Origin of the sequence: Veillonella parvula (assembly GCF_018366295.1) — a bacterium.
GTDB lineage: Bacteria > Bacillota > Negativicutes > Veillonellales > Veillonellaceae > Veillonella > Veillonella parvula_P.
Genome location: NZ_JAGZIJ010000005.1, coordinates 1 through 57,671 on the forward strand (window position 1 = coordinate 1; position 57,671 = coordinate 57,671).

The following is a 57,671-nucleotide window of genomic DNA, read 5'->3' on the forward strand; positions in this document are numbered from 1 at the left end:
CCAGGATCAAACTCTCCAAGATATCTTGAAGCTATTTGAATAGCTCATTATTTGTTGTCGTTACATTGAAGTAACTTTGAATTATGGTTGGTTTTGACTATGTCAAAACCCGCACTCTGGCATATGTTCAATCGTTATGATTGATTACCTATCATTGTTCAGTTTTCAAAGATCTGTACCAGTCTACACACTCTTTCTTCAAAGTGTTTCATCAACTGGCGACTTGATTATTGTATCAAGTCCAGCTCATTCCGTCAAGTGCTTTTTTTAACTTCTAAGAAGTTTTTCATACTTATCATTTGAGCTGTGTCCTAATGACTTGTATAAGTATAGCATAAATATAATAAACGTCAATATATAAAATTGTTATCCTAAAAAATTCATCTTTCTTTCATTATTTTTATTGCATCCTATACATAATATCTCATTAGAAGCCATTTTAACTTGTTTAATATTTATTTACCCAATTTTTACCTTAAACAACTATAGTTCTAAAGGAGTATATCTTTTTACCCATATATGATACAAAGCAAGCGCTATCACCATAACCAATGCAGTGAACATATATAAATATTGATAGCCCCACGCACTAGCTAATACTGCAAGTATAACCGATCCAGTACCGACACTTATATCTAAGGCTAGAAAATAAGTTGCTGTTGATACACCCGCACGCTCAATAGGAGCTGATTGTATAGCCAGCGCTTGGAATGCAGGTTGTGCTGCACCATAACCTAACCCCAACAATGGAGCGGTGAATAGAATAGCTAATGGTGTTATAGCTAATCCCAATCCAAATAAGCCTAATATAAATAATCCTAATCCTGTATAGATAATAATTTTTGAACCATATCGAGCATATATTTTTCCTACTATAGGCCGACTAATAATAATCATCAACGCAAAAATAGCAAAGAAAGCACTTCCCCATATTCCTGCCCCCATGCTATTAAGTTCTATAGGTATAAAAACTAAAACACCAGAGTAAGTAAAACCAATAAATAAGCCCATTAAAGCCCAAGGTAAACTTTTATTTTCTATAAACTGGGAAATATGCCAACCTTTATATTTTGATTGTTTAGGTAATGTTAACTCCTTTGATAGGGGAATAATATTACTTAAGACCATGGCCAATCCAGTCATAACCGTTAAAAATATATACAATGCCATACTACCGTATGACGATAAAGCATATAGACCGATAGCAGGTCCTAAAACCATTGCTATATTTGAAAAGATAGCAAACATATTAACCCCCTCACCTTTTCGATTAGGAGGTAATACTAATACTGCTAAAGTAGCCATCACAGTTGTTCCAAGGGCAAACACAACACCATGCAACCCACGTAGTACAAAAACAGCCTCTAAGGAGGTAGCAAAATTAAATAATCCCATAATAATGAAAAACAAGGCTGTTGATATTGATAGAACAATACGCTTATTAAAACCATCTATTAATCGTCCTGCAAAAATCCTACATAAAATTGTGCCAATTTGAAAATATGTCATCGCTAAGCCCGCATCAAGATCGCTGCCACTCAGTTCAGACGTGATTACAATTGGCAATGCCGCTACGAGAACATATTGAGTCATATATAAAATACCACTACTAATACCATAATTAGTAAAAGCAGGGCTCCATAATCTATTTGAATCCATATTTGTATCTCCCTTTTGTATCGTGTCACCTAGCCATTTTACGCCTCTATCTTATAGAATTCAAGAACAAGCCTTTTTAAATTTTATATAGTTAAAAATGACTATTATCTGTAAAATACCTATACCGTTTTACATAATAAAAGATGGCAAAATAAAAGAACCTCTCTAAAAATAAATCAAGAGAGGTTCTTGTACTTTAATCATTAACACAATAATAATAATTTATAACTTATTATTGATTACGTACGTCATTTTTATTGCGACTCTTCCACATAACCCACAAGGATGTAGCTACACAGATAGAGGAGTACGCACCGCTAGCAAAGCCGATAATCATGCAAAGAGCAAAGTTCTTTGTAGTATCTCCACCAAATAAATAAAGGGATACACAAGCAAACATAACTGTTGCCAATGTATAGAAACTACGATGAATACTTTGTGTAATAGATGCATTCGCAAGATCTGCAAATGTATCAGAACGTTTATGTGTATGCGTATTTTCACGAACACGGTCAAAGATTACTACGGATTCATTCATAGAATAACCTACAACCGTAAGAATGGCAGCTAAGAAGGATGCATCAATCTCTAATTGGAAATAAGAGAAAACACCAAGAACCATAATCAAGTCATGAAAAATGGCAACTAAAGCAGAAATGGCAACCTTATATTCAAAACGATAAGAAATATATAAAGCTAATGCTGCGAATGCTATAACAAGATTTAATAACGCATGTTCCGTAACTTCAGAGCCAATTACAGCACCTACAGTTTCAATACGTTTAACTGTATTGTTACCAATAGATTTAGTCAAAGAATCAACAACAGCTGCACTTTCACTAGACTCAAGATTACGTGTACGAATCATTACGTCTTCGCCAGCTGTATCACCAGTAGTATCACCGGAAAGCTGAATTTGTGCATTTTCAAGATTATATTCTTTTAGAACGTCACGAACTTGACTAACCTCTACAGGTTGATCAAATACAACTTCAACAATAGTACCACCAGTATAATCAATACCAAAGTTAAACCCTTTAGTAAATATGGAAATTAAGCTGATAATAACGAGTGTGGAGGAAATAGCAAACCACCAACGATGATGTTTAATTACGTCTAATGTCATTTGCGTTTACCTCCTTTCAAAGATTTAGGTGCAAATGCGTCAGCACTTGTGCTTGGAGAAATATTCGCACCAAACCAGAATGGATGGTTTGTAAAGTTACAATCAATTAATAAGCGCAATAAGAAATGACTCACAGTAATCGCTGTGAACATACTTACCACAACACCTACACCTAAGCTGATAGCAAAGCCTTTTACAGGACCAGATCCTAAAATAGTTAAGATACCAGCTGTAATGATAACGGATACGTTTGCATCAGTAATTGTGGCTAACGCACGGCTAAAACCTGCTTCCATAGCAACCCGCATAGATTTACCGGAAAATACCTCTTCCTTGAAACGTTCAAAGATTAGAATATTCGCATCTACCGCAACACCCATGGATAAGATAATACCAGCAATACCTGGCAATGTCATAGTCGCATTAAAGCCTTTGCCTAATACGAGCAATAAGAGCATAACATATACAAGTAATGCAATATTAGCTACGATACCAGAAAAACGATATAAAATAACCAAGAAAATCATGATCATTGCAATACCGGCACTGAAGGCTACAACAGATTTATCCTTGGAGTCTTGCCCCAAAGAAGGACCTACTGTACGCACTTCCAATACATTAATTTTAACAGGCAATGCACCGGAACGTAATAAAATAGCTAAGTCTTTAGCTTCTTCTAAACTTTGACTACCAGAAATAGTGGCTTTACCACCTGTAATTGCTTGTTGTACTACAGGATTAGTCAATTCTTTACCATCCAATGTAATGGCAATACGACGACCAATATTTTTAGATGTTAAATCAGCAAACTTCTTAGCCCCTTCATCACTTAATTCAATAGCAACGAGTGGTTGTTTATTTTGACCTAACTCTTCTTTAGCATCTTTTAAGTCATCACCAGTCATAACGGTTTGACCTTGGTCGTTTTTAAATTCCAAGACCGCTGTTTTACCGATACGTTTAATCGCTTCGTCAGGATCTTTTACACCTGGCAATTCAATGATAATACGACGAGCCCCTTCACGTTGTACCAATGGTTCAGACAAACCCATTTCATTAATACGACGCTCTAAGATTTGCTTCGCCCGTTCTACTGCATCATTGTCAGCTGTACCAGTCGCAGAATCTTCTGCTTCCAATACAATATGCGTACCACCTTGCAAGTCTAGGCCTTGTTTCAAAGAACCTGCTAAAGGTTGAATACAATACGCAAAGGTACCAATGATGACAGCAATGACTACTAAAAACTTGATAATAGCTTTACCGTTCAAAATAGTTGCTCCCTTCTGCTATACACAATGTATAATGCCTTGCTCTGTCACAATTTTACTCATTCGTTGGTCTAGCTCATCCATCGGGATTGGTGTTTCCCATAATTGTACAGTCCAACATACGCCCATAAATGTACTTGGTGAAAGTTCCTTGAGAAATCGATCATAATACCCATTCCCCATTCCCATGCGACCACCTTGACGGTCAAAGCCAGCACCAGGCACTAAAATCAAATCCAAGTCACACGGATCAATAATATCGTATGGCTCAGAGGGAATGCGTATATTTAACACACCCCGAGTGATAGATTCTAGAGACTTAAGACGAACTGCAATCATAGTCGTCTTATCAGTACATACTGGAACGTATACAGATTTATCATGTTCTAAAGCATGACGAATCACATCGTCTAAATTGGCCTCTTTAGGCATCGCCAAATAGGCCATAATGTTTTTTGCCGATATATACTCAGGACTATTAACGATTTGATTCGTCAACATCGGCGTCCACGACCTACAATCAGCAACGGATAAAGCAGCGCGCTGAGACTTACACGCCTGGCGCACTGCTTCCTTTGTATTCATTATTTTTCTTCCTTGTTTTTCTTAGACAGTACGTTAGCAACTGCTGTACGAGCAAATGTTAATTCAACTTTTTCAGATACCTGTACCTTGACTTTTTCATCATCAAGTTCAACAATTTCGCCATAAATACCACCAATAGTAACGATTTTTTGGCCTTTTTTTAAGCTACCTAACAAGCTAGCACGCTCTTTTTGTTGTTTCTTTTGTGGACGCCACAGTAAAAAGTAAAAAATTACTACCATTAACAAAATAGGCCAGCTAGTTTGCAAGATTTGTTGAATATCTCCCATGTTATCCTCCTAGGTTAATAAATATGTATTTCTTTTCTAGTATAGCCACCTAATATAAATTTGACTAGACTTAATTACTATTTTTTAAAGCTATCCCAAAATTGCATTCTAAATTGCGGGAACCGATCTTCTAAGATAGCTTGTCTCATTTGACGCATAAACTCTAATAAGAAATAGAGATTATGATACGTTACAAGGCGTAATGCCAAAATCTCTTCTGCCTTATATAAGTGACGAATATATGCACGGGAATAATTTTTACATGTATAACATTGGCAACCTTCTTCTAAAGGGCCCCAATCATGAGCAAATTGAGCATTTCGAATATTAAGGCGACCATTCCAGGTCATGGCCATCCCATTTCGAGCAACACGAGTTGGATATACACAATCAAACATATCAACTCCACGTGCTACACCTTCTACCAGACAATCTGCGGTGCCAACACCCATCAAATAACGAGCCTTGTTAGTTGGCAATAATGGCGTAGTATATTCTAAGATTTCATTCATTAAATCATGAGGTTCCCCAACGGATAAACCCCCGATGCTATAACCTTCAAAATCCATAGCTACAAGTTCTTCCGCACTTTGTTTGCGCAAGTCTTTGTACATGCCACCTTGAACGATACCAAACATGCCTTGGCGGTCATGAGCTTTACGAGCCTCTTGGCAACGATGCGCCCAACGCGTGGTACGCGCCGTAGAGCATTTCGCATAATCATGATCCACGGGATACGGAATACATTCGTCAAAAGCCATCGCAATATCAGAACCTAATTGTTCTTGTACCTTTGTAGCCACTTCAGGAGATAGAAACTGTTTTGATCCATCAATGTGGGATCTAAATGTAACACCATCCTCAGTAATTTTGCGCATATCGCCTAAACTAAATACTTGGAATCCACCACTATCAGTAAGAATCGCTTGATCCCAATTCATAAATTTATGTAGGCCCCCAGCCTCTTCTATAAGCTCCGGCCCTGGGCGAAGAAATAAATGGTACGTATTACTCAAAATAACTTGAGAACCCATAGCCTTTAGTTCTTCTGGTGTCATAGTTTTAACTGTCGCTTGCGTGCCTACAGGCATAAACATCGGTGTTTGAAAGGTACCATGTGGCGTATGCAATAAACCTGCCCGTGCCCCCGTATGAGGACATGTCTTTTGTAATTCATAAGTAATACTCGGCATAGTCCCTCCTAACGTATAAACATAGCATCGCCGAAGCTAAAGAAACGATAACGTTCTTTAACAGCTTCTTCGTAGGCCGCCAAACAGTGTTCACGACCAGCTAGTGCACTAATCAACATTAACAATGTAGATTGAGGCAAGTGAAAATTCGTTACCAACGCATCAATCATCTTAAATTTATAGCCAGGATAGATAAAAATTTGAGTCCAACCACTCATACCTTGTAATACACCATCATCATTCGTAGCAGACTCAAGAGTACGCACCGATGTAGTACCTACGGCAATGATACGAGACCCTTTTTGTTTGGCTGCATTGATTCGATCCGCCGTATCTTGAGGTACAACAAAGAACTCACTATGCATTTCGTGGTCTTCAATAGTCTCTGCCGATACAGGTCTAAAGGTGCCAAGTCCAACATGTAAGGTTACAAACTCAAGCTCTACACCTTTAGCTTTAATCTTTTCTAAGAGGTCAGGTGTAAAGTGAAGTCCTGCAGTTGGTGCCGCAGCAGAGCCTTTTTCCTTAGCATATACCGTTTGATAACGGTCTTTATCTTCTAACTTTTCATGAATGTATGGAGGTAATGGCATTTCACCAATTTCTTGAATCACATCATCAAACACACCATTGCAAGTGAACTCAATGATACGACCTCCAAATTCAGTCTTATCAATCACAATCCCTCTCAGGCGGTCATCAAACTCAATAACTTGACCAACAGGACACTTTTTACCAGGTTTAACAAGGCATTCCCATCGATTTTCACCACATGGTGTGAGTAGAAGTACCTCTACTTTACCACCAGAGCCTTGTCGATGACCATATAATCTCGCAGGGATAACCTTCGTATTATTAAATACGAGTACATCACCTTCGTGAAGTTCTTCAAGCAAATCGTAAAAATGCTCTTTATGACTAACTTTACCACTTACCTTATCCAAGGTTAAAAGCCGTGCTGTATCACGAGGCTCTATGGGATGTTGAGCAATCAGTTCCTCTGGCAATTCATAATCAAAATCTGTAACTTTCATCGTTATCCTTATTAATACATTTTCTTCAATGTAATGCCACTATAGTAGTGACGCAAAATAGTTTGGTAATAATTTGTATCTCCAGGATTAGCACGCTTTGCCATTTCCGCAGCGCCCCATTGAGACATACCAAGGCCATGACCCCAACCGTGGCCTTTAATATAAACAGTATCATTCTTGCCAGTAAAGCTATGATATGCCTTTCCCGTGCCTTTAGCAGGATTGTGATTTACATAGAAATCAAATAGTGTAGATTTTAAACCTAAAATACTACGCAATGCATCGCCATCTACAGTAGTTTTTCCAGAGGTACCTATGAAAGTAGCACTCTTTATACGACCTGATACACCGCGGTCCGATGTTTGTTGCCCAGGCTTACCAAGAGGAGTCAACTGAATGCTCTTCAATTTACCTACCCCTTTACTTGCCGCATTAAGTTTACTTTCAAGAGCTTGACGAGAGGTAGTAACAGTCCAATTCGATGTAGATGTACCAGTACTAAAGTCTTTTACCCCTTTCAAGTATGGCACATCACTTCCCCAAACATTTACACTATCCTCTGTATAGCCACCGCCATCAGAATGGAATAAGGCATTAATAGGACGTTGATCATAAAGCATAACTACGCCTTTAGTTTTATTTACTGCATTTGTGGTAGCTTGAGATTCACCACTCACACCACTGTATACTTGATGATCCGTGGAATTACTCACATCGTAGAATTTACCTTTATTTTGTTCCATCGTATGAAGAGCATAAGTACGAGCTGCTACGGCTTGTGCCTCTAATGCAGCAGCCGGCCAAGACGGTACTACCTCTTGTGGGACAACACCATACAGGTAATCCTCAAGGGGCACAGAATTAATGACCATCATGGTTCCATTATTGGCACGTAATGTTAAACCGCCACGATAACCTTTACCTTCGAACAAGAATGGTGCATCACCATTCGCAGGCTTCAATGTAACCACACTATCAATAGCCTTTCCATTTACAGCAATCTTGCCGCCGCGAACGCCAATAGATGTACCACGATTAGCACTGATTGTGCTAACTTGACCATTACCGCTGTTCAATACAACCATATTAGCTGTAGATGTAACAGTAGCATCGGAGCTACGACTACCTAGTAGAACACGTACATTTGGCATGTTTTCTTTACGTTCTGTAGCAGGCGTCACTACGGAGCCCACTTTGTTGCGAGTAATAACTGCTGTATTGGCTTGAATGCTATTCACATCCGTTGTTTTTACTACCTTTTTAGTAGCTGTTTTTTCAGTAGCTCTTTTTTGTGCTACAGGTTTATCACCAGTAACTGCAGGTTTAGTAGCTGGCTTTGCAGTAGCAGAAGCCGCAGGTTTTGTAGCCGTTGTAGCTTTACCTGTAGCAGCTGATTTCGTAGCTGTTGCATTAGTACTAGATTTCGCAGTACTAGTTGATTTTGTTGCACTAACTGGTTTAGCCATCGTTACCGGCTTTGTAGCTGTAGCAGGCTTTGCTACATTAACCGGTTTTGCACTAGGTTTAACCACCGTAGATGTAGCAGTTGACTTAGAAACCGTTTTAGTTGTTGCGACCGGCTTTGCAACTGGTTTAGTAGCAAGTGGACGAAAACTAGATTTCTTCGTCGTATTTACTTTCGATACAGTTGTATTAGATACTGTTGATTTTGGCGTTGGCTTTTTCGTTACCACTGCACTTTTATTTTGCAGCGTCGCTCCATGTGCTACAGAAGCACCGCCAATGTTTACACCTAAAAATAAAGTGGCCATTATCATCAATTGTAATCGTTTCGTTTTCATTGTTATTTCCCTGTCTGTGAAATACCTAAATGCTCATAGGCCAATTTAGTAGCCACCCTCCCACGCGGTGTACGTCCTAAAAATCCTAATTGCATCAAATATGGTTCATACACATCTTCGATGGTATCTCTCTCTTCGCTGATAGCCGCCGCAATGGTATCAATCCCTACAGGGCCGCCATCATATTTTTCAATAATACATTCCAACACACGTCGATCAATTCGATCAAGTCCCATTTTGTCTACATATAAACGTTGTAATGCTTCATCTGCAATTTCTTGAGTGATAACCCCATCACCAATGACTTGTGCAAAATCGCGTACCCGTTTAAGCAGACGGTTTGCGATACGCGGTGTTCCTCGTGAACGACGTGCAATTTCGCTTGCCCCAGTCGACACAATACCAATATTAAGTATTTCTGCGGCTCGAGTCACAATAAATTCTAACTCTGGTTGTTTATAATATTCCAACCGATTAATAATACCAAATCGGTCCCGTAACGGTGCCGCCAAAGCACCCGCTCGAGTCGTGGCACCTACCAATGTAAATTTTGGCAAGTCAATGCGCACAGTTCGAGCACTTGGACCCTTACCGATGATAATATCAATAGCATAATCTTCCATAGCAGAGTACAACACTTCCTCTACACTACGAGACAAGCGATGAATTTCATCAATAAATAATACATCATGGTCGTCCAAATTTGTTAATATTGCAGCTAAGTCACCAGACTTTTCAATAGCAGGACCAGAAGTTATACGAAAATTAACACCCAATTCATTTGCAATTATCCCTGCTAATGTTGTCTTGCCAAGACCTGGAGGCCCATAAAGTAGCACGTGATCCAATGCTTCCCCACGCTGTTTTGCAGCTTGAATATACACATTTAGATTGCCTTTAGCCTCTTCTTGACCTACATACTCATTAAAAAGCTTAGGCCGAAGGCTATATTGCCATATATCCTCTTCGTGCTCGCCATTGCCGACAAGGCGTACTTCTTCATTCATCCTTATCGTCCTTTCCCAAGCTCAATTAAGCTGACTTTTATCAACTCAGATACATCACGCTTACCATCATCTAAAGACTCTACAATATCTGCTACATCCCGTTCCAAGTATCCTAAGGATACGAGGGCTTCAATGGCTTCTCCTGCAGCACCGTTTGCAGCAACACCAACAGGCTGAATAGTCGCAGGTGATTCCGCAGAAATATGTGTCATCTTAGCGATTTTATCCTTTAACTCTAAAACAAGTCGCTCCGCAGACTTCTTACCAATACCAGGTAACTTTGTTAATTGCTGTACCTGTCCATTGATAATCGCTAATTTGAAAGCCTCAGGTGTCATGCCTGACAAGATGCCAAGCCCCACCTTGGGCCCGATACCAGAAACAGAAATGAGGAGTATAAACAACTCATATTCTTCTTCCGTCCAAAAGCCATAAAGTTGCATTGCATCTTCTCGTACATTAAGATACGTGAATAGCGTCGCCTCATGGCCCTCTGTCAGCTGTTGACGCGTAGTGGTCGGCACATATACGCGATACCCTACGCCATGTACATCAACATAGCACGATTCTTTAAAAAGATGTGTTACGATACCTCGCACATACCCTATCATTATACCAACCTCTTTAATCGATCATTGTGAGAACTATGAGCCGTACAGATAGCAACAGCTAATGCATCTGCCGTATCATCAGGCTTAATTTTCTCACGAATCCCCAAAATATTCATCGTCATATAAATGACCTGATTCTTATCAGCTTTACCATAACCTGTGACAGCTTGTTTAATTTGTAATGGTGTATATTCATAAATAGGAATCCGTTGTTGTTCAGCAGCCAATAAAATAACACCACGTGCTTGCCCTACCTTAATGGCTGTTGTTACATTACGGTTAAAAAATAATTCCTCCACACCGAACTTATCAGGCCTATATTCCTCCAATAAATCACTAAGATCATTAAATAGAATTTCCAGTCGCTGTGAATCAGTTAATTCCTTAGGAGTTGTAATAGCCCCATAGGCTACTGGTGTTAGTTTGCTACCCTTCACGTCAATAATGCCGTATCCGCATATAGCCGTGCCTGGGTCAATTCCTATAATTCGCACCCCAACCCCCTTAGTTTAAAAATGAGATAAGCTACCGCCTACCTCCATTACATAATCTATTTTATTATAGCATAATTTCACATCGAAGTTCATGAATTCCCCTATGAATTATATATGAGACATATTAATTTTCTTAACTTTAATAAATATCCGAGTTTAATTTCAATAGAAAAGGAGCACCCCATAGAGTGCCCCGTTTATTATTATTCTTCTTCATCGTCCGGCAAAATACCATTATGATATACGTTTTGTACATCATCAAGATCATCCAATACGTCAAGCATTTTCTGCATTTTCACAGCATCATCACCAGTCAACTCAATCGTTGTATCTGGAATCATCGTGATTTTAGCTACTACAGTTTCGATACCCGCATCAGCAAGCGCTGCTTCTACCGCATCAAAATCCTCTGGTGTTGTATAAATTTCAAATACATCATCTTCAGACTTAAGGTCTTCTGCTCCAGCTTCAAGAGCTAGCATAGTTACCTCATCTTCATCATGACCTTCTTTATCGATAACAAATACGCCTTTAGATTTGAACATCCAGCCTACACAGCCACTTTCACCAAGGTTACCACCTTGTTTAGAGAATGCATGGCGCACGTCTGCAGCAGCACGATTACGATTATCAGTCATCACCTCAACAGTAACGGCAACACCGGCAGGACCATAACCTTCGTATACGATTTCTTCATATGCATTCATGTCCGTAGCACCGATACCTTTGTCGATAGCACGTTGAATGTTATCCTTAGGGATATTATTTTCACGAGCTTTTTGCAAAGCCAATTTCAAACGCATATTACCAGTTGGATCTGCACCACCCATGCGTGCTGCAACGGTAATTTCACGACCGATTTTTGTAGCCAATTTAGCTTTTAATGCATCGGTTTTACCTTTTTTATGTTTAATATTTGCCCATTTAGAATGTCCTGACATAGACGCCTCCTATTTATTCCACCATGCTTCGCCCCGCAGCCGATCTAAGATGATTGATACGGCACTACGCACGGATAAATGATTGTATTCACCATGGCCATATATAGGTTCTAAAATATAGTCAAAGCTTTCCATCGTTTCTTTTGTCATACCATAACCGGTACCAAATAATACTAACACAGGGCGCCCCTCATTTTCAAGATGTTCACGCATCCGTGCATAGGAAATCGTATTATCATAGGTGCGAGCATCTGTTGTAGCTACAATCGGTCTCGTTCCTTCTATATCTTCAATTGTTCGCACCGCTACCGCAATTGAATTTACCAATTCCACACCTGTGAAAGCATCCTTGCGATCAGGATTATAAGTAGAGCCAAATCCAGATTTCCAATGTTCCATAATCGTACTTACCAACTCACGTTGAGCTGGAATATTATGAATGACAAAATATTTAGACACATCATAGGTAATAGATGCTCGTGCAATATCATGTATATCATAATTTGTAATAGCCGTCGTAATGACCTCTTTATGTTTATTCATAATAGGATAATGAACAAGTCCGATATATAAATTAGCCAATACTATATCTCCTAAATTCTAAACTAATCTTCATTAACATACATTGCCATCATATCCATTACGAAGCACTAGACCGTGCACCAGCACTACCAAATCCAGATTTCTGTCCTATGGAAGACGCCTTTTTGCTTCTATTGCGTTCATAACTTCTATAAAGGCTCCGCCCCATAGCGCTATGTACATTCGACCCTGATGCGGTATATACATAGGGCTCCTCATACGTTTGTAATGGTGCTGCTATGCGATATGTCATGGTTCGTCCATCCATGCGCGCAGTAGGTGGATTAAAACCGTGAAATATATAATATCCTGCAGCAATACTTGGTAAGAGCCCTGCTAGCCCCGCATCCCACACCAAATTGCCACTATTATCTCGGTGAAAGGTAACGGATCGATTATCGTCGTATAAGGCTGTTTCTTTACCATCACCATGATTTAATAAAGAATATCGGTTTCCTTGATTATCCTTTAATCGAACCTCTCCTTCATTGGCTTCTGGGTAAACCTTGTCGCACACAGCATAGGAGATATCATTCCAGTAGGAATATACACCTACAAGACCAGCAACGGCAGCGAAAGCACCTGTAAGGTATATGGTTTTCTTACTTGGCTTATACATAGAACACTCCCTTAGTGCACAGCACCGCTAATAACAAGGGCAAGACCTACGAAGATGCCAAACACAAGAATGCCTGCCGCTGTATTACCTCTCATGATTTCTTCGGATAATTTATATTTACGATGCCAAATATTTATAAACATATAGCCAGTAACAAATAATACAATACCAAGCACAGCATATACAACACTGGCTACGATACCATGTAACAAGGAAGTATCAGCTGTAGTCACGGCTGGTGACATAATAACAGCGCGCAAAATTTCACCGATACCGATAAATGATCCCGCTGAAAGCCACGCCACAGCACAGTTACCACGCTTAATTTCTTCACTAAATTTTCCAGGCACGAAGAAATCGATAACCGTATTCGCAGTTAACATCAATATAATGCCAAAGCAAGCATAAAAAATTGTCAATAATACATCTGGTATATAAATCATAATGAGCCTCCTAATATTATAACTTTGTATTGGATGTATTGCCAGAATTGGTAGTAGGATACAATCGTTCACGTCCCGCATTATCCCGTAGGCGAACCATGGTCGCATAGTTATCGAGTATATGAGAGCTGATTAATGTATGATCAATAATTTTCCAATCCTCTTGTGTCAATTTTGATTGTTCACATACCTTAACCTTAGTTTGTCCATCCGTATTGGTAATAATATACACTAAGTCCCCAGAATAAAATACAATAACTTCATGTCCCTCTTCTAAGTTATCCCGCTCATTCTTAATATCACCATTCACAGAATCAATCAAGTCTAATGCGGTGCTAACGGGATCCAACGAAGACGTGTATACATAGTCGCTATCCGAGTCTGCTTTTGTATAATACACAGAGGTATCTTGCATATGTTCTTTTATGGTATAAGGGAACCCAACCATATCCCGTATACTATGCCAAGACAGGTCATCCTCTAACCCAAGCAGAAATAGCATAAATAGTACAGCGTATCCTAAGCCAAAAGCGATAGATTTAAATCTCTTTCTCATAGATTTGTTACGCATCTTTTGCTTAATAGCTTGAGCGGCTGCATCATTACAAAGGCGAATATTCACTAAAGGCACTCTTGACCCTTCGGCAAACATTTTTTCACCTTCAAACCACTGTTCTTCAAAGAATACACTAGCACCACCCTCACATGGTAGCTGATATTCTCTATATCCAGCGCGATCACCTATTGAGGCACCACTTTCACCATCAACGTTGACAACCTTTTCTAATCCGATTTGATGTAATGTAAAACCCTTACCTGGCCGTGTATGATAGGATGTTCTAGATACGGTACACCATTCATTATCATTATACTCAATGGTTAACCATATCTTATCAATTCCCTCAACAGCCTCCAGTCCATATTCATGCCAATAATCACCTGGTGATTTTGTCATAGACGGCTGGCCCCTATAGGATTGTTCCTTATCTGCTTTTGGAATAATCTCTATGTATTTAATTTTCTCAGTGATTACATAGCGGCTGCCATGAACCTCTAAGACATCATAACAATTAAACTCCATACGCACCCTCGCTAAAGTAGACATAAGCACGACTGCTGCTAAATACACCTATTATCATTCGTTTGCCCATACTATATGGTCACAAATTTCATAATATTTCGCTTACTCTATTAATAATGGTACAAAGTATGCTTCTGTACCAGCTATCTCTTCTGGAGAAAAACGGCATCCTACCGCGGAAGCTTGATCACCAAGCATAAAACAGGATAAGGTTAAAAATCCATCTTTCTCTCCACAATCAACTGTATGAGTAAAACGTTTCTGCTGTATAAAGTCTTGATACATAACCTTTTTACTATCGCGACAGATGATATCATCATAGTTATCAACTAGCTTTTCCATGTAAAGCTCAGATGTATCACCACGTTTTTGAACAACTTGTACATGCCTTCCTTCACGGCCCCAAATCTCCTTTTGAATATAAAGTCCATCATCAAGAGCGGAAAAGTCATTTTCAAAATAGGATGGTGCCAAATACTGTTCGATTATATCTCGATCAGGTTTCGTAAAAAATTGATCTGTTAAATACAATGCATATACTAAGGACATAAAGGATTTATTTTGTAAAATAATTGACTCTGGAGGATTAAAAAGAGCAAATGTATTATCCTCGTAAAGATCTAAGAACATCTCACCCAAAGGTTCATCATCAGGCGTCCGCTCATCAATCAAAAGCTCCATGGGATGTAATCGATACAATAGAGTCGCATGACTACCATCTGTTAAAGGAATGCCCTCATCATCAATCTTCATATCATAAAAGGATATAAAGCGCGTGTCAGCCTCAGGACAGGCCGTTTTTAGCTCATTCATAAGAAACTGTGTTGTTCCGTAATCTTCAAAATAATCATGGAAGCAGGAGAATACAAAGGGATCCTTAGGTAGTCTTTCTCTATTTGCCAGCATAGACTTATATTGATTTCTACCATACTTAGCAGATAAAACAGCATCATACATGCGCTTTAAAAATGTATGTAATTCTTTTCGGCATTCTGTATTAGGATGTTTTCGTCCTACATAATTAGCTGCAATTTCATTGGCATAATAGCTTTCAATGAGAAAACATGGCGTATCCGCATTAAGTTCTACCATGCGCAAATTGCCATTTATATCGAGAACAAAATCAAAACGAGATAACCACGTCGGTAAACCTAAGGCATTAGACTTATGTAAGTAAGGAATTAAATTGTCTGGCATATCCATATTTCGAGCAAAGTCATCTGGTGCCATTTGAAATACTTTTGCTGCTTTACAAAATATTTGAAATAATCTACGTGAAGCATGACGAATTTCATCGTAAAAGTCGGATGAAAAGGCCTGCATAGACAATGAAGGATACCGATCATCATATCCTTCATATTCCACAAAATTAAATATATTTCTATCCAGCTCATCAATATAGGATTTCATTGTTTATCCTTTCATCAGGAGGTCCCGCTTGAAGTTCGGGCGCCTACACTACCAAAGCCATATTTTTCACCAATTCTATGTGCTCGATTACTCGTTTTAGTATTGTAACGATTTCTAGTCATTTCATTAATAGTTCTAGCCACTCTTGCACTATTAGATTTACTAGCGCCTGTATTTGCATCAAAAGGTGTAAGAGGCGACGTAACGCGATAAGTCATACTTGGTGCATCCATATATGCCATTGGGGCTGAAAATCCATGAAACGCATAATACCCTACAGCCAGAGTCGGAATCAAGCTGGCTAAGCCTGCATCCCATATAATATTGCCTTTCTCATCGCGATGAAAGGTAACAGACTTCTCAGCATCATCATAAAGTGCCGTTTCTTTTCCATCACCATAATTAATCAAGGTATAGCTTTTACCTTCATCATCAACGAGCCGTACTTCACCATTATTTAATTCTGGTTTAACCACATCACATAGGGCATAGCTAACATCATCCCAATACGAATAAGCGCCTACTAGAGCTGCTATAGATGTAAAGGCTATGGCTATGTAAACAGTATTCTTACTTGGTTCATACATAAAATATTCCTTCGTTTGATTTCGTGACTGGAATCAATACTATTTCAATCTTTTATTTCTTTTAATAAAGTCTGACGTCCCTGCTTATTCTTTAATTCCACCATATACGCATACCGCAACAATATGTCACTGTCGTTTCTAATATTCGCTAATCGTGTATCCTCTGAATCAGGCAAATTTTTAAGCGATCCGACCTCAACATAAGTAGTATCATTAACCGTACTAATAACGGATACCTCATTCGTTGTATAAATAACAATCCACTTCTCTGGAGACTTTGTGTCTTGTTTAATGGTATAAACCTTGCCATACACGGCATCGATAAGATCGATAGCCGTTGCATTAGGATCTTGTTTTGACGTATACACCTTTAAACCGTCTTTTGTACCTTGTGATTCATAATAATAGGAATCCTTAATGCGCTCCTCCATAGTATAAGGAAAACCCACTTCATCACGAAGCTCGTGCCAAGACAAATCTCCTATAAACAAATACCCCAAAAAGAGTAAAATAATTCCCCAACTTAGACCCAATTGAGTCCATTCTTTTCTGCGCGCTGCATTTCGCACTTTTTTACTCGCCGCTTGTGCAGCCTGATCTCTCCGTCGATGTATATCAGACAAACGAATCCGTTCGCCTTGAGCCTGATCTGTTAAACCACCACGCCAGTTCTCTATAAAAAATACAAAGGTCTTATCCTTTTGAACCGCTCTATATTCTTTATAATCTGCTTCGTCGCCACTTCTAGCCTTCGATTGTCCCTCCACAGCTACGACACGTTCTATACCTTTATCATGTAGTCTATATCCTGCAGGAGGGGTTGAACGTAAAACTGTTTCAGAAAAAGTGCAATATTCTTTTTCACCGTTTACAATGGTAAGCCATTTTTTATCCGTCCCATTAACGGGCATAAGACCATATTCGGTCCAAGACTGAGCTCCTTTGGAAACACCTAGTTCTTTTTTATAATTTTCATCATTAAGATCATAACGTATTGTTTTATCAACGATAAACTCTTGATAAGAAATGACCTCCCCGACTACGTATCGTTTTCCCTGAATCTCTACAACATCATAACACTTAAAATTCATATCTCAGGCTCTTCCGCAATAATTTCTTTTAAAAGCTTAATTTCTTCTTTTGTTAATGGACGCTCTAATAAATCTGGACGTAACAACCGAGTTCTTTTAAGTGCTTCTTTTTGACGCCAAGTGGCAATGTTTTTATGATGACCACTGCGCAATACATCCGGTACAGACCAGCCTCTAAATTCAGGGGGCTTTGTATATTGAGGGCATTCTAACAGAGGTTCATAAAAAGAATCCTCTTGTGCTCCACTAGCCGCGCCTAATACACCAGGTATCATGCGAGCCACTGCATCAGTAACTACCATGGCTGGCAACTCACCACCGGTTAATACATAATCACCAATAGAAATCGTTTCATCTACAAGATGTTTCTCTACGCGATAATCTACACCTTCATAGTGACCACAAATAAGAACCACTTGATCATAGCTAGCCAATTCACGAGCCTTCTCCTGAGTGAAAGGCTGTCCTGTAGGTCCCATAAAGATAATACGACGTCGTATACTTTCATTAGGATTACCAATAAGACTCATTTCATCACACATCTCATCTGTGGTATAAGTTTCATTAATATCACTATCATATTGAGCAATAATAGATTCTACGGCTTCAAAAATAGGAGGTGCCATCATGAGCATACCAGCCCCACCACCATATGGTGTATCATCTACTTGACCATGCTTATTATGGCTAAAATCCCGAGGATTCGTTACACCTACAGATAGACGTTCTGTCTCGATAGCTCGTTTTATGATGGAATGATTAAAAAACGCATCAAAAAAATCTGGAAATAAAGATACAATATCAATACGCATAAACCGTCCCCTGTACTTATTAACTCACATTAACTCATTAGTATTATCTATATATAGCTATATTATATACCTTTTACGATAATATACCTATATGTAGATAAAACAAAACCGCCCAAAGGATTATATCCATTCAGGCGGATCTACGATCATCAATTTATTTTTCACATTGATGTCTTTAACGACCTCTTCAATGGCTGCAAATAATTGATCTGGTTCTCCATCTTTGGAGACCACATAGACATCATTAGCACCTGGTTGTAATACATCAGTAACTGTGCCAAGCACGTTACCCATAGTATCTTGTACCTCAAGACCAATGATATCAAAAATATAGTAACGACCTTCTGGCAATTCCACTAAATCTTCACGACGAACTTGAATTGCTTTCTTACTGAATAGTTCAGCCGTATTGCGATCAGGAATTTCCTTAAAAGATGCTAAAACAAATTGCTTGTGAAATCGTGCGGATGCAACGTGGTATTCTTTACCATCGATGTAACAGGCATCCATATGCATAAACCGTTCTGGAAAATCGGTTTGAGGCATAATACGAAGATCACCCCGCACACCGTGCGGGGCGATGATAACACCTATTGTGATGAAATCGTTATGCTTCATTATTGACGAAACGCAACGATCTTACCGTCTTCTAATAGGATTTCAGCGCCCATCAAGGCATCCAAATTATCCCCGATTTTAACGGTAACTGTTTGCTCTAATGTACCTTGAGGAATTTCAGTTCCTAAAGACAACTCCTTAGCATCCTTCAATTTAGCTGTTACTTCTTCTTTGAAAGCCAAGCGTTTATTTTTTTCTTCGTCGATTTGTTGACGAATAGCAGTAAGACTTGTAGCATCAACTTTAGCTGCATCAGCCAAAATACGTTGGGCTTGAAACTCAATTGCTTCCAAATCTTTATTTACCATATCAAGGCGAGTTTCAAGATCGGATACAATTTTCGCTTTCAAGTCGTCTGTTACTTTTGCTTTTACTGCTACAGGGACACGTAATGTCATTTCTTCCATTGGAATACTCCCTTTTAGACAATATCAACAGATATCTTTTTGTTCTCTTTAATAGCCGCCGCTTTCACCACAGAGCGAATCGCTTTAGCAATTCTACCTTGCTTTCCGATGACTTTACCCATATCCTCTGGGGCTACATGAAGTTCATAAACTTCCACATTCCCCTTTTGGACCATGGTAACAGAAACGGCATCAGGCTGCTTCACTAATGATTTCGCAATTAATGAAATTAATTCTATCATCACAGTATGCCTCTCTATTAATTACTTTTTAGCGTCTGCAAATTTTTGCATAACGCCTTGTTTTTTGAACAAGGAGCGAACAGTGTCAGTAGGCTGAGCACCTTTAGCTAACCAAGCCAAAGCTTTTTCTTCGTCTACATTAACGATAGCTGGTTGTTTAGTAGCATCATATTGACCAATTGTGTCAACAGGACGACCTTCACGTGGAGCACGTGCGTCAGCAACTACGATACGGTAGAAAGGAGCTTTTTTAGCACCTAAACGAGTCAAACGAATTTTTAACATTGTGAAATTCACCTCCTTATACTGATGTGGATGGACAAGTTCAGCGCCCCTGCCCATGTATTACATAAACGGTAATTTAGGCATTCCAGGGAAGCCGCCCTTACCGCCACGTAAACCTTGCATGCGCTTCATCATCTTCCGCGCTTCTTCAAATTGTTTCAACAAGCGATTTACATCTTGGACCTGTGTACCAGAACCTAATGCAATACGCTTGCGGCGAGAACCGTTAAGAATACTTGGATTTTCTCGCTCTGCCGCCGTCATGGATGTAATGATAGCCTCAATACGACGCACCTCTTTACTATTCAAATCAAGGTCCTTTAATTGATCCTTAATTTGTCCCATGCCTGGCAACATTCCAATAATATTTTGTAATGGCCCTAACTTTCGCACCTGGTTCATCTGTTTTAAGAAGTCATCCAAGGTGAAATTGTTTTTCGCCATTTTCTTTGCCATTTCACGAGCTTCTTCTTCATCGATGGCGCCTTGTACATTTTCAATCAATGTTTTAAAGTCGCCCAAATCGAGAATACGAGAAGCCATGCGGTCTGGATAGAATACATCAAAGCCATCCATTTTTTCGCTCACACCAGTGAACTTAATTGGCAAGCCTGTTACAGCTTTGATGGATAATGCGGCACCACCGCGCGCATCACCATCGAGTTTAGTAAGGATAACACCATCAACACCTAATTTTTCGTTAAAGGTTTGAGCGGTTGTTACTGCATCTTGACCGATCATAGAATCTACAACGAGCAGAATTTCATGAGGTCGAACAGCAGCTTTGATGTTTGACAACTCATCCATGAGGACTTCGTCTATAGCCAAACGTCCTGCGGTATCGATGATAACAACATCTTTCAGCATATGCGTGCTTTGCTCTACGGCACGACGCGCAATATCTACTGGATTCACACCAGGTGTTTCATCGGCAAATACAGGAATATCAATTTGCTTACCTACAACTTGCAACTGAGTAATCGCAGCTGGACGATATACGTCGGCAGCGACAAGCATCGGACGTTTACCTTGTTTGCGTAAGTATACAGCTAGTTTACCAGCTGTTGTAGTCTTACCAGCACCTTGCAAACCAACGAGCATAATAATTGTTGGTGGCTTGCTAGAAATCATGATACGACTTTGCGTACCACCCAAGAGAGCCGTTAACTCATCATTTACGATTTTAATAACCGTTTGGGCTGGATTCAAGGATCCGAACACCTCTTCACCAAGGGCCTTTTCCTTAATGGACTTAACAAAGTCCTTTGCTACCATAAAGTTAACGTCAGCTTCTAATAAAGCTGTACGTACCTGACGCAACGCAAGATTGACATCATCTTCTGTAATTTTGCCCTTCCCTTTTAAGGATTGAAAGGCTTCTTGCAGTTTTTCTGACAAGCTATCAAATGCCATAATATCCCTCCATTTGCGCCAATACTTGTTGCACCTTGGTTTCGGCTAACACCTCTTTAGGCAATGTTGCTTTCAACTGTGAAAGCAAGCCTTCCCGTTGTTCATATTGTGCCACCAAGTGCAATTTAGATTCGTAATCATTTAAAATGTGTCGAGCACGCTGTAAGTTATCGTGTACAGCCTGTCGTGATACGCCTAATTCCTCAGCAATCTCGCCAAGGGACATATCATCTTCGTGGTGAAGTTGTAAGGACATGCGTTGCTTGTCCGTCAACAATGGCCCATAGAAATCTAAGAGCAAACTTATGAGTACTCGTTCTTCCATTTCGCCACCTCCATCACTGTCAAGTCATATTACTTTACATATACTACCGTACATAAAGAAATGTGTCAAGTAGAAATACTTAACACACTTAATTTATTGCTATAATACATATAAATCACAGTTATACAAGCTATCTCATCCCCTTAAATGAACCAAAAACCATAAACTAATTAACTACCTTAACATAATCATTCTAGACAAATTTAATTCATAATCAATGATAATTATTTCTAATTTCTAATTTCTAATTTCTACTTTTATATCTATAATAATATGCTATAATATCAATATCTAATATTTTCAATATAAAAAAACAGGAGGTATTATATGAATACCAAACAATATGACATTATCGTCTTAGGTTTCGGCAAGGCTGGTAAAACATTAGCCGCAAAATTTGGCTCTATGGGCAAATCCGTAGCCATGATTGAAGAAAATCCACTAATGTACGGTGGTACATGTATTAATATCGCATGTATCCCTACTAAGACGATGATCATTGCCGCGTCAAAAGGCTTATCATACGATCAAGTATTAAACCAACGTGAAGTTGTTACATCTCGCTTACGCAATAAAAACTTCGGTATGTTAGATACAAATGAACATGTCGATGTCTATACTGGACATGGTGCATTTATTAGCAATAAAGAAATCGCCGTTACCGCTGGCGAGGATAAGATTATATTATCTGCTGACACTATCGTTATAAACACTGGCGCTGTAGCGATTAAACCTAATATTTCTGGCATTGATACAGCTACAGGTTTCTATAATAGTACAGAAATTCAACAATTACCTACTCAACCTAGTACATTAGGTGTTATCGGCGCTGGTCCTATCGGTCTTGAATTTGCAAGTCTATATGCAAAACTTGGTGCTAAGGTAACTGTATTCAACATCGAATCTAGCATCTTAAAACGCGAAGAACCTATCGTTCAAGAGCTAGCTACTGAGTACTTAACTGAACAAGGCATTACCATTCTTAATAATGTAACATTAGACTCTGTATCCAATGATGACAACAAACCAGTTATCAAAGCTAATAATCAAAACTATACATTTGATGCTGTTCTATACGCTACAGGTCGCAAAGCCAATACAGCTAATATCGGTTTAGAACATACTGATATCGCTACTAACGAACGCGGTGCTATTGTAGTTAATGATACTTGTGAAAGCTCCGTTCCTGGTGTATACGCAGTCGGCGATGTAAACGGTGGTCCTCAATTCACATATGTATCTCTTGATGACTTCCGTATCGTATTTGGTGCACTTACAGGCAGCGGCCACTATACCTTAAAAGATCGTAAAAATATACCTTATACTACCTTCCTAACACCTCCACTTTCTCGGGTAGGTCTTACAGAAGAAGATGCAATCAACCAAGGATATACGATTAAAACCAAGGAAATGCTCGTAGCTACCATGCCAAGAGCCCACGTAAACGACTATTTAAAAGGTGCTTTTAAAATCGTTGTAGATGCAGAAAACGATTTAATCCTCGGTGCTACACTCTATTCCCAAGGTGCTGAAGAATTGATTAACTTGATTAAAATGGCTATGGATAACAACATTCCATATACATATTTCAAAAATCAAATCTTCACACACCCTACAATGGCAGAAAACCTAAATGACTTGTGTAATTTCTAATAGCTTAATAGCTAATACAAACACTAGTCTAAATTAATAACCTAACACAAAAGCCTTTAGACACTAAACTAATTTAGCATCTAAAGGCTTTTGTATGTAATGAAAAGGCAGTTATATATAAGTGTATTAGGTCATTATAAATATATTAGATTATTATAGATATTTTACCATTATCTGCCTAAAACATTATATAAATTAATTTTTAGTAAACAATCTGCGTACTATCGTTTGTAATTTAGGTGTTAATATAATTGCTACTACAATGCCTGCGGCACTTGTAATCAAGGAGTATTGAATTTTGCTAGCCGCAACGACCGCACTTTCAAGAACAAACCACCACGCAAGGAAGTAGCCTAAAGCTGTCCAAATAGCACCAATAATAAGGGCTACTAAAATACGACCAAAGGATGCCGTTGGTTTTGTAATAGAGGGTGGCAAATAGCCTGCAGTCATACCACCTACGATAAGTCCTGCAATGCCTTTAATAAAGAAAGAGAATACGATATACTGCGTATGACCACCAAAGAGATCAAATAGTGCAGATCCAATTGCCGCACCTAAGCCGCCATATAATCCACCAAAGAGGATAGATGTTGTAAAGAGTGCAGCAGATCCTAAATGAACCATAGCGCCACCTGGTATTTCAATGCGAATTGTAGTAGCCACTGCACATAACGCGGCAATAAAGCCAATATAGACAATGTCTCGAGTACTTAATTTCATAATCATGAACCTCTCTTTTAAATCAATCACTATATTCAGTATAACAAATCATAAGCCGTCTAAAAACACCATTATCGTAGGAATTAAATATCCATTTCACGTCTCAATACAAGATATAAATATATACTTAACTATATGTCTGTAGATATAATAAAGCACCTATACCTCTGTATAGGTGCTTTATAGTATTCAATTATATGTATAATCTTAAATTTTAGCTCGTTTCAAACGAAGTGAATTACTTACGACTGTAACAGAGCTAAATGCCATCGCTGTACCAGCAATCATAGGATTTAACGCACCGATAGCGGCCAAAGGAATGCCAATACAGTTAAAGATCAATGCCCAGAATAGGTTTTGTTTAATGTTGGTCATTGTCTTACGGCTGAGGCGTACAGCTTGTACCAGTGTATGCAAATCATTACGTACGAGGACGATATCGGCTGCTTCTACCGCAATATCTGTACCACTACCGATGGCAAAACCAATATCTGCCGTAACAAGCGCCGGAGCATCATTGATACCGTCACCAACCATCCCCACTACAAGACCTTTATCTTGCAATTCTTTTACCTTGCTAGCCTTGTCTTGAGGCAATACTTCAGCTATAACATGAGAGATACCCGCTTGTTTAGCAATATATTGAGCAGTTCGACGATTATCACCAGTAAGCATCCATACATCAATACCTTGAGCATGTAACTCTTTTACAACCTCAATAGTTTCTGGACGTAATTCATCTTCTACAGCCCACAAAGCACTAACAACTCCATCTACAGCTAGAACAGATACAGAAGCACCTTGTTCTTCAAATTGTAAAATATCTTCTTGAACCGCAGTTAAATCATAACCTAGTTCGTTCATCCAACGACTGTGCCCAAGTTGTACGGATACGCCTTGGTAGGCACCTTGTAACCCTTTACCTGGTACATCAGCGAAACTTTCAAGTTCAACAGCTTTACCTTTGTAGCCCTGATCTTCACCGTAGTAAACCATAGCCTTTGCAATCGGATGAGATGTGCCACTTTCAAGAGCCATCATAATAGACATATTCGTACTTTCATCACCATTGTAATTTTTAAAAGCCGTCACATCCAATACACCCTGTGTAAGGGTACCGGTTTTATCCATAACAATGGCATCGAGCTTACCCGCCTTTTCAAGATATTCTGCACTCTTGATGAGCACGCCGTGTTCCGCACCAAGTCCAGACCCAACCATGATAGATGTTGGAGTAGCAAGGCCAAGCGCGCAAGGACATGCGATAACAAGAACTGCTGTTGCATTAATGAGAGCAACGTTAATAGAATCTCCCATAATGAAGTACCATACGAGACCTGTCAAAACAGCAAGGCCAATAACGGTCGGTACGAAATATTGAGCCACGATATCTGCAATACGTTGAATACTAGCCTTGGAGGTTTGTGCCTCTTCGACAACCTTGATGATTTGAGACAACATCGTATCGGAACCAATACGCTTTGCTTCCATGGTAAAAGCGCCACTTAGATTTATAGTAGCACCAATAACTTCGGAACCAACTTGTTTTTCTACCGGTAAGCTTTCACCAGTCAGCATAGCCTCATCTACTGTGGAATATCCCTCAGTAATCGTGCCATCAACAGGGATCTTTTCGCCTGCACGAACTTGTAAAATATCACCAGTTACCACCTTAGATGTAGGGATATCAATAAATTCTCCATCACGCAACACATGAGCTGTTGCGGGTTGTAAGGCAATCAACTTTTGAAGTGCTTCAGAGGTACGCCCCTTCGCAATTTCTTCTAATAGCTTACCAAGAAGGATAAATGTAATGAGCCACGCAGAGGTTTCAAAATATATTCCATGAGGGCCTAATTCAGGGTGAAATTGCCAGTTATAAATACTGAATAGATAGGCTACCGTCGTGCCCATTACTACGAGCACATCCATCGTAAGTGCTCCATTTTTCACTGCACTCCAGGCACTCTTATAGAACATGAGACCAGGACCGAACTGAGCAATAGTAGCAAGAACAAACTCTACCCATACAGGCAATGCCTGAATACCAAATCGATGTAACGTCATATTAATCATCATCGGTACTGCCATACAAGCGGCAATAATAAGGCGTGTAATATGAGGTTTTAAGTTAACCTTTTCTATTTCTTGCTTTGTTTCGTCTGCTTCTGCAGCACCAAAGCCGATATTCGTAATGGCATCAATAATCTGTTGTGAGTCTACAGTAGCCCCGTCTTTATATTCAACGCTCCCCTTTCGAGTTAAGAGGTTAACCTTAACAGATTCTACGCCATCAACTTTAGAAACAACGTTTTCAACACGTTTTACACAGGCTGCACAGTGCATACCTGTAATATCAAATTCTTGTTTTTTTACGCTCATATTCACAGGCCTTTCTACTCTGTAGATATATCTTATCTTACAACTTACTATATTATTACAAATTCGTACTATATTTTGTATTTATGTACTTAAATATATGTCTAAACATCTATCTATAAAAAGCTATATATCCTATTGTAAATAAAATAGCCATAAACAAGTTCACTAAGAATGTTTCAATATATTTTAAAACTTCAATATATGAACATATTACATGACTAACTACTCATATATCTACATTTAATAATAACATAAATTCTCATTACGTCAATATCCTACCAAATATAGAGGCTATTTCTTTTTTATAAGGGAATTAACCGCTTTTACCTATACATAGCCTTCATAAATAGATTATAATAAAGTGATGATGAATAAACATAAACTTTGATTCCAAAGGAGGTGAATATATGTCTGAATCAGTAAGCCCTACAGTGGAATTTACTTCGGTAGCAAAGGAATTTCGCCATGAATATGTTGTTGAAAAATCACGGTTTATAACAACAGTATATCCTTGCAAGACTGAAGAGGAAGCCCAAACCTTTATAAGCCGCATCAATAAAGAATTCTGGGATGCGCGCCATAACTGCACAGCCTATACATTAGGCCCACAGCAAGAACAACAACGATCTTCCGATAATGGAGAACCATCAGGCACAGCAGGTAAACCAATGCTAGAAGTACTCAAAAAGACTGGTATTACCAATGTAGCCGTCGTCGTAACACGTTATTTTGGAGGCATTAAATTGGGCGCTGGTGGCTTGATTCGGGCCTATTCACACTCCGTTGCGGAAACCTTACGTCTTGCGCCTAAAGAACTACATACAACACGAACTCGGCTACAAGCAAAGATTGACTATTCACTGTATGGAGCAGTAGAAAGATATGTACAGGATGAAAAATTACACTATGAAGCAAGCTTTGGTGAATATGTAGACATAACAATCCTAATACCACCTACTGATGTAGAGCGCATACAAAAAGAGCTCCAAGACATAAGTCATGGAGCTGCTACTTGTAATGTATTAGATTCTATTGAGGTGGTACTACCACTAGATAAATAATCTAGTTAGTAGATTCCAAACTTTTAATTGCCGTTATTAACTAAACCGGCTATACCTTGACCGAGTTCACGACGTTTTTCCTTAGTCATAGGATAAGGCCATACTCGTTCTAATTGTTTTTTCCGGCTAATTTTATTACGAGCCGTCATTAATCTACGTGCTTCCCAATTACGAATTGCTTGACCTAAGGTTCTTTTTACCACGCCCATAGTAGTACCTACTTTCTTAATTCTTGCTATTATATCAAAATTTATGATAAGTATAGAAAGATAATTTAAAACTTAATTTACTTTCTATTACCTTGTTGAATTTAGTATATATAGCATTTTATTAAATGTGAAATGACCGTTACTTAGTTCGTTATAATTTTTATTTATCATATTATGTGTATAATAGGGAGATTCTATGGATACATCTTACTACCACAATTTTATTACCCTTGTTCAAACGGGCAATATGACACAGGCCGCAGAGATTCTTCATATTACACAACCAGCGTTAAGTAAGCAGTTGAAATATTTAGAGGCTGAATTTGGGGCTCAATTAATCAACATTAAACGCGGCCAACGAGGATCAAACTTGCAATTAACAGATGCTGGTAAAATCTTCTATGAAAAAGCACAACAACTCTGCTCTATTGAAGAATCTACATATAATGCTGTACAACAATTGAATTCACGCATTGAAGGTACTTTACGCATTGCGACATCTGCATCTCGTTCAACGCCAATCGTACAGCAATATTTACCAGCTTTTTCCATGAAATATCCATCTGTCCATTTTGAAATTTATGAAGGACTTATGACAAATGTAGTGACCCAACTCATCAACGGTAGCGCCGAATTAGGTATCGCCAATATTCAAATGGTAGATATCGATAAATTCGATATCCTGCTTACCCAAGAAGAGCATTTATACGCTATTTTCCGCCGTGATGTATTCTGGACAGATCGTGAGCATGATACCATCACGTGGGAAGACATAAAAAAATGTCCCCTTTCCCTTTCTGGTGGCTCTGTCCGAATGATTATGCAATCTAGCTTAACAGATATGGAGCAACTTAATGCGGTAGCTATCACTACCACAAAAAGCTCAGCTATTGAGTGGGCCTCTTCTGGTCGTACAGTTTCTTTAGTCCCAATGGACGCTAAGGAACTCATCAATCATCGCAAAATGGCCCGCATCAAATTGCCAGAATTCTCGGGGGATTTCAAAAAAGCTTTTATCACACTTAAAGGCCATGCACTTTCCCCAGTAGCACAGCAATTTATTGACTTCTACAAAGCATATGTATAATCATAATTATACATATTATTACCATACTATGACATTAACAGTCTATATAATTGGCATCTATGTAATTATAGACCCCAATTCAATACATAAGAAAAGACCTAGTACTAAATGTACTAGGTCTTTTTGTATCATATCCTATATAACGACAAATCTTATGGTTGTTTAAGCTCGCCGTACATATGATTCTGTTATACTTGATGAACAGCACCTACAATATCAGTGATGCTGTTAAGATTATATTGTTCTACATATTCACTCATTTCACGGGCAATACGTGAAATTGCTGTTGGATCTACCATCGTAGCTGTACCAACTTGAACGGCTTGCGCCCCTGCCATCATAAATTCGATAGCATCTGTGCCAGTCATGATACCACCAAGACCAATAATAGGAATAGTTGCCTCTTTATAAACTTGGTGCACCATGCGAAGAGCCACGGGCTTTACGGCTGGGCCAGATAATCCACCATAAGTGTTCCCCAATACAGGCTTGCGACGATGAATATCTATAGCCATGCCCAACAAGGTATTAATTAGACTTACTCCATTACCACCGCCTGCTTCAACAGCCTTTGCGATTTCTACAATGTCTGTTACATTTGGTGAAAGCTTAACGATAACAGGTTTATCCGTTACCTTACGAACCGCTTTAGTTACCGATTCAACGACCTTTGGATCTACGCCAAAGGCCATGCCTTCACATTCTACATTTGGGCAAGATACGTTGACTTCTAATCCTGCAATGCCATCTACAGATAATGTCTCTGCCATCCATGCAAATTCATCAATTGTACCAGCAGACATATTCGCTAGCAATGGTACATCATATTTCTTAAGCTCTGGTAGAATTTCTCTAACAAAATGTTCAGCTCCAGGATTTTCAAGACCAATACAGTTCAATACGCCAGATGGTGTTTCTGCAATGCGAGTACCAGGATTGCCATGACGTCCTTTTGGTGTTAAACCTTTTACGGAGATAGCTCCTACCTCATTGCTAAGGTCTAAATACCCAGCATACTCAGGGCCATTACCAAAGGTGCCAGATGCAGCGATAATAGGATTTTTCATCTTAATACCGCAGTAATCAACAGCAAGCTTTGGATTAGGCGTAACGGTGTTATTTAAATCGCGTTCACGCATTAAAAGAACACCTCCTCAGCTGGGAATACAGGACCATCCTTACAAACCTTATAGCGTTTACCTTCTGCACCATCACAAGCACAGCCTAAACAACCTCCAGTACCACAGCCCATACGCTCCTCAAGAGAAACTTGGCAAGGCACATTCAGTTCTTTAGCCACTTGAGCTACGCCTTTCATCATCGGCATAGGACCACAAGTCATGATAGAGGTAAAGGAATTAGCATTAATTAGGTCTGGCATAATAGCCGTAGGGAAACCTTTTATGCCCACACTACCATCATCAGTAGTGATATGTACTGTAACAGGTGTATCCTTAAATAAATCTGCCCAGAAGGTTTCAGTTTCATTTCTAAAGCCTAAAATAACTTGTGCTGCTTCCCCTTCTTTTAAATGAGAGGCAATACATAGCATCGGTGCAATACCAACACCGCCACCGACAAGTAACATATTATTAGATGTTACAAACGGTTCCCCTAAAGGTCCTAAACAATCTAGTGTATCGCCAGGTACGAGACGTGTCATAATTTCAGTCCCCTTACCTACGACGCGATACAAAAGAGTAATAATACCCTTTCGGGCATCGAATCCAGCATAGCTAATAGGGCGACGCAATAATGGCGCCGTAGAGTCCGCTACGCGAACATTACAAAACTGTCCTACCTTTGCTTCTGCTGCTTGTTTTGGTGCGTGAATATCCATAATCCACACATCAGAGCCTATTTGCTCATTGCGAACGACTTCGCCCTGTTCTACATAGCCACTCATGGTTATTACTCCAATTCAAAATCTTGTAACGCTTCTACAGAGTAGTTAGCATCATCTTTACGATTCGCCACAACACGCAATACTTCCCGTGCTGTATCAAGACTTGTTAAGCAAGGTGTACCCATTTCTACAGCGAGACGACGTAATTGGAAGCCTTCGCGTTCAGGACGTTTACCTGCAGTCAATGTATTAAGTACAAGATCGACCTTGTCTTGACGAATATGGTCAGCACAGTTGTCATTACCTTCGGAGATTTTGTTAACTATTTTGCAGTCAACACCATGTTCCTTGAAGTATTTACCTGTACCACCTGTTGCTTCAATGTGATAACCTAATTCGATAAAGCCTTTTGCCAATTGACTAGCTTCCTCTTTATCACGGTCTGCTACTGTCATGAGAATTGTACCATCTTCTGGGATACGCATGTTCGCACCATTGATAGCTTTGAATAAAGCTTCAGAATATGTACGACCAATCCCCATAACTTCGCCTGTAGATTTCATTTCAGGTCCAAGAGCGATTTCCACAAGCCCCATTTTGGAGAAGGAAAATACAGGTGCTTTTACAGCTACATAAGGTTTATTAGGTACAAGACCGAGTGGCAAGCCCAAATCTTTTAAGCTTTCACCAAGGGCAATACGTGTTGCACATTCCACCATATTGATACCTGTTACCTTAGAAATGAATGGTACGGTACGGCTAGAACGAGGGTTAACTTCGATTACATTAAGTTCACCATCAGCCACGATGTATTGAATGTTAAGTACCCCTTTAACATTAAGGCCTACTGCAATACGACGTGTATAGTCAACAATTTGATCAATCAATTCTTGGCTTAAATGTTGAGCTGGGTAAACGGCCATGGAGTCACCAGAGTGAACACCGGCACGTTCGATTTGTTCCATAATACCAGGGATACATACATCAGTACCGTCGGAAATAGCATCAACCTCTACCTCCATACCAACCATGTAACGGTCGATAAGAACAGGATGCTCCTTAGATGCTACTACGGCTTCCTTCATGTATACATCAAGCTCTTTATCGTTGTATACGATTTCCATCGCACGACCGCCCAATACATAAGAAGGGCGAACGATTAATGGGTATTTCAACTTTTTAGCTGCTTCTTGTGCTTCTTCATCAGAGGTTACCAGAGCACCTACTGGGCGAGGGATACCAAGTTTCGCCAACAATTCATCAAAGCGTTCACGGTCTTCCGCCATATCGATGCTATCTACGGATGTACCGAGGATTTTGACGCCACGTTCTGCCAATGGGCCTGCCAAATTGATAGCCGTTTGACCACCAAATTGAGCAATGACGCCAGCTGGCTGTTCTTTATTGATGATTTCCATTACATCGTCCACAGTCAATGGCTCAAAGTATAAAGAGTCAGAAATATCAAAGTCAGTAGACACTGTTTCTGGGTTGTTATTAATCATAATAGATTGATAACCCGCTTTACGAAGGGCCCATGAGGAATGTACGGAGCAGTAGTCAAACTCTACGCCTTGACCAATACGAATCGGGCCAGAACCAAGTACTACTACGGATTTATCGCCTAATGGACGAACCTCATCCTCTTGTGCATACGCACTGTAGTAATAAGGTGTTTTAGATTCAAATTCAGCTGCGCAAGTATCTACGTATTTATATGTTGGAAGAATATTCCATTCTTTACGTTTTGCACGAACATCTTCTACAGTTGTATTAGCATAACGAGCGATAACAGAATCAGTGAAGGAATAACGTTTTGCTTTGCGCAATACATCCTCTGTTAAACCTTGCTCAGCCAATGCTTTTTCCACAGTAACAATGTTTTTAATTTTTTCAATAAAGAATGTATCAATTTTTGTAATATAGTGGATTTTTTCTACACTGATTCCCTTGCGAAGTGCTTCTGCTACAACATAGATACGTTCATCATCTACTAAATGTAAACGTTCGATCAATTGTTCCATAGACTCATGAGCGATTTTCTTAAGCTCAATATGGTCTAAACCAATTTCCAAGGAACGAATTGCTTTAAGTAAGGAGCCTTCCAAAGAACGGTCGATGGCCATAACTTCGCCAGTGGCTTTCATTTGTGTGCCCAAGGTACGATCTGCCAAGTTGAATTTTTCAAAAGGCCAGCGTGGAAACTTAGTTACTACATAGTCAAGAGTCGGCTCAAAGCATGCTTTAGTTTCACCGGTTACAGCATTTGTAATTTGATCCAATGTCATGCCTACTGCAATTTTTGCTGCTACTTTCGCAATTGGGTACCCAGTTGCCTTAGATGCCAATGCAGAGGAACGAGATACGCGAGGGTTTACTTCGATAACAATATATTCGTTGCTATTTGGATTCAAAGCGTATTGTACGTTACAACCGCCTTCGATTTTTAAATAACGGATAATCTCTACAGATGCGGTACGCAGCATTTGGTATTGAATATCGTTCAAGGTTTGGCTTGGTGCCACAACGATAGAATCCCCAGTATGCACACCAACAGGGTCAATATTTTCCATATTACATACGATGATGCAGTTATCTGCACTATCGCGCATTACTTCGTATTCAATCTCTTTCCAGCCTGCAACGGAACGTTCTGCTAGAATTTGGTGAATTGGTGAAAGTTTCAAACCACGACGTGTGATTTCATACATTTCATCTTCATTATGGGCAATACCTCCACCAGTACCGCCTAATGTGTATGCAGGACGAATGATAATAGGATACCCAATACGATTAGCAAAGGCTACTGCTTCTTCAAGATCGTTAAAGATATCGGATTCAGGAACCGGTTGGTTGATTTCCTTCATCGCTTCTTTGAAGAGTTCACGGTCTTCGGCTTGTTTAATGGCTTCAAGAGTTGTACCAAGAAGTTTTACACCATATTCTTCTAATACGCCAGCTTCAGACAATTGTACCGCCATATTAAGACCTACTTGACCACCTAATGTAGCCAACAAGCCCCAAGGGCGTTCTTTTTTTATAACTTCTGTTACGAATTCAAGACTAATCGGTTCTACATATACGCGGTCTGCAATATCTGTATCAGTCATAATAGTAGCAGGGTTGGAGTTAACTAATACTACTTTATAACCCTCTTCTCGAAGGGAACGGCATGCTTGTGTACCAGCATAATCAAACTCTGCAGCTTGACCGATAATAATTGGACCAGAACCAATTACAAGTACTTTTTTTGCTTCTGAGGTCATATTATTTTCCCTTTCTCATTAAGTCTTCAAATTCGTCAAATAAATATAGGTTATCAGTAGGTCCTGGGGATGCTTCTGGATGGTATTGTACGGAGAAGATTGGCAATTCTTTATGACGCATACCTTCTACGGTACCATCATTTACACTACGATGTGTAATTTCTACGAAAGCTGGCAAAGAAGTATCATCTACCGCATAACCATGGTTTTGAGATGTAATATATACCCGACCAGTACGTAAATCTTGTACAGGATGGTTAGAACCACGGTGACCAAATTTCAATTTGAATGTGGTGCCACCATAAGCTTGTGCCAATACTTGATGCCCCATACAGATGCCAAAGATTGGTTTCTTACCAAACATTTTCTTTACTTCTTCTACTGCATAGCCAAGATCTTGAGGGTCTCCAGGGCCATTAGATAAAAAAATACCATCTGGATTTGCTGCCAACACATCTTCAGCCTTAGCATCTGCAGGAAATACAGTAAGACGACAGCCTGCAGCTTCTAGAGAGCGAAGGATATTTTCCTTTACACCATAATCCATTACCGCTACGTGGAATTCAGCATTTTTATCGCCACGCATACCTTGCCATTTTGTAGTTACACGCATAACTTGATCTGTTGGCAAGTCTTGTTTAAACAATTTTTGAATATCCTCCATAGGGTAATCAGAGCGTACGAGTACGCCCTTCATTACACCATGGTTACGAAGAACACGTGTAATCGCACGTGTATCTACATCATAAAGGCAAGGGATGCCGTGCAAACGAAGATACTCACTAAATAACCCCTCATTTTGCCAGTTAGATGGAAAGTCACACAGTTCACCTACAATAAAACCTTTACAATATGGTTTAGGACCTTGAGTGATAGAATTTAAAGTACCATAATTACCAATTAAAGGATAGGTTAATGTAATAATTTGATCCGCATAGGATGGGTCAGTCAAGATTTCTTGATACCCGGTCATACCTGTGTTAAATACAACTTCACCTACCGTTGGGGCGCCACCTAATAAGGAACCTTCAAACACGGAACCATCTTCAAGAACTAACTTGCCTTTCATTATAAGACTACGCCCTCCTTCATAACAATTTTGCCATCAACTACTGTGAGTTTAGCTTTACCTGTAACAGTCATACCATCAAATGGGCTAACTTTACCTTTTGTATAAAATTTATTTCTATCTACTGTCCACTTTTCAGTTGTAGAGAATACAGTAATATCCGCTGGCTTACCAACTTCAAGAACACCTGCATCAAGGTGCATCAACTCAGCTGGTCGAGTACTCATATAGTACACAACTTGATCAATGCTAAGTTTATCAGGACCATATGCATTTGTAATAACCGCTGCCAAAGATGTTTCGAGGCCGCTGAAACCATTTGGTGCACAGCAGAATTCATGGTCTTTTTCTTCGTATGCATGTGGTGCATGGTCTGTAATAATCGCATCGATTGTGCCATCTTTCAAGCCTTCTAATAATGCTTGGCGATGATCTTCTGAGCGAATTGGAGGAGCCATTTTAAATGCTGGATTATATTCGCGTAAGTATTCATCTGTGAAAGACAAATGTTGGCTTGTAACTTCACAGGTTACATTAAGACCTTTAGCCTTCGCACGGCGCACCATATCTACAGTATTTTTACTACTTACGTGAGCAATATGGATATGACCACCTGTCATTTCAGATAACAAGATATCACGAGCAACAGCCAAATCTTCAGCTACTGCAGGACGACCAATAACACCTAATTCATAAGAAACAATACCTTCATGCATATGACCATTTTTAGTCAATGTAATATCTTCTGCATGGTCGATAACCATCTTATTAAACATGGACGAGTATTCTAAAGCACGACGCATAAATGCAGCATTTTCTACATAGTGGCCATCATCGGAGAAAGCTACTACACCAGCTTCTGCCATATCCCCCATTTCAGCAAGTTCCTTACCTTCAAGACCTTTTGATACAGCACCAATAAATTCTACCTTAACAACACCAGTAAGTTCGGCTTGCTTTTGCAACCCTCTTACGAGCGCAGCATTATCTACTACAGGATTTGTATTAGCCATAGTTACAACACGTGTGAAACCACCTGCAGCAGCGGCTTGTGTACCGGAGTGGAAATCTTCTTTCGCTTCTTGACCTGGCTCACGCAAATGTGTGTGAATATCGATAAGGCCTGGTGCTACAATAAGACCTGTTGCATCATATATCTCAGCACCTTCAGCATTTAAGTTTTGACCGATGGCTGCAATTTTACCATCTTTTACGAGAATGTCTGCTACTTCGTTTTGTTTTTTCGCCGGATTTACTACCGTACCATTTTTAATAAGCAAGCTCACTACCGTCACCTCCGATAATAGTTAAGTACAATACAGCCATACGTATAGCTACGCCATTACGCACTTGTTCTTGAATTACTGATTGATCAGAATACGCAACATCTGGTGCGATTTCTAGGCCACGGTTCATTGGACCTGGATGCATGACCATTACATCGTCTTTAGCTAATTTCAATACATCGCTATTGATACCAAAGATACGTGCATATTCTCTGTTTGTAGGATATAGTGCAGAGTGAATGCGTTCTAATTGAATGCGAAGTACGTTTACCACATCTGCATCAGCAACGGCTTCACGAATATCGTGGTGTACGGTAACACCTAATTTTTCAAGTTCTGGATATACCATTGTACGAGGACCAGCTAAATGTACATCAGCCCCCATTTTTGTAAGTCCATAAATATTGGAGCGTGCCACGCGACTATGCATTATATCGCCAAGGATAACCACCTTTAATCCTTCAATAGATTCCTTTTTCTCTAAGATAGAATACATGTCTAGTAATGCTTGTGTTGGATGCTCATGAGCGCCATCACCTGCGTTAATGATAATCGGATCTACGGCTTTCGTAGCGTATAAAGGTGCACCTTCTGCGCTGTGCCGCATTACGATAGCATCTGTACCCATGTAGGACATAGTTAATAATGTATCGCGGAAACTTTCACCTTTACCCATGGAAGATCCACTAGGAGAAAGATTGATTACGTCAGCCCCTAAGTATTTGCCGGCTAACTCAAAGGAACTACGGGTACGAGTACTTGGTTCCATAAAAAGGTTGATAATGGATTTCCCCTTTAATAGTGGAACCTTCTTGTCATCAGAAAGAACGATTTTCTTCATTTTCTTTGCCACATCTAAAATCAATTTGATTTCTTCAGGTGACACATTTTGCAAACCCAATAAATCTTTGCCTTTTAGGCTAACTTGTCCCATGATTTCCTCCTAACTCACGTAACAAAAAAGACCTTTTGCCCAGGGCAAAAGGTCAAATAGTTTGCACAAAGAAGCCCCTATGGGCACTTCAACTATATTCCTTTCTCAGCCTCTCTGGACTAAATTAAAAGGTATTGTATTATGCAATGGTCTCTCGTACCATATATGCATTTCTTTATTTATTGTACTGAATCCACCTTTGAAAGTCAATGTAAAACACAAAATTCATATGGATTTTAAAAAGAGGACAAGCATATAAAATTGCTTGTCCTCTCTATATTTAAACAGCTATTAATCCACTTCTATATCTTAAACTTTAATCTAAAATTTTTTTTAGAAATTAAGGGTCTTAACCTAATGGATATAATCTTGGTGGGTTTTCTTCATCATTTTGCTGTTCATTTTGTGGAGTATATGGCATTTGATCTTGTTGCGGCTCATTCGCTACAGGATTTATCTGCACATTTTGCTGATTTGGCGACAATTGAGGCTGACGTTGCTCACGACGACGTGTATTTTGGGATGCCGTCGGTCTAGGTTTTGTCAACTCATCAATGGATACAGCATTTGGAATAGTTACATTTGATGTATCCCCATGAATATCATCAAGTTCACTAAAGGAAGGAGTCCTCTTAGATGCTTGAGCAGCCTTACGTTCGGCTTCAAGTTGTTGACGGGCAAGTTCTGCACGACGACGAGCGCTTTCTTGTTGATCTCGAACACGTTGAATCGCTTCAGCACGCTCTTTTGCTTTACGCTCTATTTCAGCTTGAGCCAACGCTTGTTGACGGGCAGCTTCAGCTTTACGTTCTGCCTCTAGTTGCGCTTTATATCGTTCCTCAGCAAGGCGTCGTGCCTCGGCTGCTTGACGTTCTGCTTCAGCTCGTTCTGCAGCAAGTCGCTCTTGCTCTGCCTTACGAGCTTCCGCCGCTATGCGAGCCGCCTCTGCTTTACGAGCCTCTTCGGCACGTCTTGCTTCTTCTATGCGACGAGCTTCTTCAGCACGGCGCGCTGCTTCGAGTCGTTCCTGTTCAGCTCTACGTTGTGCCTCAAGTCTAGCTGCTTCTGCTTTACGAGCTTCTTCTGCTCTACGTGCTTCTGCTTCTAAACGAGCTTGTTCAGCTTTACGCGCCGCTTCAATTCTCGCAGCTTCAGCTTTGCGTGCTTCCTCTGCTCGTTTTACATCTGCTGCTACGCGAGCGGCCTCAGCTTTACGTTCCGCTTCAATTCGAGCTTCTTCTGCTCTACGCGCTTCCTCCGCACGACGAGCCTCTTCTGCTTTTCTTGCTGCTTCCATTTGTTGTGCTTCCAAAGCAGCCTTAGCCTCTGCCGCTCTACGAGCATCTTCTTGACGCTTCGCTTCAAGAGCGGCTTGTTCTGCAGCACGTTGTGCTTCTAAAGCAGCTTTCGCTTCTGCTGCTTTACGAGCTTCTTCTGCACGCCTTGCTTCCAATGCTTCCTGCTCAGCTTTACGTTGTGCTTCTAAACGAGCTCTAGCCTCTGCAGCCAAGCGTTCCTCTTCAGCCCTTTTGGCCTCTAAAGCAGCTTTTTCTGCTGCTCTTTGCGCCTCAAAGCGAGCCTTAGCTTCAGCCACTTTTCTTTCTTCCTCCGCTTTGCGTGCGGCCTCAATACGAGCAGCCTCAATCCTACGTTCTTCGTCAAGACGTTTTGCTTCCGCTGCTAGTCGAGCTTCTTCTGCTTTACGAGCCGCCTCTAGGCGATCTGCTTCCGCTTTTCTCGCTGCCTCGATACGTGCCATTTCAGCTTTACGAGCCGCTTCCGCCTTGCGAGCTTCCTCTGCTTTACGCTCTGCTTCGGCTTTTTCAGCCATCTTGCGCTCAATTTCAGCATGTTTGGCCTCTGCAGCCTTTCGCAACATTTCGGCTTTTTCTGCAGCTAGTCGAGCCTCTTCAGCTTTTTTACGAGCTAAGGCTTCTTTCTCATCTTTTGCCTTTTTAAGTTGTGCTTCTTTTTTTACATCTGCTACAGCTTTATCGCTCAACTTTTTAGTTTCTTCATGAGCAATTGTTTCTGCCCGCTTAGCTGGACTTTCAATAGTAGATTTTTTAGTATCTACTGTCCCTTTATCTCCATCTTTACCACCTACAGGGCCTACAGGTATTTGTGTGCCCCCTTGAGTTGGATGCCCTAAAATATCTTTAACATCTTTCGGCACATTAACAGCAATAGTTTGATGTTTTTGTGGATTTGCAAGAGATTCAGGAATTAACAAGAAACGAATTGGCAAATTCGATGCACCGGCTGGTATAAAGTTTAATGTTAATAAATCGCCCGCATTATAGTTCCCTAATAAACGACTATCTAATATAGTACCTTCCCCTAATGCGGAAATACCATCTTCACCACCAATGTGATAAGTTCGTGTATCGGTCTGTCCTCGTCTAGCACCTTGTTGATGCAATGCTTTTACCGTAAAGGAACCAGAATAAGGTCCCCCAAGAGGGTTAAAATACAGTCTAAACGGTTCATTCCCCTTTGTAGGAATTTTTAGCGTATACGATACGCCATAGTTACCACGGTCACGAACAAATGCTTTATTTTGCATTTCGTCTACACCATTGATAAACGTATCCTCTCGGTCATTACCAATTTCTACAAAGGCACCACCTAAAGCAGTGTCGAATGGTGTAGTAACCTCCATATTACGTTTAGCACCAGTATAAGTACCGCGTAATTGTATTTCATCAATAGAAAGGTTTTTCACCCAATGTGACGCATCTACAGGATCCATCCCCATAGGCAACATCATGACACGCGCAAATATAGGTCCTTCTGTTTTAATATCTACAATCCCCGTAAATAATGCATCTCGATTTACCGGTGTATTTTCTAAGTCACTAAAGATTAATTGACGCCCTTGTGGTGGGATGCTAAGAGAGTATAACGGTCTTGCATCTGGGCTTTCATTAAGAGGTTGCTCCAAATCCTTTCGCGACAAATCACGACCTGCTGCAAAATAGTCAGGTGTAGCTACAGATTTTAATTGTCTCATGACATGTACTGAAGTTGGATAAGCCGTTTGGTTTTCTAAGACGATAGCAATCTTGTGAGGTAGATCCATTTCATTTACATGATAGAAATAGATACGCCCATTGCCATTAATTGTACCTGCACTTAACGTACCTCCTACAGGTCCTACATATTCAGGACTATCCGATAGGAGCAATGTATCCGTTTGAGACACCAAAGATGGTGGTAACGGAGAAAACTGAAAATATCCAATTGATTGTAAATCTATATCACGAGCTTCTACATGGCCTGTAAGGGCAGCCATGGCAGCCATAGCCGCAGCTACACAATATCTTGATTTATAGGAAAACATATATTATTACCTCTATATTTCTTCGAGCCCCAACGGGTCATACGTAAGTGCTAATGCTTCAATCTTCTTTAGTCGATGGCCAATTCCAGATTTAGATAGTTCCCCCTCCATCAACTCTTCAAGCTCTTTTAAACTCGCTTCAGGATTCTCCCACCGAAGTCTTGCAACGACGCGCAACTTTTCAGGTAATTCTTCAATACCGATTTCTCTATCAATAATACGGATTGCTTTTACCTGACGAACTGCTGCATCCACAACCTTCTGTAAATTTGCCGTCTCACAGTTGACTTGACGATTAATTTGATTCCGTACGGTTTTCATAATCCGCACGTTTTCAAATTCCATAAGCGCCGATTGAGCACCCATGATTTGCAAACAATTTGTTACTGCATCCCCTTCTTTAAGATATACTACATACTCGTCCTTCCGCTCCGTTAGACCAGCGTGAATGTGAAAGAGTCGTAATACATGAATAATTTCCCTCGCAAAAGTCTCATTCCCCGTCATAAACTCAAGATGGTAATCACTTTGTGGTTTATTAACAGAGCCTCCCCCTAAAAAAGCTCCCCTTAAAAAGGCACGTCGTGCTTCCATTGATTTGAGCCAACTACGAGGGATTTGTTCGCTCACAGGCCATAAAGCAAGATCCTCTAGAGCCTGTCTGCCCTCTACAGAGGGTTCTACAGATAGCGTATACATATTTTTTTTACGCAAGTTTAAACCTTGTCGTACTAAAACATTTGTAGGTAATTCGTATTGCTTTTTCAAAATACCAAGCAAACGACGAGCTACTGCATTATTAGCCGTAGCTAAACGAATGCCGACGGCACCTTTCATCCCCAAAATGATAGATCCGCCCATACGCAATAAGCAAGACGCTTCAATTTTCATGGCCACATCCGCATCACTAGAGGCTTCATATTGGCATAATTCATTTTTTACATCTTCTGCAAATGACATGGGCATCCCTTCTCATTAATGATCATCTCGTTGAAGATAATACTCTAAGATATGCGGTTCAGTGTTAGATTGCATAGCATGAATAATATCCATAATAACTTTACCTAGCCGTTCAGGATCGTGAACAGCTGGTTTTTGAGGGCTAATTAAGGTAGCTCGTATAGTGCGGATTCCTTTGGCTTGTAACTTTTTAGTATCTAATACCAATGGTTCAGATCCTACAGCACTATATTGTTCAACCATTTGAATTGGCAACGGACCATCATTGGCAAGCACAGTATCTATAATTCCTTCTCCGCCATGAGCAATTAAAGCCTCTACATGGTCATTTAATGTGTAGCCTGTGGTTTCACCTGGTTGTGTCATAACATTAGCAATATAGATTTTATTAGCCTTACTAGCACGTACATGAGAGGCCAACTTATCAGTTAGTAAATTTGGGATAATACTTGTATATAGACTACCAGGACCTAAAATAATCACATCTGCTTCATCAATGGCACGTAATGCAGCCCCCTCTGGCTTAGGCAATGCTGGATCACTATAGATATGACGAATTCGTTTACCCGAGTGTGGTATATTACTTTCACCTTCTACAATAGTGCCATCTGTCATCTCTGCACGCAATTTAATGAACTCTGTAGAGGAAGGAATTACACGACCACGGACACGCAACAATTTACTAGCCGCTTCAAGAGCTTCTTCAATATCTCCATCGTAAACTTGAGCAAGCGCAGTGATAAAGAGATTACCAAAGCTGTGTCCAGAAAGCTCATTTTCCCCTTCGAAGCGGTAACGGAATAAGTTCTCCATTACCCCTTCTTGTTCAGCTAGTGATACTAAACAGTTTCTTAAATCACCAGGTGCTATCATTTGAAAGTCTTCTCGCAAGCGGCCAGAAGAACCTCCATCATCAGCAACTGTTACAATCGCAGATAGGTTTGATGTATGTGATTTCAAACCACGCAATAAATTTGATAAGCCTGTACCCCCACCGATTACTACAATTTTAGGGCCCTTATCGAGTCGGATATTTTGAAAGATAATATCTGATACCTTGCTGTCAGGATTAGGTAGTACCGCACGAATAATCGTTTTTATAACTTTACTTGTACCGATGAGCATTAATACAGCGCCAATCGATAATACTACAGCCCCTACAGCAATGAGTACATTATAATTGTAAAAGCCCGTCATATTATAAGAAAAGGCAAGTACAATATCTTCAAGAACCGCAAGCCATTGATAGTTAAACATCAAGGAAATGCCAATAATTAAAAGACCTACACCACAACTAAATAAGGCAAGCCAACGTTTTATATTTAGACCCGGAATTAGCCACCGGAACCATCCTTTTCGCAACATAATCCCCCCTATCTAGTTATCAAGTGTTATAATTTCATGAGGATTATAATCTTCTTCTACATTATTTTTCATCATATCTCTATGTTCAACAGTGACACGATATCCTTTTTCTAATAAATGGGAATATAGAGCCTCTGCCATAGCTACAGATCTATGCATACCACCTGTACAGCCTACTGCCACAATAAATTGAGATTTTCCTTCTTGTTCATAATTTGGCACAAGAAAATCCATAGTATCAAAGTAACGTCTTTTAAATTCCTCTGTTACTTCAAAGGAATGAATATATTCATTCACTGCTTTTACACGACCTGTTTTATGACGAAACTCGGGAATATAAAATGGATTTGGTAGAAAACGAACATCCCATACCATATCTGCATCGAGAGGAATACCATATTTAAAACCAAAGCTCACTACAGTAATAGCCATACCATGAGCTTCATCAACTTGAGCAAAGCGCGTTTTTAAATACTCTTTCAAGCTAGCTGTTTTCATATTAGTAGTATCAATAATAAAATCTGCTTTATGGCGCACAGAGTTAAGAATTTGGCGTTCCTTCTTTAGCCCTGTTGTAATCAGCCCATTAGGAGCCAATGGATGACTTCGTCGGCTTTCCTTATATCGACGAATCAAAGTCTCATCTGTAGCATCCATAAATACAATTTCAAAATCTACCTTCATATCTTTTAATGTATCTAAAGATGAAGAAAGAGCTTCAAAAAATTCGCCCCCCCGAATATCTACAACAAGAGCAACGCGATTGGTCCGTTCTCCACCTTGTCGGCAAATTTCACTTAATTTAGGAATCAGCACAGGGGGAATATTATCAATACATAAATACCCCATATCTTCTAAAGCTTGCAATACTTGAGTCTTGCCGGCACCTGACATACCTGTAACTATTAACAAACGAAATGCTTCCATAGTTTTACTCCATTATAAAAGATTATCTTCAATCCAATGGGCTACTCCATCGTCATTATGATGGCCACAAATTGTATGAGCCACAGATTTTACATGATCTGTAGCGTTTTCAACAGCTACAGAGTAACCTGTTTTACGTAGCATAGAAATATCATTTTCTGCATTACCAAAGGAAACGATATGTTCTAAACTAATATGATTATTTAAAGCTAGTTGTGTCAAAGCACGCCCCTTTGACACATTAAGGGCAACGATTTCTAAAAAGTCTTTTTGGCTACGAACTAGAGTCACCAAATCACCAACTCTAGGAGTTAAAATTTCAATAATTCGGTCAATTCCTTCTACTGTATCTATGGCAATTAGCTTATTCGGTTCAGAGTTTAAACTATATAACGTATCCCCTAAAAATTCTGCCGTAGCACCAGTCTGTTTTTCATAGAGATCGGACTGCCACGTCTTATGATGGCATAGTAAATGATCATCTACATATGATTGTATATGCCAATCATATAGTTTTGCTAATTCATAAATACGACGTACCACTTCAATAGAAACAGTCTGTTCAAATAGCTTACATCCTGTTTCTAACTCTTGAATGAGGCCACCAGAAAATAAAATCATCGGCACATTACCCAGCTTTAACGCCTGTCCAATAGGCTTAGCCGTTTGGTACATACGCCCCGTAGCAATCGTAATGGCAACTCCCTTTTGCTGCAACCGATGTAATACATCTACTGTATAGTCAGATATAGAATTATCGCTACGCACCAAAGTTTCATCACAATCGATGGCAACCATTTTAATATGAGAAAAAGAAGGATTCATGTTCGCCGCCTTTATAGAAATTTTAAATACTCTTTATTATACCATTAAAAGTGGCACTATAGATAGAAATAAGCGGTAATAACCCTAATAATGATAAGAAAGTGTGGGTTATAGGACAAAACGTATTGCAAATTTAATCCCATGAATTGAAAAAAGATTGATCATAATTATGTAAATCACTCCAAACAATGGCATCATCCCATGTTGGAATTGAACTTTCTAACCTAGATTGTAGTATCATGGTATTATATATGTCAGAGATACTTGTATTGGTCGGCATAACCTTAAGTATCGCTTTAAATGAAAGTGGGTTCGGTGAGTGCATATAGCACCACCAGAACACCGCTTTTATTCGTCTTTCAATGGACAGCCCACGGTGATGACGTAACATAGTGCGTAATTGTGAATTAACTCCACCTTCAATTCGATTATTTGTAGCTGGACATTCAAATTCTAAGGATTCGTCTAAATAGGTAAATAATAGATTGTTATTGATTAATTTAACCAAGGAATTCTCTGCCTTTATTAGACGTTCATGTTTGGGTCGTATTGTCCCATATTCATCTATTGTTGTTTCAGCTAAAAATACTTTATGCCGTATTTTCCAAGACATTACAATTTGAACCCAAAATGTAGCTTGATCCTGTGTTTTATGACTAATAGTGCTTTTGCTAATCCATATAATTCATTTCCAGCAATACTTTTGGGCCGTGCCGTTGTATAGCGCTTAACTTGTTGAAATGCATGAAAATACACCTTTGTAGTTTGGCTTTAAGCCAAACTTTTTTTAATGCTTTTTGAAAACCTGTAACGCCATCAAAAATAACAACTACGGAACTAGCTATTCGTTGTAATAAAGCATGCCAAGCCCTAGAATGTTCATATCTACATACATACCAGCCTAAAACATACTTTTCATTACAACAAATTAAAACACAAGCATTTCTAGCTAGATAAATTCCATCAACAAAAACAACCGTGCTCGATACTTCGACTTTAAGTGGCAACGGCCAAAAGTTCCAAAATTTTGCCACAGTTCTACGAAAACTACGACCTTGTCCAGGTATTTCACTTTGAGTCGTCTTACCAAATAACCAATTTAAAAATCTTTGTAACTCAACATCATTTTTTGTAATTATATTCGTAAAAGAACACTTACACTGTTTACAAATCCACCTTTGAGAACCCGCATTAGTTCTACCATGTTTTCTACAATTCAAGCCAAAATTAGGACATTTAACTTGTTTCATAAAAATACTCCTTCTAAAAATAACATCTTTCTAGAAAGATAAAACCCTATTCAGCACTGTAAATGCAAGGACTTTCAGCTTTTTTGCAACACGTTTTGTCCGGCCTTTAAAGTTACTCAAAAAGATAAAATGCCGATGCAGCTAGTTATTTACTAGTTGCATCGGCATTAAAAACAACACATTCTGTCCTATAAGCCGAAAGTGTACTCATGAGACTTTCATCGAATATAAAAGTCTCTAGTATCGATAAATGATTCTATATTAATTAAGTACACAGCATCAATGATATACTATAACAAAAAGCCTCATATAATTTTATATTAAACACAAAAAAGAGACTCCCGAAGGAGTCTCTTTCATATGATTAACTATCAAATTAGAATTTGTAGTTAAGTTCTGCACGGTAAAAATCACCCATATCATCATGATTTGTGCGACCGTTATTTTTCCAATCAAAACCGTAGTAAGCGGATAAGCCAACATTGTTTTGCAATGCATAATCAACAGTAGCCATCCAGCCCTTAGCACCTTGTGTATAAATATGATTCCAAGTAGAATCAAATACTGGTGCAGCAACATCAGATTTAAAGTATTGGCCTTTTACATCCCAAGTACCTGCTTTTTTGATATCGTAGTTACCATAGCCAATACCAGCAGTCCATGCAGCACCTTTTACGCTATCACCAGCTGTATCTTTAGCATTAGAAGCTTTCAACCATTCACCGCCAACCCAAACTTTATTGAAGTTTGCATTAGCATTAAAACCATATACATTTTTATAATTGGTTGGAGTGTCAGTGCCACCATTAGAAGAATCCAATACTAAATATTTCTTATCGCCATTAAAACGAGCATAGAAACCACCTAAATCAACATGTTTTCCTACTTTACCATTTAATCCAACATAAGCGACAGATGGGTTTTCATCTTTCTCAGGACGACCCCAACCACCTACAGGGTTTAAAGCTTCAACATTAGATGATGTCATATATCCATAAGCTGCTTGGAAATTAACTTTATCATTACCAGCATTAAATTGAGCACCATCAAATTGACCATCATATGCTAAACCAGCACCAAATGTTTGAGTATAACGACCAGCTTTAGCAGATACGCGTTCACCAAATTTATGATTTACATACGCACGATCAATTGTCGCAGTAGCAGATTTACTAGCATCACCAAATTCATAAGCACCTTTGACACGAACTACTGCTTCAGTTCTGTCGTTTACATTTGCATTGAATTGTACGCGTGCACGACCATCAAACATAGATTTTTCATCGTTAGAATCACCTGATTTGTGTTTTTGATCAGTGTATTTCAAACGCATATCGCCTGTTACCTTAACATTACCAACGCGGTCTTCCAAGCGAGCTACACGAACGCCCAAGTTGTTTAATTCGTTGGAGAATTCATCAGCCAAACGATTAATCATAGCTTGTTGTTCAGCGTTAGCGCGGTCTTGGTTAGCCATAGCTTTAGCTACCATTTGAGCCATTTCGTAACGAGTGATGTTGTTTTGACCTTTAAAAGTGCCATCTGGGTAACCATTGATAACACCAGCGTTAGCCAATTGAGAAACTGCTTGGTATGCCCAAGAATCTGGAGTTACATCGGAGAATGGGTTAGCTGCAAATGCAGTAGTTACACCCAAAACTGCTGTTGCTGCAAAGATTGCTGCGAATTGTTTTTTCATAGTTGAATTCCTTCTTTCTGAAAAAAATAGAAAATAAAATGTTACAAGTCATAACATTCATATTCTACTCAGTTCTTCAGATTAAGAATTTCAGGAGTGTCCATGTTTCCTCGCTATATTCTACATCGAAGTTCTTCGTTTCATATGTTTGCTACTTCTTGTACGGTGATATTAGCATAACCATTTTTTCATGTAAACCCTTTTTTCTCATTTCCGTTCTCATCCATTAAAAACTTTTAACTGAAAATGCTTACTATATTAGATTTTATCTAGTTTCGTAGATTCATTTTTTTATCACAAAAAAATTTAAATTTTTGTACTTTCCTATTAATCGAGAATTATCATCATAATTACTATTAACTTTAGCTTATAAATAGTATAATCTTTAATAAAATATATAATAATTCTATATACAAGATTTATTATATGCATCTAATGATATTAAAGTAGTATTGCTATATAACTACGTAAATGATTAGATAAAAAAATATATATTTATGTTACTATATATATTACTATATGTATTACTATATATATACTATTATACACAAAATTAAATGTATAAGATTTTATTCAAACAAAAAAAGACTTCCGAAGAAGTCTTTTTTGTTTGTGAGGGAATTAGAATTTGTAATTTAATTCTGCACGGTAGAAATCGGAAAGATCATTACCGCTTTGGTCTTTAGAGTTGAAACCATAACCAGCGGATAAACCTACGTTATCTTGTACTGCGTAATCTACGCTAGCCATGTAACCTTTGTAACCATTAGATGTATTTGTTAAATCATATGCTTGATCCCAAGTGGAGCTTACGATTGGTGCATTAGCTTTTTGGTTGAAGTATTGACCTTTCACATCCCATGTACCTTTTTTAGCGATGTCGTAGTTACCATAGCCAAGACCTGCTGTCCAAGCTTGAGAATTATTTACGTTGGAAGCTTTCAACCATTCACCACCAGCCCACAATTTATTTTTATGGAAGTCCGCATTGAAACCGTAAACATTTTGATGATTTTGAGGAGTAGCAACAGCTTTACCATCTGCAACGTTATAACGACTCAAGTTGCCGCTAGATAATCTGGAGTAGAAACCACCAACGGAGGATTCTTTACCAACTTTACCTTTTAAGCCTACATAAGATACAGATGGGTTATCAGATTTGGAGTTGCCATCAGCAGCACCATCAATCATGTAACCATACGCACCTTGTACTTGAACTTTATCATTACCTACATTCAATTGTGCACCGTCAAATGTATCATCGTACATCAAACCGCCACCAATTGTTTGTTGGAAACGACCAGCTTTAGCAGATACGTTGCTACCAAATTTGTGATCTACGTAAGCACGATCGATTGTTGCTTGAGAACCTTTAGTAGAGTCACCAAATTCGTAATTACCTTTTACACGAACAACTGCTTGTGTTTTATCATTTACATTAGCATTGAATTGTACACGTGCACGGCCGTCAGTTAAGGATTTACTATTAGCTTTGTAAACACCTTTGTCTTCAGAACCTTGGTAACGGATACGAGCATCGCCAGTTACCTTTACATTACCTACACGGTCTTCCAAGCGAGATACTCGAACGCCGAGGTTGTTCAACTCGTTAGAGAACTCATCTGCCAAGCGGTTAATCATAGCTTGTTGTTCAGCGTTAGCACGGTCTTGGTTCGCCATAGCTTTAGCTACCATTTGAGCCATTTCATAACGAGTGATGTTGTTTTGACCTTTGAAAGTGCCATCTGGATAACCATTAACGATACCAGCTTGTGCCAATTGGGATACTGCTTGGTATGCCCAGCTGTCTGGAGTTACATCGGAGAATGGATTTGCAGCAAATGCTGTTGTTACACCTAACACTGCTGTTGCTGCTAACATTGTTGCGAATTGTTTTTTCATAATGAATTCCTTCTTTCTTATAAATAAGAATTTATATTTGCAGAAGACGTTCACTACATAAGTAGTATCACTATGAAAGATGTATTAGGAGTGTCCATGTTTCCTCAACTAAATTATCTATCTTAGCTCCACTTCTTTGTAGCGTAGCCTTTCTGTTGATGTGAATATACCACCACCCCAAAACTTTGTAAAGCATTTTACACAACTAAATCTTATGAAATTTCTTTCATGAATAAAAATTATCCTCAAAACATAGATTTTTACTGTATTTTTAAAAATTTAATTTTACAAAATTTCATTTTATAGACTAAAAAAATAGATAATTTTATTATCTACATCCATAAAATTAATAATTATTAATTATTAAATATAAATCATTTAATAATTATAACTAATTTATATGTTTGAATTGTTTATTTTCTATAAGATTACTAAGTGATATATTTAGATTCAACCTAGCCGTCTCGGTATATTTTATTTAGTATACATTTCACAAGATACAACGTAACTTAATCCTTCTTAACTTATAAAAAAGCCTATCTACGATGAAAAACATCATAGATAGGCTTTCACGATTATTAAATTGCGTAAGAAACAAATCCTAAAATATGATCAACAGGAACTGGGCCGATAAACCGACTATCACTAGAATGATTGCGATTATCCCCCATCACAAATACATGACCTTCAGGAACTGTTACAGGTGTAGAACGAGTATAATTCATTTTTGTATCTTTTGTATATGGCTCTTGTAATTTCTCTCCGTTACGCCATACATACCCATCCTTAAACTCTAGTACATCACCAGGTCTACCTATTACACGTTTTACCCATACATCATTTGTTTGAGCTGATTTATTGAAAACAGATGCATAGTTCATCAATGGTTCTTTTACATCATCCACCCATGTACGAGCACGATTAACACGACTATCAATAATAACAATTTGTCCATATTCGGGCATATCATTCATTATATGATGCCATTTGGTAACAATCAAATATTGTCCATTGTGTAATGTATCATCCATTGATTCCCCAGATACTCTAGTAGGTTGAATCAAGAAAATATGAATTACCATAGCAATGATTAATGCCAATGCAATAGCATAAATCCAGTCTAATATCTCTTTTACTATTGTATTACCTAACTTATTACTCATAGTTTCCTCTTAATGACCACCTTTCGTAAATCTCCCACCAAAGACATCATGTACGTCTTGGATTGTAATAAATGCTGTAGGATCTACTTCATAAACGGTATCCTTTAATCTTGTAATTTCTAGCCGCGTTACCACAGAATACAATACATGTTTCGGTTGTTTTAAATACCCGCCTTCGCCGTACATAATAGTAACACCACGATTAAGATTAGCATTTAAGGCATCTGCAATATCTTTAGAGTTATCCGCATCAGTAATAATCATAACGCCTTTAGATTCTTCAAGACCTGTAATTGTTACGTCAATCATCTTATAAGCAATGAAATAAGCAATTAATGAATACATTGCACTATTCCAACTATAGACAAAGCCTGCCGCCCCAAGAATGACCAAGTTCATAGCCATTACGATTTCACCTACGGAGAAGGTAGACTTCTTATCCCAAATAATAGCTACAATTTCAGAACCGTCTAATGAACCGCCATTACGAATGATAAGACCTACCCCAATACCTAAGATTATACCACCAAAGATAGATCCTAAGAATGGATCTGTCGTAATCGGTGTAAAATCATGAGCAAAGTTAGAAAATATAGCCATCCAGACAATGGAGAACAATGTAGATAAGGTAAAGCCTTTACCGATTGCTCTATAGCCTAAATACAAGAATGGTAAATTGATAAGTACTACGAAAATACTAAAAGATATACCAGATAGTTCCGCAGCCATCAATGAAATACCAACTACACCACCATCGATGATGCTGTTGGGTACTAAAAATAAATCTAAGCCCACCGTATAGATGAAGGCCCCTAAAATCATCATTACACAACGCATAATAAGGTTTGACCAGTTACGCGTTGAAGTTTCATTCGTCATGATTATCTCCTTTTCCGTATAACTGCTCCATAGCATGTAATCTTTTCTCTTCTAACTCACTTGAACTCATAGTTTCTTCTTTGATTGCCGCTTCGTTCTGAGCTAATTGCTTCGTATAGCGTAAGCCAATAACGAGAGCCGTCAAATCATCTACAGGTTCTGGTGGAAATTGCATAGATGTAGGAATAATCTTACGCCACCCTGTAGGAGGATTATATTGCCAATATAATTTACGGGCTTCCTCTGTACTGTGAGATTCATCGATTAAACTAGTTGTAATCTTGTGATTGCGTCCAATTTGTTGAAGAGAAGGATACAAATGTTTATGATTTGTACCATTTCCACAAACGATATGAACGATACCATAATATTCAGTTAAAACACGCTCAATATCTTCATTGAAGGTATTTGAAGAAATAATTTTACGGTATATCATCTCACCGGAAGGTGAGACTATAGCTATACCAGTTTTCTCATTTCCTGGATCTACTGCTAAAATATATGTATTTTCAGTCATTTGATTATCCCCTTTATAAGTACAGTAGTTATATTTTAACATAAAAAGAAGGTCTTATGTTAAAAATTACATAAGACCTTCTTTTGTAATGTATGAAACCAACATACCTTCATCATATTAATTAGTTTGTATTTTTGCCTTATCATTAAAATCTGGCATTTGAGTAATACGCAACTTGAGATGAACAGGACCAGATGAATATGTATCGCCATCACTATAAGCTTCCACATGAACCTTACCACGCATAGTGCTTATTCTCTTAATGGCTGTAAACAAATCATCACCAGGTATCGTTCCAATATCACCTGATAAGGAATCAGGAATAATCCCCTTTGCCTTAGCACGCTCATTAACTTGTTTCAAGAATTGAAGCATAGAAGATTGAGCATTAGTCCCCCCATCAATTACTGTAGAGTGAATTACCTCTCCATTTTTATAGATAAATTGTTGTGGATATACTTGAATAACGGCAACTGCAGGTTCACCTGAAATAATATTTCCTGCAGCCACAACTTGAACCACCATAGGGGTTTTGGAATTGATTAACTTTTGAGTAGCTACCTCAACATTTTGTCGATCTACATACACAACGGATTGACCATTATCCTCTATACCTAATCGGCGCAAAACAAGTTTATTTGTATCATCGATAATATGTTTAATAGCATTATTACTATCTTCTTCACTTAAACCAGGTCGTACAACAGCTTGTGCTAATAGCTGATCTACTTGGAAAAGAATGGTTCCTTCCCGTAAATGAATGATGCCATTTTGCAATTGTTCTTGTGTATTTTGTAGATTCTTAATATGGGCTTCCATCTTAGCACGTGTTGCTTCAAGCTCAGCTACCTTTTGAGATACCTCTGCATAAGAGGCTTGTAAAGATGCCAGCTCGGCTTCTGTTGCATCTTTAGCAGCTTGTGCACTCGCCAATTCGGCTTTTGTAGCCTCTACTTCACGGCGAATTTGTTCAATCTCAGCCATCCGCTCTTCAAGCTCTTGTTTATTTTGTTCTAACAAAGCCTGTCCACGAATCAGTTCTTGCGTCTTTGCAGCGACCTCATTATTCAGCTGCTTCATATCAGCTCGCAACTGATCCATACCGAACAATGCGGTTCTTACACTTTGAGACGTAAAGGTTAATACTCCAACCGTAGCTGCTGCAACCAAAAGGCCTGTCACAATAGTAACTATAATAGATGTGTGCTTAGGTCGTAATCCAAAGAGGGACATACGACGTTTACCAATTTTAGTGCCTAGCTTATCCCCCATGTAAGCAATGAGACCACCCATAAGAGCGATAATTATTAAGATTTTGACACCTACTAACATCATGTCCCTCCTTTCTCCTAAGAATACAATCTGTTATTTCGATACGCGCCAATTCAAATACAATCCTGCAATAATACCTAATGTATCCGGTATTAATGCAGCCAATATGGTTGGCAATGCTCCACCTTTCCCTAATGCACCAGCAAAGGTCATCACCCCATAATAAATAAAGATGATGAGAATACTAATACCAAAGCCGATAGATGAACTAGAGCGTTGTTTTTGAAGGCCTAAAGGTGCACCTACGAGAGCAAATACAAAACTTGCCAACGGAATTGTGAAGCGTTGGTACATTTCCATTTCAAGTTTATTAGCATTAGTATAAGCAGCCTTATAAGCTCTGATTTGGTGACGTAACTCCTTAATCGTCAATTCCTCAGGCTTACGTTGATCTTGTTGAATATCTTTTGGAGCAGACTTAATCGGCAAGGATTGCTCCTTAAATTTCATGGTACGTTCAACACCATTACCAGCTGATAAATCATAGATGATACCATTCTGCATCACCCAATATTGACCATTCCAAATAGCCGTATCTGCATTTTCAACTTGTTGTAACTTGCCACCCTCCCCAAATTGTTGAACCGTAATCATGGACAACTGTTTGGTTTCAGCATCATAGCTCTTAGCATACATCAATGTGCCTAGCTCATCACCATTCATCGTTTTTAACACGATATGATTTTGTGTTTGAGGTGATGCATTTTTCATGATTTGTTCGCGCACAATCGTTTGATACATATGATTTGTACGAGGCACAACAAATTCATTAAATGCTACAGCCCCAATGGAAATGATGAGTGCAATGATATATACGGGCATGGCCAAGCGTAAAAAGCTTAGACCTCCAGCACGCATAACAACGATTTCACTAGTGCTACTCAAACGACTAAAAGTCATAAGAGAAGCCAACAAAACCGACATTGGGAATGTCAAGATAACAATACTTGGTAAAGCCAAAACAAATGCTTGCATAACAAGCAACAATGGCGCCCCATATTCAGTAATATATTGAGCAATCCTAAACAATGTGCCTGTACCAATAAAAATACTAGTAAAAGCAAAAACCCCAAATAGGAATGGGCCTACAAAGGCTTTTAAAATATATTTATCTAATAATCTCATAGCCCCTCCTATAATTTAAAGTTATCCCCTAAATAATGTTCACGAGCGATTGGATCATTCGCAATTTCATCAGGGGTACCCTCTAGGAGGATTTTACCACTACTCAAAATATAAGCCTTATCTACAATCCCCAATGTTTCACGAACATTATGGTCTGTAATCAAGATACCAATACCTCGGTTCTTAACATGTAAGATAATTTGTTGAATGTCAGCAACTGCAATTGGATCGACACCTGCAAAAGGTTCATCAAGAAGGATGAAATTAGGTTCTAAGGCGAGGCAACGTGCAATTTCTACACGACGTCGTTCACCACCAGATAATTGCATCCCCATACGGTCACGGACATGTCCAATATGAAATTCTTCAATCAATGATTCCACGATAGCTTCAATCTCATCAGGCTTTTTTGCCGTAATCTGTAGCATGGCACGAATATTGTCTTCTACAGACATGGAACGAAAGATTGATGCCTCTTGTGGTAGGTATCCAATCCCTTCAGCAGCCCGTTTATACATAGGAATATTTGTAATATCCTTGCCATCAACGGTAATGATGCCAGAGCTCGGTCTTTCAATGCCTACAATCATATAAAATGACGTAGTTTTACCGGCCCCATTAGGGCCCAATAGACCTACAACTTGGCCTTTATCAACGCGTAGACTCACCCCATCTACTACATTGCGTCCGCTAAAGGTTTTAACTAAATTTTTGGTTTCAATATACATATATTATCCTTATTTATTCGGAACAATGACAAGTGTGCTACGTCCACCTAATGTTTCAGCAGAATCATCCGCTAAACGAATTTTCAGTTCCGGTGCATTCAGTACATTACCATTTTGAACGGCATGCGCAGAACCAGATAAGAGTACAACCCCATCATTTTGGTTTGGTGTTTGCGTATATGTAGCTCGGTCAGCAGAACCAGATACGTTTCGTTCAGGATTAGAGAAAGTAACATTACCTTGCGCTACAGCACGAACTTCCTTCATCCAGCCTTCTACCTTATCACCAGTCAAGGTTGTCCCTTCAGCAATCAAACGGGCATTGCCTGTCACAAGACCGTATTCAGAGTCAGTACTATACTCAACACTGTCGCCAAAGATTTGGCGATCAGCACGTTGTAAATGAACGCTACCATTAGCAGTGAATTTATTATTATTGTAACTGTGAACTGTTTGAGCAGACATGGCCATATCAGAACCAATCATAGATACACCACCATCAAGATTTGCTTCTTGAGTTTTTGTATTGTACCAACCCTTGGCACCAGTCATAGTTTTATCCGCTTGGGTAATAACAACATTACCTGTTGCATCTGCACGACCTGAATTGCCATCATAAGACAATGTATCAGCGCTGATAGTCAACGGATCATTTGCTGCCCAAACTGTAACAGATGCGGTCATGAGTACAGCTAATATAGCCATACCAATCTGTTTTTTCTTATTCATCATATTTCCTCTCAATTACTTCTTTGTTAATTTCGCATGTCCAATGGCTTTAATAATTTTTAAGGACATATTGCCCTCAAGTTTGTCACCTGTTAGGGTTACATCCTTGCTGTTATAAGTGAAAGCCGTTTTAGATGTCAATGTTTTCGTTTTGTTATCAAAATGAAGGGCCTCAGTTTTAAATTCTGCACCTTCCGTATTAGTAGCAGTAACACCTTGATCAATATCAAGAGAGTTTCGATCACCCGTCAGTACAGCATGAGGAGCTGTAATCGTAGTAGTCACATCATCTTGATAGAACAGACCTTTCAAATTGGTCAAAACGATAGCTTTTGTACGCGGGTCATATTCAATCTTCTCAGCCGATAATGCCCATACTAGCTTGCCATCCTTTTCCTCTTGCAAGTCCGCACCTTGGAAATTAACGAGTTGTCCACTTTGATTTTGAGTGGAAGTAACCTCATTAGAGTCTTTCATAATAAATACAATAAGACCGATTAGAGCTAATACTATAGCGACCACAATGGCAATTAACTTTTTATTGTTTTTCATGTGCTCTCTCCCGTATAGCTATCTTCTTATCGTAATCAATAATTTGATCCATCTTAGTCATCCAACGATGTTGGAACCAAAGCCACTCATCTGGATGTTCACGAATAAAATCTTCTGTAACACGTACGCAGGCTTCAGTTAGACGATACATATCAACATCTTCATCGCCAGTTTCCTCATAATGTAATGCCGGCAAGATATGAACGATATGTCCTCCTTCAGGCTTACGAGATGCAAAAATAGGTACTACAGGAGAGCCAAATTTCTTTGCAAATGTGGCTGGTCCCATAACAGCTGATGAATCTTGTCCCAAAAACGGAACTGGTAAACCATTTATATATCCATCTTGGTCAGCTAAGAAGCCAAGAAGTTTTTTCTTTTTTAAAGCCTTAGCAGCAGAAACTATTTCGTTGCCACCACTAGCAAATACGTCAAGTCCCACCATCTCACGATATTCATTCATAAGGCGTGTGAATTGAGCATTAGGTTGTTTCTTAACAATTGTAGTGGAAGGGTATCCATGAGCCGCCATAGCAGCCCCCATCCATTCCCAGTTGCCTACATGACCAGTAAGAACGATAACCCCCTTATCTTCAGCAATGGCCTTTTCTAAATGTTCAACACCACGCATCTCTATATGTTTATTGATAAAGGATTTCGTCAGGTTTGGCATGTACAATACTTCCATAACACTGCGACCGAGATTCTTGAACAACTTATTAATTAATTGTTCCGCCTCTTGATCATTCATGTTCATGCCAATTTTAATATTATTTATGCCTCTAAGCTTTTGCTTCTTCGCTATTAGCCCATATACAGGACCTAAACAAGCGCCTATGAGCAAAATGAGCTTATATGGTAGTCGACAAACAAGCCAACTAATGCCTTTAACTAAATGGTATTGCCATTCGTTATTCATTCTGCCCACCTC

The 57,671-nt window shown here is 39.1% G+C and carries 54 protein-coding genes and 1 pseudogene; 3 read left to right on the top strand and 52 right to left on the bottom strand.

Annotated elements, in window-relative coordinates; translation table 11 throughout:
* Window positions 1-483: 483 nt before the first annotated feature.
* The 26 genes from KHY58_RS05700 to ylxM form a co-directional block, all read right to left on the bottom strand.
* Entirely contained in the window at window positions 484-1,659 is a 1,176-nt protein-coding gene (locus KHY58_RS05700; RefSeq protein WP_278472449.1) for an MFS transporter, read from the bottom strand.
* A gap of 232 nt (window positions 1,660-1,891) precedes the next feature.
* Window positions 1,892-2,785, bottom strand: a complete 894-nt coding sequence (gene secF / locus KHY58_RS05705) for a protein translocase subunit SecF (RefSeq protein WP_004695602.1) — start codon at window positions 2,783-2,785, stop codon at window positions 1,892-1,894.
* Window positions 2,782-4,056 (bottom strand): protein translocase subunit SecD, encoded by a 1,275-nt coding sequence (gene secD, locus KHY58_RS05710; protein WP_278472450.1) that lies wholly within the window; start codon window positions 4,054-4,056, stop codon window positions 2,782-2,784. Before secD ends, secF begins: the two co-directional genes overlap by 4 nt.
* An 18-nt stretch (window positions 4,057-4,074) precedes the next feature.
* Window positions 4,075-4,641 carry a 5-formyltetrahydrofolate cyclo-ligase gene (locus tag KHY58_RS05715; protein WP_278472452.1) on the bottom strand — a complete coding sequence of 189 codons (567 nt, stop codon included), beginning with the start codon at window positions 4,639-4,641 and terminating at the stop codon, window positions 4,075-4,077.
* Window positions 4,641-4,931 carry a preprotein translocase subunit YajC gene (gene yajC, locus KHY58_RS05720; protein ID WP_004695596.1) on the bottom strand — a complete coding sequence of 97 codons (291 nt, stop codon included), beginning with the start codon at window positions 4,929-4,931 and terminating at the stop codon, window positions 4,641-4,643. The genes KHY58_RS05715 and yajC overlap by 1 nt, the downstream gene beginning before the upstream one ends.
* Before the next feature lie 77 nt (window positions 4,932-5,008).
* Window positions 5,009-6,124: a tRNA guanosine(34) transglycosylase Tgt gene (tgt, locus tag KHY58_RS05725; RefSeq protein WP_278472453.1), complete on the bottom strand. Its 1,116-nt coding sequence runs from the start codon at window positions 6,122-6,124 to the stop codon at window positions 5,009-5,011.
* 8 nt (window positions 6,125-6,132) lie between these two features.
* Window positions 6,133-7,158, bottom strand: a complete 1,026-nt coding sequence (gene queA / locus KHY58_RS05730; RefSeq protein WP_278472455.1) for a tRNA preQ1(34) S-adenosylmethionine ribosyltransferase-isomerase QueA — start codon at window positions 7,156-7,158, stop codon at window positions 6,133-6,135.
* An 11-nt stretch (window positions 7,159-7,169) separates the two neighbouring features.
* Window positions 7,170-8,960, bottom strand: a complete 1,791-nt coding sequence (locus tag KHY58_RS05735) for a SpoIID/LytB domain-containing protein (protein ID WP_278472457.1) — start codon at window positions 8,958-8,960, stop codon at window positions 7,170-7,172.
* A gap of 2 nt (window positions 8,961-8,962) precedes the next feature.
* Entirely contained in the window at window positions 8,963-9,967 is a 1,005-nt protein-coding gene (gene ruvB, locus KHY58_RS05740) for a Holliday junction branch migration DNA helicase RuvB (RefSeq protein ID WP_101929030.1), read from the bottom strand.
* Between the two features lie 2 nt (window positions 9,968-9,969).
* On the bottom strand, window positions 9,970-10,578 hold the full coding sequence (ruvA, locus tag KHY58_RS05745; protein WP_004698493.1) for a Holliday junction branch migration protein RuvA: 609 nt from the start codon (window positions 10,576-10,578) through the stop codon (window positions 9,970-9,972).
* A complete protein-coding gene (ruvC, locus tag KHY58_RS05750; protein ID WP_004695586.1) occupies window positions 10,578-11,072 on the bottom strand; it encodes a crossover junction endodeoxyribonuclease RuvC in 495 nt (164 codons plus the stop codon). Before ruvC ends, ruvA begins: the two co-directional genes overlap by 1 nt.
* A 203-nt stretch (window positions 11,073-11,275) precedes the next feature.
* Window positions 11,276-12,013, bottom strand: coding sequence for a YebC/PmpR family DNA-binding transcriptional regulator (locus KHY58_RS05755; protein ID WP_004695585.1), 738 nt, complete (start codon window positions 12,011-12,013; stop codon window positions 11,276-11,278).
* A 9-nt stretch (window positions 12,014-12,022) separates the two neighbouring features.
* Entirely contained in the window at window positions 12,023-12,595 is a 573-nt protein-coding gene (locus tag KHY58_RS05760; protein WP_024060983.1) for an RNA methyltransferase, read from the bottom strand.
* A 58-nt stretch (window positions 12,596-12,653) separates the two neighbouring features.
* Window positions 12,654-13,214 carry a hypothetical protein gene (locus tag KHY58_RS05765; protein WP_024060984.1) on the bottom strand — a complete coding sequence of 187 codons (561 nt, stop codon included), beginning with the start codon at window positions 13,212-13,214 and terminating at the stop codon, window positions 12,654-12,656.
* Between the two features lie 11 nt (window positions 13,215-13,225).
* The gene (locus tag KHY58_RS05770) at window positions 13,226-13,657 is read right to left on the bottom strand and encodes a DUF350 domain-containing protein (protein WP_021147921.1); all 432 of its coding nucleotides are present in this window, start codon (window positions 13,655-13,657) and stop codon (window positions 13,226-13,228) included.
* 16 nt (window positions 13,658-13,673) lie between these two features.
* Window positions 13,674-14,738, bottom strand: a complete 1,065-nt coding sequence (locus tag KHY58_RS05775; RefSeq protein ID WP_278472461.1) for a hypothetical protein — start codon at window positions 14,736-14,738, stop codon at window positions 13,674-13,676.
* A gap of 102 nt (window positions 14,739-14,840) precedes the next feature.
* Complete coding sequence (locus tag KHY58_RS05780) at window positions 14,841-16,148, bottom strand: glutathionylspermidine synthase family protein (RefSeq protein ID WP_278472463.1); 1,308 nt, start codon at window positions 16,146-16,148, stop codon at window positions 14,841-14,843.
* A 14-nt stretch (window positions 16,149-16,162) separates the two neighbouring features.
* Window positions 16,163-16,735 (bottom strand): hypothetical protein, encoded by a 573-nt coding sequence (locus KHY58_RS05785; protein ID WP_278472465.1) that lies wholly within the window; start codon window positions 16,733-16,735, stop codon window positions 16,163-16,165.
* A gap of 44 nt (window positions 16,736-16,779) precedes the next feature.
* Window positions 16,780-17,826: a DUF4178 domain-containing protein gene (locus KHY58_RS05790; RefSeq protein ID WP_278472467.1), complete on the bottom strand. Its 1,047-nt coding sequence runs from the start codon at window positions 17,824-17,826 to the stop codon at window positions 16,780-16,782.
* The gene (gene trmD, locus KHY58_RS05795; RefSeq protein ID WP_278472468.1) at window positions 17,823-18,638 is read right to left on the bottom strand and encodes a tRNA (guanosine(37)-N1)-methyltransferase TrmD; all 816 of its coding nucleotides are present in this window, start codon (window positions 18,636-18,638) and stop codon (window positions 17,823-17,825) included. Before trmD ends, KHY58_RS05790 begins: the two co-directional genes overlap by 4 nt.
* A gap of 120 nt (window positions 18,639-18,758) precedes the next feature.
* Window positions 18,759-19,256, bottom strand: a complete 498-nt coding sequence (rimM, locus tag KHY58_RS05800) for a ribosome maturation factor RimM (protein WP_278472471.1) — start codon at window positions 19,254-19,256, stop codon at window positions 18,759-18,761.
* Window positions 19,256-19,663, bottom strand: a complete 408-nt coding sequence (locus KHY58_RS05805; RefSeq protein ID WP_004695569.1) for a YlqD family protein — start codon at window positions 19,661-19,663, stop codon at window positions 19,256-19,258. Before KHY58_RS05805 ends, rimM begins: the two co-directional genes overlap by 1 nt.
* A gap of 14 nt (window positions 19,664-19,677) precedes the next feature.
* Window positions 19,678-19,905 (bottom strand): KH domain-containing protein, encoded by a 228-nt coding sequence (locus tag KHY58_RS05810; protein ID WP_004695567.1) that lies wholly within the window; start codon window positions 19,903-19,905, stop codon window positions 19,678-19,680.
* A gap of 21 nt (window positions 19,906-19,926) precedes the next feature.
* A complete protein-coding gene (gene rpsP, locus KHY58_RS05815) occupies window positions 19,927-20,190 on the bottom strand; it encodes a 30S ribosomal protein S16 (protein ID WP_004695565.1) in 264 nt (87 codons plus the stop codon).
* 60 nt (window positions 20,191-20,250) lie between these two features.
* On the bottom strand, window positions 20,251-21,603 hold the full coding sequence (gene ffh, locus KHY58_RS05820) for a signal recognition particle protein (RefSeq protein ID WP_058948524.1): 1,353 nt from the start codon (window positions 21,601-21,603) through the stop codon (window positions 20,251-20,253).
* Entirely contained in the window at window positions 21,593-21,928 is a 336-nt protein-coding gene (gene ylxM, locus KHY58_RS05825) for a YlxM family DNA-binding protein (RefSeq protein WP_004695559.1), read from the bottom strand. Before ylxM ends, ffh begins: the two co-directional genes overlap by 11 nt.
* A 327-nt stretch (window positions 21,929-22,255) precedes the next feature.
* Here ylxM and KHY58_RS05830 point away from each other — a divergent pair, with 327 nt between their 5' ends.
* Window positions 22,256-23,581 (top strand): FAD-containing oxidoreductase, encoded by a 1,326-nt coding sequence (locus tag KHY58_RS05830; RefSeq protein WP_058948523.1) that lies wholly within the window; start codon window positions 22,256-22,258, stop codon window positions 23,579-23,581.
* A gap of 195 nt (window positions 23,582-23,776) precedes the next feature.
* Here the strand turns inward: KHY58_RS05830 and KHY58_RS05835 are convergent, their stop codons facing one another.
* On the bottom strand, window positions 23,777-24,304 hold the full coding sequence (locus KHY58_RS05835) for an ECF transporter S component (RefSeq protein ID WP_024060993.1): 528 nt from the start codon (window positions 24,302-24,304) through the stop codon (window positions 23,777-23,779).
* A 207-nt stretch (window positions 24,305-24,511) separates the two neighbouring features.
* Window positions 24,512-26,686 (bottom strand): heavy metal translocating P-type ATPase, encoded by a 2,175-nt coding sequence (locus KHY58_RS05840; protein ID WP_278472476.1) that lies wholly within the window; start codon window positions 26,684-26,686, stop codon window positions 24,512-24,514.
* Window positions 26,687-27,093: 407 nt separating this feature from the next.
* On the opposite strand from KHY58_RS05840, the gene KHY58_RS05845 reads away from it, so the two are divergent.
* Window positions 27,094-27,747: a YigZ family protein gene (locus KHY58_RS05845; RefSeq protein WP_004698470.1), complete on the top strand. Its 654-nt coding sequence runs from the start codon at window positions 27,094-27,096 to the stop codon at window positions 27,745-27,747.
* Between the two features lie 23 nt (window positions 27,748-27,770).
* Here the strand turns inward: KHY58_RS05845 and KHY58_RS05850 are convergent, their stop codons facing one another.
* The gene (locus tag KHY58_RS05850; RefSeq protein WP_004695548.1) at window positions 27,771-27,956 is read right to left on the bottom strand and encodes a hypothetical protein; all 186 of its coding nucleotides are present in this window, start codon (window positions 27,954-27,956) and stop codon (window positions 27,771-27,773) included.
* Between the two features lie 196 nt (window positions 27,957-28,152).
* On the opposite strand from KHY58_RS05850, the gene KHY58_RS05855 reads away from it, so the two are divergent.
* Complete coding sequence (locus tag KHY58_RS05855; protein WP_004695545.1) at window positions 28,153-29,043, top strand: LysR family transcriptional regulator; 891 nt, start codon at window positions 28,153-28,155, stop codon at window positions 29,041-29,043.
* A gap of 188 nt (window positions 29,044-29,231) precedes the next feature.
* Here KHY58_RS05855 and KHY58_RS05860 read toward each other — a convergent pair whose 3' ends face one another.
* From KHY58_RS05860 to KHY58_RS05970, 23 genes and pseudogenes are all read right to left on the bottom strand, one after another.
* Complete coding sequence (locus KHY58_RS05860) at window positions 29,232-30,182, bottom strand: dihydroorotate dehydrogenase (protein WP_278472479.1); 951 nt, start codon at window positions 30,180-30,182, stop codon at window positions 29,232-29,234.
* Entirely contained in the window at window positions 30,182-30,949 is a 768-nt protein-coding gene (locus KHY58_RS05865; protein WP_278472481.1) for a dihydroorotate dehydrogenase electron transfer subunit, read from the bottom strand. Before KHY58_RS05865 ends, KHY58_RS05860 begins: the two co-directional genes overlap by 1 nt.
* 5 nt (window positions 30,950-30,954) lie before the next feature.
* Complete coding sequence (gene carB, locus KHY58_RS05870; protein ID WP_278472483.1) at window positions 30,955-34,155, bottom strand: carbamoyl-phosphate synthase large subunit; 3,201 nt, start codon at window positions 34,153-34,155, stop codon at window positions 30,955-30,957.
* Between the two features lies 1 nt (window position 34,156).
* The gene (carA, locus tag KHY58_RS05875; protein WP_004695539.1) at window positions 34,157-35,224 is read right to left on the bottom strand and encodes a glutamine-hydrolyzing carbamoyl-phosphate synthase small subunit; all 1,068 of its coding nucleotides are present in this window, start codon (window positions 35,222-35,224) and stop codon (window positions 34,157-34,159) included.
* Complete coding sequence (locus tag KHY58_RS05880; RefSeq protein ID WP_123138508.1) at window positions 35,224-36,510, bottom strand: dihydroorotase; 1,287 nt, start codon at window positions 36,508-36,510, stop codon at window positions 35,224-35,226. The genes carA and KHY58_RS05880 overlap by 1 nt, the downstream gene beginning before the upstream one ends.
* A complete protein-coding gene (locus tag KHY58_RS05885; protein WP_156696979.1) occupies window positions 36,494-37,444 on the bottom strand; it encodes an aspartate carbamoyltransferase catalytic subunit in 951 nt (316 codons plus the stop codon). Before KHY58_RS05885 ends, KHY58_RS05880 begins: the two co-directional genes overlap by 17 nt.
* 349 nt (window positions 37,445-37,793) lie before the next feature.
* Window positions 37,794-40,787, bottom strand: coding sequence for an ATPase (locus KHY58_RS05890; protein ID WP_278472485.1), 2,994 nt, complete (start codon window positions 40,785-40,787; stop codon window positions 37,794-37,796).
* Window positions 40,788-40,799: 12 nt separating this feature from the next.
* The gene (whiA, locus tag KHY58_RS05895; RefSeq protein ID WP_120055747.1) at window positions 40,800-41,747 is read right to left on the bottom strand and encodes a DNA-binding protein WhiA; all 948 of its coding nucleotides are present in this window, start codon (window positions 41,745-41,747) and stop codon (window positions 40,800-40,802) included.
* Window positions 41,748-41,762: 15 nt separating this feature from the next.
* Entirely contained in the window at window positions 41,763-43,112 is a 1,350-nt protein-coding gene (locus tag KHY58_RS05900; protein WP_024061003.1) for a gluconeogenesis factor YvcK family protein, read from the bottom strand.
* Window positions 43,113-43,124: 12 nt separating this feature from the next.
* Window positions 43,125-44,039 (bottom strand): RNase adapter RapZ, encoded by a 915-nt coding sequence (gene rapZ, locus KHY58_RS05905; RefSeq protein ID WP_021147899.1) that lies wholly within the window; start codon window positions 44,037-44,039, stop codon window positions 43,125-43,127.
* A gap of 12 nt (window positions 44,040-44,051) precedes the next feature.
* A complete protein-coding gene (locus KHY58_RS05910) occupies window positions 44,052-44,864 on the bottom strand; it encodes a Cof-type HAD-IIB family hydrolase (protein ID WP_278472491.1) in 813 nt (270 codons plus the stop codon).
* 133 nt (window positions 44,865-44,997) lie between these two features.
* Window positions 44,998-46,114: pseudogene (locus tag KHY58_RS05915) on the bottom strand (IS1249 family transposase).
* Between the two features lie 376 nt (window positions 46,115-46,490).
* Window positions 46,491-47,813, bottom strand: a complete 1,323-nt coding sequence (locus KHY58_RS05920; protein ID WP_278472494.1) for an S-layer homology domain-containing protein — start codon at window positions 47,811-47,813, stop codon at window positions 46,491-46,493.
* 621 nt (window positions 47,814-48,434) lie between these two features.
* Window positions 48,435-49,715 (bottom strand): S-layer homology domain-containing protein, encoded by a 1,281-nt coding sequence (locus KHY58_RS05925; RefSeq protein ID WP_120055743.1) that lies wholly within the window; start codon window positions 49,713-49,715, stop codon window positions 48,435-48,437.
* A gap of 578 nt (window positions 49,716-50,293) precedes the next feature.
* Entirely contained in the window at window positions 50,294-50,878 is a 585-nt protein-coding gene (gene lepB, locus KHY58_RS05930; RefSeq protein ID WP_024061006.1) for a signal peptidase I, read from the bottom strand.
* Between the two features lie 9 nt (window positions 50,879-50,887).
* Entirely contained in the window at window positions 50,888-51,757 is an 870-nt protein-coding gene (locus KHY58_RS05935; RefSeq protein WP_004695514.1) for a YitT family protein, read from the bottom strand.
* Complete coding sequence (locus tag KHY58_RS05940) at window positions 51,747-52,274, bottom strand: hypothetical protein (protein ID WP_105087076.1); 528 nt, start codon at window positions 52,272-52,274, stop codon at window positions 51,747-51,749. The genes KHY58_RS05935 and KHY58_RS05940 overlap by 11 nt, the downstream gene beginning before the upstream one ends.
* 117 nt (window positions 52,275-52,391) lie before the next feature.
* Entirely contained in the window at window positions 52,392-53,606 is a 1,215-nt protein-coding gene (locus KHY58_RS05945; RefSeq protein ID WP_004695510.1) for a DUF3084 domain-containing protein, read from the bottom strand.
* A gap of 33 nt (window positions 53,607-53,639) precedes the next feature.
* The gene (locus KHY58_RS05950; RefSeq protein ID WP_105087056.1) at window positions 53,640-54,731 is read right to left on the bottom strand and encodes an LptF/LptG family permease; all 1,092 of its coding nucleotides are present in this window, start codon (window positions 54,729-54,731) and stop codon (window positions 53,640-53,642) included.
* Between the two features lie 8 nt (window positions 54,732-54,739).
* The gene (lptB, locus tag KHY58_RS05955; protein ID WP_004695507.1) at window positions 54,740-55,459 is read right to left on the bottom strand and encodes an LPS export ABC transporter ATP-binding protein; all 720 of its coding nucleotides are present in this window, start codon (window positions 55,457-55,459) and stop codon (window positions 54,740-54,742) included.
* A 9-nt stretch (window positions 55,460-55,468) separates the two neighbouring features.
* The gene (locus KHY58_RS05960) at window positions 55,469-56,191 is read right to left on the bottom strand and encodes an LptA/OstA family protein (protein ID WP_004695505.1); all 723 of its coding nucleotides are present in this window, start codon (window positions 56,189-56,191) and stop codon (window positions 55,469-55,471) included.
* A 12-nt stretch (window positions 56,192-56,203) separates the two neighbouring features.
* Window positions 56,204-56,740, bottom strand: a complete 537-nt coding sequence (gene lptC / locus KHY58_RS05965; protein WP_278472499.1) for an LPS export ABC transporter periplasmic protein LptC — start codon at window positions 56,738-56,740, stop codon at window positions 56,204-56,206.
* Entirely contained in the window at window positions 56,727-57,659 is a 933-nt protein-coding gene (locus KHY58_RS05970) for a lysophospholipid acyltransferase family protein (protein ID WP_004695502.1), read from the bottom strand. Before KHY58_RS05970 ends, lptC begins: the two co-directional genes overlap by 14 nt.
* Window positions 57,660-57,671: the final 12 nt, after the last annotated feature.

Bases quoted from the DNA above. Each gene is read 5' to 3' on its own strand.
- KHY58_RS05700 (WP_278472449.1), bottom strand. From the start codon at position 1,659: ATGGATTCAAATAGATTATGGAGCCCTGCTTTTACTAATTATGGTATT.
- secF (WP_004695602.1), bottom strand. From the start codon at position 2,785: ATGACATTAGACGTAATTAAACATCATCGTTGGTGGTTTGCTATTTCC.
- KHY58_RS05715 (WP_278472452.1), bottom strand. From the start codon at position 4,641: ATGAATACAAAGGAAGCAGTGCGCCAGGCGTGTAAGTCTCAGCGCGCT.
- yajC (WP_004695596.1), bottom strand. From the start codon at position 4,931: ATGGGAGATATTCAACAAATCTTGCAAACTAGCTGGCCTATTTTGTTA.
- tgt (WP_278472453.1), bottom strand. From the start codon at position 6,124: ATGCCGAGTATTACTTATGAATTACAAAAGACATGTCCTCATACGGGG.
- queA (WP_278472455.1), bottom strand. From the start codon at position 7,158: ATGAAAGTTACAGATTTTGATTATGAATTGCCAGAGGAACTGATTGCT.
- KHY58_RS05735 (WP_278472457.1), bottom strand. From the start codon at position 8,960: ATGAAAACGAAACGATTACAATTGATGATAATGGCCACTTTATTTTTA.
- ruvB (WP_101929030.1), bottom strand. From the start codon at position 9,967: ATGAATGAAGAAGTACGCCTTGTCGGCAATGGCGAGCACGAAGAGGAT.
- ruvA (WP_004698493.1), bottom strand. From the start codon at position 10,578: ATGATAGGGTATGTGCGAGGTATCGTAACACATCTTTTTAAAGAATCG.
- KHY58_RS05755 (WP_004695585.1), bottom strand. From the start codon at position 12,013: ATGTCAGGACATTCTAAATGGGCAAATATTAAACATAAAAAAGGTAAA.
- KHY58_RS05765 (WP_024060984.1), bottom strand. From the start codon at position 13,214: ATGTATAAGCCAAGTAAGAAAACCATATACCTTACAGGTGCTTTCGCT.
- KHY58_RS05770 (WP_021147921.1), bottom strand. From the start codon at position 13,657: ATGATTTATATACCAGATGTATTATTGACAATTTTTTATGCTTGCTTT.
- KHY58_RS05775 (WP_278472461.1), bottom strand. From the start codon at position 14,738: ATGGAGTTTAATTGTTATGATGTCTTAGAGGTTCATGGCAGCCGCTAT.
- KHY58_RS05780 (WP_278472463.1), bottom strand. From the start codon at position 16,148: ATGAAATCCTATATTGATGAGCTGGATAGAAATATATTTAATTTTGTG.
- KHY58_RS05785 (WP_278472465.1), bottom strand. From the start codon at position 16,735: ATGTATGAACCAAGTAAGAATACTGTTTACATAGCCATAGCCTTTACA.
- KHY58_RS05790 (WP_278472467.1), bottom strand. From the start codon at position 17,826: ATGAATTTTAAGTGTTATGATGTTGTAGAGATTCAGGGAAAACGATAC.
- trmD (WP_278472468.1), bottom strand. From the start codon at position 18,638: ATGCGTATTGATATTGTATCTTTATTTCCAGATTTTTTTGATGCGTTT.
- rimM (WP_278472471.1), bottom strand. From the start codon at position 19,256: ATGAAGCATAACGATTTCATCACAATAGGTGTTATCATCGCCCCGCAC.
- KHY58_RS05805 (WP_004695569.1), bottom strand. From the start codon at position 19,663: ATGGAAGAAATGACATTACGTGTCCCTGTAGCAGTAAAAGCAAAAGTA.
- KHY58_RS05810 (WP_004695567.1), bottom strand. From the start codon at position 19,905: ATGATAGAATTAATTTCATTAATTGCGAAATCATTAGTGAAGCAGCCT.
- rpsP (WP_004695565.1), bottom strand. From the start codon at position 20,190: ATGTTAAAAATTCGTTTGACTCGTTTAGGTGCTAAAAAAGCTCCTTTC.
- ffh (WP_058948524.1), bottom strand. From the start codon at position 21,603: ATGGCATTTGATAGCTTGTCAGAAAAACTGCAAGAAGCCTTTCAATCC.
- ylxM (WP_004695559.1), bottom strand. From the start codon at position 21,928: ATGGAAGAACGAGTACTCATAAGTTTGCTCTTAGATTTCTATGGGCCA.
- KHY58_RS05830 (WP_058948523.1), top strand. From the start codon at position 22,256: ATGAATACCAAACAATATGACATTATCGTCTTAGGTTTCGGCAAGGCT.
- KHY58_RS05835 (WP_024060993.1), bottom strand. From the start codon at position 24,304: ATGAAATTAAGTACTCGAGACATTGTCTATATTGGCTTTATTGCCGCG.
- KHY58_RS05840 (WP_278472476.1), bottom strand. From the start codon at position 26,686: ATGAGCGTAAAAAAACAAGAATTTGATATTACAGGTATGCACTGTGCA.
- KHY58_RS05845 (WP_004698470.1), top strand. From the start codon at position 27,094: ATGTCTGAATCAGTAAGCCCTACAGTGGAATTTACTTCGGTAGCAAAG.
- KHY58_RS05850 (WP_004695548.1), bottom strand. From the start codon at position 27,956: ATGGGCGTGGTAAAAAGAACCTTAGGTCAAGCAATTCGTAATTGGGAA.
- KHY58_RS05855 (WP_004695545.1), top strand. From the start codon at position 28,153: ATGGATACATCTTACTACCACAATTTTATTACCCTTGTTCAAACGGGC.
- KHY58_RS05860 (WP_278472479.1), bottom strand. From the start codon at position 30,182: ATGCGTGAACGCGATTTAAATAACACCGTTACGCCTAATCCAAAGCTT.
- KHY58_RS05865 (WP_278472481.1), bottom strand. From the start codon at position 30,949: ATGAGTGGCTATGTAGAACAGGGCGAAGTCGTTCGCAATGAGCAAATA.
- carB (WP_278472483.1), bottom strand. From the start codon at position 34,155: ATGACCTCAGAAGCAAAAAAAGTACTTGTAATTGGTTCTGGTCCAATT.
- carA (WP_004695539.1), bottom strand. From the start codon at position 35,224: ATGAAAGGCAAGTTAGTTCTTGAAGATGGTTCCGTGTTTGAAGGTTCC.
- KHY58_RS05885 (WP_156696979.1), bottom strand. From the start codon at position 37,444: ATGGGACAAGTTAGCCTAAAAGGCAAAGATTTATTGGGTTTGCAAAAT.
- KHY58_RS05890 (WP_278472485.1), bottom strand. From the start codon at position 40,787: ATGTTTTCCTATAAATCAAGATATTGTGTAGCTGCGGCTATGGCTGCC.
- whiA (WP_120055747.1), bottom strand. From the start codon at position 41,747: ATGTCATTTGCAGAAGATGTAAAAAATGAATTATGCCAATATGAAGCC.
- KHY58_RS05900 (WP_024061003.1), bottom strand. From the start codon at position 43,112: ATGTTGCGAAAAGGATGGTTCCGGTGGCTAATTCCGGGTCTAAATATA.
- rapZ (WP_021147899.1), bottom strand. From the start codon at position 44,039: ATGGAAGCATTTCGTTTGTTAATAGTTACAGGTATGTCAGGTGCCGGC.
- KHY58_RS05910 (WP_278472491.1), bottom strand. From the start codon at position 44,864: ATGAATCCTTCTTTTTCTCATATTAAAATGGTTGCCATCGATTGTGAT.
- KHY58_RS05920 (WP_278472494.1), bottom strand. From the start codon at position 47,813: ATGAAAAAACAATTCGCAGCAATCTTTGCAGCAACAGCAGTTTTGGGT.
- KHY58_RS05925 (WP_120055743.1), bottom strand. From the start codon at position 49,715: ATGAAAAAACAATTCGCAACAATGTTAGCAGCAACAGCAGTGTTAGGT.
- lepB (WP_024061006.1), bottom strand. From the start codon at position 50,878: ATGAGTAATAAGTTAGGTAATACAATAGTAAAAGAGATATTAGACTGG.
- KHY58_RS05935 (WP_004695514.1), bottom strand. From the start codon at position 51,757: ATGACGAATGAAACTTCAACGCGTAACTGGTCAAACCTTATTATGCGT.
- KHY58_RS05940 (WP_105087076.1), bottom strand. From the start codon at position 52,274: ATGACTGAAAATACATATATTTTAGCAGTAGATCCAGGAAATGAGAAA.
- KHY58_RS05945 (WP_004695510.1), bottom strand. From the start codon at position 53,606: ATGTTAGTAGGTGTCAAAATCTTAATAATTATCGCTCTTATGGGTGGT.
- KHY58_RS05950 (WP_105087056.1), bottom strand. From the start codon at position 54,731: ATGAGATTATTAGATAAATATATTTTAAAAGCCTTTGTAGGCCCATTC.
- lptB (WP_004695507.1), bottom strand. From the start codon at position 55,459: ATGTATATTGAAACCAAAAATTTAGTTAAAACCTTTAGCGGACGCAAT.
- KHY58_RS05960 (WP_004695505.1), bottom strand. From the start codon at position 56,191: ATGATGAATAAGAAAAAACAGATTGGTATGGCTATATTAGCTGTACTC.
- lptC (WP_278472499.1), bottom strand. From the start codon at position 56,740: ATGAAAAACAATAAAAAGTTAATTGCCATTGTGGTCGCTATAGTATTA.
- KHY58_RS05970 (WP_004695502.1), bottom strand. From the start codon at position 57,659: ATGAATAACGAATGGCAATACCATTTAGTTAAAGGCATTAGTTGGCTT.